General features: G+C 59.4%; 49 protein-coding genes (2 of these 49 only partly in view). 31 read left to right on the forward strand and 18 right to left on the reverse strand.

Annotated elements, in window-relative coordinates:
* On the reverse strand, positions 1 to 2 hold a 2-nt sliver of the coding sequence (locus AC13DD_RS05335; protein WP_482930955.1) for an alpha/beta fold hydrolase. The gene continues 919 nt to the left of window position 1, outside the view; a 2-nt sliver of its 921-nt coding sequence is all that appears in the window; only part of the start codon is in view: it crosses the left edge, with 2 bases visible at positions 1 to 2; its stop codon lies off the left edge, out of view.
* A gap of 196 nt (positions 3 to 198) precedes the next feature.
* On the opposite strand from AC13DD_RS05335, the gene folE reads away from it, so the two are divergent.
* From folE to AC13DD_RS05395, 12 genes are all read left to right on the forward strand, one after another.
* Positions 199 to 768, forward strand: coding sequence for a GTP cyclohydrolase I FolE (gene folE / locus AC13DD_RS05340; protein ID WP_008172758.1), 570 nt, complete (start codon positions 199 to 201; stop codon positions 766 to 768).
* Between the two features lie 24 nt (positions 769 to 792).
* Positions 793 to 1,167, forward strand: a complete 375-nt coding sequence (gene folX / locus AC13DD_RS05345) for a dihydroneopterin triphosphate 2'-epimerase (RefSeq protein WP_008172757.1) — start codon at positions 793 to 795, stop codon at positions 1,165 to 1,167.
* A gap of 23 nt (positions 1,168 to 1,190) precedes the next feature.
* On the forward strand, positions 1,191 to 1,628 hold the full coding sequence (locus AC13DD_RS05350) for a CoA-binding protein (protein ID WP_053113275.1): 438 nt from the start codon (positions 1,191 to 1,193) through the stop codon (positions 1,626 to 1,628).
* Between the two features lie 220 nt (positions 1,629 to 1,848).
* Positions 1,849 to 3,051, forward strand: coding sequence for a cyclic di-GMP phosphodiesterase (locus AC13DD_RS05355; protein WP_008172755.1), 1,203 nt, complete (start codon positions 1,849 to 1,851; stop codon positions 3,049 to 3,051).
* A 55-nt stretch (positions 3,052 to 3,106) separates the two neighbouring features.
* Positions 3,107 to 5,374, forward strand: a complete 2,268-nt coding sequence (locus tag AC13DD_RS05360) for a bifunctional diguanylate cyclase/phosphodiesterase (RefSeq protein ID WP_474545854.1) — start codon at positions 3,107 to 3,109, stop codon at positions 5,372 to 5,374.
* Between the two features lie 50 nt (positions 5,375 to 5,424).
* Positions 5,425 to 5,736: a hypothetical protein gene (locus tag AC13DD_RS05365; protein WP_008172753.1), complete on the forward strand. Its 312-nt coding sequence runs from the start codon at positions 5,425 to 5,427 to the stop codon at positions 5,734 to 5,736.
* 101 nt (positions 5,737 to 5,837) lie between these two features.
* On the forward strand, positions 5,838 to 6,242 hold the full coding sequence (locus AC13DD_RS05370; protein WP_175497349.1) for a MerR family transcriptional regulator: 405 nt from the start codon (positions 5,838 to 5,840) through the stop codon (positions 6,240 to 6,242).
* A 6-nt stretch (positions 6,243 to 6,248) separates the two neighbouring features.
* Positions 6,249 to 8,870 (forward strand): heavy metal translocating P-type ATPase, encoded by a 2,622-nt coding sequence (locus AC13DD_RS05375; RefSeq protein WP_482902118.1) that lies wholly within the window; start codon positions 6,249 to 6,251, stop codon positions 8,868 to 8,870.
* A 126-nt stretch (positions 8,871 to 8,996) separates the two neighbouring features.
* Positions 8,997 to 9,446, forward strand: coding sequence for a DUF411 domain-containing protein (locus AC13DD_RS05380; RefSeq protein WP_008172744.1), 450 nt, complete (start codon positions 8,997 to 8,999; stop codon positions 9,444 to 9,446).
* 156 nt (positions 9,447 to 9,602) lie between these two features.
* Entirely contained in the window at positions 9,603 to 11,321 is a 1,719-nt protein-coding gene (locus tag AC13DD_RS05385) for a diguanylate cyclase (protein ID WP_008172742.1), read from the forward strand.
* Between the two features lie 73 nt (positions 11,322 to 11,394).
* Positions 11,395 to 13,380, forward strand: coding sequence for a ribonuclease R family protein (locus tag AC13DD_RS05390; protein ID WP_053113280.1), 1,986 nt, complete (start codon positions 11,395 to 11,397; stop codon positions 13,378 to 13,380).
* Between the two features lie 61 nt (positions 13,381 to 13,441).
* Entirely contained in the window at positions 13,442 to 13,645 is a 204-nt protein-coding gene (locus AC13DD_RS05395; RefSeq protein WP_008172739.1) for a hypothetical protein, read from the forward strand.
* 10 nt (positions 13,646 to 13,655) lie between these two features.
* On the opposite strand, the gene AC13DD_RS05400 is transcribed toward AC13DD_RS05395, so the two are convergent.
* On the reverse strand, positions 13,656 to 14,549 hold the full coding sequence (locus AC13DD_RS05400; protein WP_039881963.1) for an acyltransferase: 894 nt from the start codon (positions 14,547 to 14,549) through the stop codon (positions 13,656 to 13,658).
* 224 nt (positions 14,550 to 14,773) lie between these two features.
* On the opposite strand from AC13DD_RS05400, the gene AC13DD_RS05405 reads away from it, so the two are divergent.
* Positions 14,774 to 15,925 (forward strand): alpha/beta fold hydrolase, encoded by a 1,152-nt coding sequence (locus tag AC13DD_RS05405; RefSeq protein WP_473805798.1) that lies wholly within the window; start codon positions 14,774 to 14,776, stop codon positions 15,923 to 15,925.
* Between the two features lie 148 nt (positions 15,926 to 16,073).
* On the opposite strand, the gene AC13DD_RS05410 is transcribed toward AC13DD_RS05405, so the two are convergent.
* A complete protein-coding gene (locus tag AC13DD_RS05410) occupies positions 16,074 to 16,745 on the reverse strand; it encodes a haloacid dehalogenase type II (protein WP_273095599.1) in 672 nt (223 codons plus the stop codon).
* 151 nt (positions 16,746 to 16,896) lie between these two features.
* Between AC13DD_RS05410 and AC13DD_RS05415 the strand changes: the two genes are divergently transcribed.
* The 5 genes from AC13DD_RS05415 (at position 16,897) to AC13DD_RS05435 (ending at position 22,814) form a co-directional block, all read left to right on the forward strand.
* Positions 16,897 to 18,102, forward strand: a complete 1,206-nt coding sequence (locus AC13DD_RS05415) for an alpha/beta hydrolase (RefSeq protein WP_473805793.1) — start codon at positions 16,897 to 16,899, stop codon at positions 18,100 to 18,102.
* 33 nt (positions 18,103 to 18,135) lie between these two features.
* Positions 18,136 to 19,047 (forward strand): LysR family transcriptional regulator, encoded by a 912-nt coding sequence (locus tag AC13DD_RS05420; RefSeq protein ID WP_202346167.1) that lies wholly within the window; start codon positions 18,136 to 18,138, stop codon positions 19,045 to 19,047.
* A gap of 243 nt (positions 19,048 to 19,290) precedes the next feature.
* Positions 19,291 to 20,511, forward strand: a complete 1,221-nt coding sequence (locus AC13DD_RS05425; RefSeq protein ID WP_476158342.1) for a Bcr/CflA family multidrug efflux MFS transporter — start codon at positions 19,291 to 19,293, stop codon at positions 20,509 to 20,511.
* 239 nt (positions 20,512 to 20,750) lie between these two features.
* Entirely contained in the window at positions 20,751 to 21,248 is a 498-nt protein-coding gene (tpx, locus tag AC13DD_RS05430; protein WP_014578719.1) for a thiol peroxidase, read from the forward strand.
* A 228-nt stretch (positions 21,249 to 21,476) separates the two neighbouring features.
* Complete coding sequence (locus tag AC13DD_RS05435) at positions 21,477 to 22,814, forward strand: MATE family efflux transporter (RefSeq protein ID WP_273096687.1); 1,338 nt, start codon at positions 21,477 to 21,479, stop codon at positions 22,812 to 22,814.
* On the opposite strand, the gene AC13DD_RS05440 is transcribed toward AC13DD_RS05435, so the two are convergent.
* Complete coding sequence (locus AC13DD_RS05440; protein ID WP_008172718.1) at positions 22,800 to 23,225, reverse strand: thioesterase family protein; 426 nt, start codon at positions 23,223 to 23,225, stop codon at positions 22,800 to 22,802. The genes AC13DD_RS05435 and AC13DD_RS05440 overlap by 15 nt on opposite strands.
* Before the next feature lie 292 nt (positions 23,226 to 23,517).
* Here AC13DD_RS05440 and AC13DD_RS05445 point away from each other — a divergent pair, with 292 nt between their 5' ends.
* From AC13DD_RS05445 to AC13DD_RS05460, 4 genes are all read left to right on the forward strand, one after another.
* Complete coding sequence (locus AC13DD_RS05445; protein ID WP_482930947.1) at positions 23,518 to 25,155, forward strand: MBL fold metallo-hydrolase; 1,638 nt, start codon at positions 23,518 to 23,520, stop codon at positions 25,153 to 25,155.
* A 191-nt stretch (positions 25,156 to 25,346) separates the two neighbouring features.
* Complete coding sequence (locus AC13DD_RS05450) at positions 25,347 to 26,738, forward strand: succinylglutamate desuccinylase/aspartoacylase family protein (protein WP_482930948.1); 1,392 nt, start codon at positions 25,347 to 25,349, stop codon at positions 26,736 to 26,738.
* A gap of 45 nt (positions 26,739 to 26,783) precedes the next feature.
* A complete protein-coding gene (locus tag AC13DD_RS05455; protein WP_273044133.1) occupies positions 26,784 to 27,752 on the forward strand; it encodes a DMT family transporter in 969 nt (322 codons plus the stop codon).
* Entirely contained in the window at positions 27,745 to 28,287 is a 543-nt protein-coding gene (locus AC13DD_RS05460; protein WP_008172708.1) for a carbohydrate-binding protein, read from the forward strand. Before AC13DD_RS05455 ends, AC13DD_RS05460 begins: the two co-directional genes overlap by 8 nt.
* A gap of 18 nt (positions 28,288 to 28,305) precedes the next feature.
* On the opposite strand, the gene AC13DD_RS05465 is transcribed toward AC13DD_RS05460, so the two are convergent.
* Positions 28,306 to 29,490 (reverse strand): MalY/PatB family protein, encoded by a 1,185-nt coding sequence (locus AC13DD_RS05465; protein WP_053113290.1) that lies wholly within the window; start codon positions 29,488 to 29,490, stop codon positions 28,306 to 28,308.
* A 211-nt stretch (positions 29,491 to 29,701) separates the two neighbouring features.
* Here AC13DD_RS05465 and AC13DD_RS05470 point away from each other — a divergent pair, with 211 nt between their 5' ends.
* Positions 29,702 to 30,589 carry an AEC family transporter gene (locus AC13DD_RS05470; protein WP_273096696.1) on the forward strand — a complete coding sequence of 296 codons (888 nt, stop codon included), beginning with the start codon at positions 29,702 to 29,704 and terminating at the stop codon, positions 30,587 to 30,589.
* 43 nt (positions 30,590 to 30,632) lie between these two features.
* Positions 30,633 to 31,523 carry a prenyltransferase gene (locus tag AC13DD_RS05475; RefSeq protein ID WP_053113291.1) on the forward strand — a complete coding sequence of 297 codons (891 nt, stop codon included), beginning with the start codon at positions 30,633 to 30,635 and terminating at the stop codon, positions 31,521 to 31,523.
* Here the strand turns inward: AC13DD_RS05475 and AC13DD_RS05480 are convergent.
* Entirely contained in the window at positions 31,513 to 33,156 is a 1,644-nt protein-coding gene (locus AC13DD_RS05480) for a methyl-accepting chemotaxis protein (protein WP_104270930.1), read from the reverse strand. The genes AC13DD_RS05475 and AC13DD_RS05480 overlap by 11 nt on opposite strands.
* Before the next feature lie 222 nt (positions 33,157 to 33,378).
* On the opposite strand from AC13DD_RS05480, the gene AC13DD_RS05485 reads away from it, so the two are divergent.
* Positions 33,379 to 35,886 carry an acyl-CoA dehydrogenase gene (locus AC13DD_RS05485; protein ID WP_482930949.1) on the forward strand — a complete coding sequence of 836 codons (2,508 nt, stop codon included), beginning with the start codon at positions 33,379 to 33,381 and terminating at the stop codon, positions 35,884 to 35,886.
* 64 nt (positions 35,887 to 35,950) lie between these two features.
* Positions 35,951 to 36,397, forward strand: coding sequence for a tRNA (N6-threonylcarbamoyladenosine(37)-N6)-methyltransferase TrmO (gene tsaA / locus AC13DD_RS05490; RefSeq protein ID WP_482930950.1), 447 nt, complete (start codon positions 35,951 to 35,953; stop codon positions 36,395 to 36,397).
* A gap of 4 nt (positions 36,398 to 36,401) precedes the next feature.
* Here tsaA and AC13DD_RS05495 read toward each other — a convergent pair whose 3' ends face one another.
* On the reverse strand, positions 36,402 to 36,707 hold the full coding sequence (locus tag AC13DD_RS05495; RefSeq protein ID WP_053113294.1) for a hypothetical protein: 306 nt from the start codon (positions 36,705 to 36,707) through the stop codon (positions 36,402 to 36,404).
* A gap of 134 nt (positions 36,708 to 36,841) precedes the next feature.
* Complete coding sequence (locus AC13DD_RS05500) at positions 36,842 to 37,801, reverse strand: LysR substrate-binding domain-containing protein (RefSeq protein WP_482930951.1); 960 nt, start codon at positions 37,799 to 37,801, stop codon at positions 36,842 to 36,844.
* A gap of 225 nt (positions 37,802 to 38,026) precedes the next feature.
* Between AC13DD_RS05500 and AC13DD_RS05505 the strand changes: the two genes are divergently transcribed.
* The gene (locus tag AC13DD_RS05505; RefSeq protein WP_476158335.1) at positions 38,027 to 38,977 is read left to right on the forward strand and encodes an EamA family transporter; all 951 of its coding nucleotides are present in this window, start codon (positions 38,027 to 38,029) and stop codon (positions 38,975 to 38,977) included.
* On the opposite strand, the gene AC13DD_RS05510 is transcribed toward AC13DD_RS05505, so the two are convergent.
* Both AC13DD_RS05510 and AC13DD_RS05515 read right to left on the reverse strand, forming a co-directional pair.
* Positions 38,934 to 39,395: a hypothetical protein gene (locus AC13DD_RS05510; protein ID WP_482930952.1), complete on the reverse strand. Its 462-nt coding sequence runs from the start codon at positions 39,393 to 39,395 to the stop codon at positions 38,934 to 38,936. The two genes, AC13DD_RS05505 and AC13DD_RS05510, sit on opposite strands and share 44 nt — an antisense overlap.
* A 151-nt stretch (positions 39,396 to 39,546) precedes the next feature.
* Positions 39,547 to 40,131 carry a gamma-glutamylcyclotransferase gene (locus AC13DD_RS05515; protein ID WP_424005204.1) on the reverse strand — a complete coding sequence of 195 codons (585 nt, stop codon included), beginning with the start codon at positions 40,129 to 40,131 and terminating at the stop codon, positions 39,547 to 39,549.
* 232 nt (positions 40,132 to 40,363) lie between these two features.
* Here AC13DD_RS05515 and AC13DD_RS05520 point away from each other — a divergent pair, with 232 nt between their 5' ends.
* Complete coding sequence (locus AC13DD_RS05520) at positions 40,364 to 41,161, forward strand: substrate-binding periplasmic protein (protein ID WP_482930953.1); 798 nt, start codon at positions 40,364 to 40,366, stop codon at positions 41,159 to 41,161.
* Positions 41,162 to 41,202: 41 nt separating this feature from the next.
* On the opposite strand, the gene AC13DD_RS05525 is transcribed toward AC13DD_RS05520, so the two are convergent.
* From AC13DD_RS05525 to AC13DD_RS05560, 8 genes are all read right to left on the reverse strand, one after another.
* A complete protein-coding gene (locus tag AC13DD_RS05525; protein WP_008172684.1) occupies positions 41,203 to 41,826 on the reverse strand; it encodes a MarC family protein in 624 nt (207 codons plus the stop codon).
* Positions 41,827 to 41,941: 115 nt separating this feature from the next.
* Positions 41,942 to 42,895, reverse strand: a complete 954-nt coding sequence (locus AC13DD_RS05530; RefSeq protein ID WP_008172681.1) for a transglutaminase family protein — start codon at positions 42,893 to 42,895, stop codon at positions 41,942 to 41,944.
* A gap of 10 nt (positions 42,896 to 42,905) precedes the next feature.
* Complete coding sequence (locus AC13DD_RS05535; RefSeq protein WP_008172679.1) at positions 42,906 to 45,410, reverse strand: circularly permuted type 2 ATP-grasp protein; 2,505 nt, start codon at positions 45,408 to 45,410, stop codon at positions 42,906 to 42,908.
* Positions 45,411 to 45,499: 89 nt separating this feature from the next.
* Positions 45,500 to 48,802, reverse strand: coding sequence for a transglutaminase family protein (locus AC13DD_RS05540; RefSeq protein WP_053113309.1), 3,303 nt, complete (start codon positions 48,800 to 48,802; stop codon positions 45,500 to 45,502).
* A 35-nt stretch (positions 48,803 to 48,837) separates the two neighbouring features.
* Entirely contained in the window at positions 48,838 to 49,776 is a 939-nt protein-coding gene (locus AC13DD_RS05545) for an alpha-E domain-containing protein (protein WP_008172676.1), read from the reverse strand.
* A gap of 1 nt (position 49,777) precedes the next feature.
* On the reverse strand, positions 49,778 to 51,238 hold the full coding sequence (locus AC13DD_RS05550; protein ID WP_053113310.1) for a circularly permuted type 2 ATP-grasp protein: 1,461 nt from the start codon (positions 51,236 to 51,238) through the stop codon (positions 49,778 to 49,780).
* 14 nt (positions 51,239 to 51,252) lie between these two features.
* Positions 51,253 to 52,314 (reverse strand): zinc-binding metallopeptidase family protein, encoded by a 1,062-nt coding sequence (locus tag AC13DD_RS05555; protein WP_053113311.1) that lies wholly within the window; start codon positions 52,312 to 52,314, stop codon positions 51,253 to 51,255.
* A 115-nt stretch (positions 52,315 to 52,429) separates the two neighbouring features.
* The gene (locus AC13DD_RS05560; RefSeq protein WP_053113312.1) at positions 52,430 to 54,013 is read right to left on the reverse strand and encodes a flavin-containing monooxygenase; all 1,584 of its coding nucleotides are present in this window, start codon (positions 54,011 to 54,013) and stop codon (positions 52,430 to 52,432) included.
* Between the two features lie 325 nt (positions 54,014 to 54,338).
* Here AC13DD_RS05560 and AC13DD_RS05565 point away from each other — a divergent pair, with 325 nt between their 5' ends.
* From AC13DD_RS05565 to pntB, 3 genes are all read left to right on the forward strand, one after another.
* Positions 54,339 to 54,971 (forward strand): TetR family transcriptional regulator, encoded by a 633-nt coding sequence (locus AC13DD_RS05565; protein ID WP_039881970.1) that lies wholly within the window; start codon positions 54,339 to 54,341, stop codon positions 54,969 to 54,971.
* A gap of 104 nt (positions 54,972 to 55,075) precedes the next feature.
* Positions 55,076 to 56,653 carry a Re/Si-specific NAD(P)(+) transhydrogenase subunit alpha gene (locus AC13DD_RS05570; protein WP_008172671.1) on the forward strand — a complete coding sequence of 526 codons (1,578 nt, stop codon included), beginning with the start codon at positions 55,076 to 55,078 and terminating at the stop codon, positions 56,651 to 56,653.
* 12 nt (positions 56,654 to 56,665) lie between these two features.
* Positions 56,666 to 57,671, forward strand: the 5' portion of a protein-coding gene (gene pntB, locus AC13DD_RS05575) for a Re/Si-specific NAD(P)(+) transhydrogenase subunit beta (RefSeq protein ID WP_053113313.1). It continues 386 nt past the right edge of the window; the window shows 1,006 of its 1,392 coding nt (coding positions 1-1,006); it begins with the start codon at positions 56,666 to 56,668; its stop codon lies beyond the right edge, outside the window.

The following is a 57,671-nucleotide window of genomic DNA, read 5'->3' on the forward strand; positions in this document are numbered from 1 at the left end:
ATGCATTGTCCCCGACGAACATTGATAGCCTGAAACTGTAGAACAAACCGGCCGCCACTGCCATAGCCCCACCGCCCATACCACTGGGCGTGGCGGCCAAAGTGGTCTTTTCCGACGATGCCTGCGTAAAGCGTAGAGATGGCGGGCAAATTGCCTTAAGCTTTGGCCCTCGTAAGACACTGCTAACCGGAAAAGACTATGAGTAAACTCCTTGACGACCTCTCAGGGCACTTCCGTGCCATCATCGATGGCCTGGGCGAAGACCCGGATCGCGAGGGTCTGCAAGACACTCCAATGCGCGCGGCCAAGGCCATGCAGTTCCTCACGTGCGGGTACCAGCAGGACCTTGGCGACCTGGTGAACAATGCGGTATTCGAATCGGCCATGGATGAAATGGTCGTGGTTCAGGATATCGAACTCTACAGCATGTGTGAGCATCATATGCTGCCGTTCATCGGCAAGTGCCACATTGCCTACCTGCCCGCCGGCAAGGTACTGGGCCTGTCCAAGTTTGCCCGCATCGTCGACATGTACGCCCGCCGTCTGCAGATTCAGGAAAACCTGACCCGACAGATTGCCGAAGCCGTTGAGAGCGTCACGGGCGCCAAAGGCGTGGCCGTTGTCATCGAAGCCCAGCACATGTGCATGATGATGCGGGGCGTGGAGAAACAGAATTCCCGCATGAAAACCTCGATGATGCTGGGGCAGTTCCGCAAATCCCAGGCAACCCGCACAGAGTTTCTGACGCTGATCAGTAACAATCGCTGAACTATCTGACCCGAGGGAGGGCGCATGACAGACGTCAACGGGAATCACCTGGCAAAAGTCCGCATCAAGGATCTTCTTCTCAGGGCCTACATCGGCATCAAGGAAGAGGAAATCAATAATCAGCAGGACGTGTTGATCAACGTTGCGCTGACTTATGATGCGACGGAAGCCGTAAACCAGAACGAAATCTCCGCCGCCCTCAACTATCGAACCATCACAAAGCAGATCATTCACCATGTGGATGGCAATCGCTTCGCCCTGCTTGAGCGTCTGACCCACGAGGTCCTGACCATCGTCATGGAGCATGAAGCGGTACAGTGGGCCGAGGTGGAAATCGACAAGCCTCACGCGCTACGCTACGCGGAGTCCGTGTCTGTCTGTCTGCAGGCACACCGTTAATCCAGCGAGGTTTCGCCAGCATCATGCCCAGTACCAGCCCGGAACAGTTGCGTGACATCCTGACCACTGTCAGGACCATCGCCCTTGTCGGCGCGAGTGAAAAGACCAGCCGGCCTTCCCACGAAGTCATGGAATACCTGCAGTCCCAGGGCTACCGAATCCTGCCGGTCAATCCCCGCCTGGCCGGTCAGACCGTGCTCGGTGAAACGGTATACGCCGACCTCCGAAGCCTTCCCGAACCGGTGGACATGGTTGACCTGTTCCTGGCGCCGGAGCGCACCGATGCAATTATCGACCAGGCCATCGATCTGAAAATCCCCGTGGTCTGGCTCCAGATTGGCGTCATCAACCATGAAGGGGCGGCGCGAGCGGAAGCCTCGGGGCTGACCGTGGTGATGGACCGTTGCCCCAAGCAGGAAATTCCCCGGCTGGGGATTGCCAGAGTTTCCGGAAACGCCTGATACCCGACCTGCATCAGGAACTGCGTCACACTTCCAGCACTCTTCTGTAACCGGTCTATCAGGTCTGACATAATCACCGGACATAAAACAGAAGACTGGTAGAGCCATGTGGTTCCGACGTAAATCCAGCAAACAGCACCGACATTCCGTCTCGGCGCAGACGGCGCTCCCAACTCATTCGGACTCCCCTGTTTCGACTCTCCAGCGGGTGCGCTTACCGGTGGACCTTCTCCAGCCCGGCATGCGCGTCGTGAGCCTGGACCGGCCCTGGACCCAGGTGCCGGTTCTGTTTCAGGGCTTCACCCTGACTGATGACAACCAGGCGCAGATTCTGCGGCAGTACTGTGAGTGGGTTCTGGTGGAGGATGAAGAATCACGCCTGAACCCGGTGCTCGATCAGATCTCGCTACTCAAGCGTCGCACCAGCGAACCGCTGCCGGAAACCTGCTCTCTCCAGCAGGAACTCCCAAGGGCACACGCAACCTGGAGCCGGACCCAGGCCTTTGTGGAAGAAGTCACCCGACAGATTGAAGCCGGCAATGACCTCAACCTCCAGAGCGCCCGCCCCATCATCCGGGAGTGCGTCGACAGCGTGAAAGCCAACGCAAGCGCCATGTTCTGGATGAGCAGGATAAAGTCCCGGGATGCCTACACCGCAGAGCATTGCCTCAGGGTGGCTATATTCTGTGTCGCCTTTGCCCGCTTCCTGGGCATGCCGGACGAAGACCTGGAGACCGTGGGCATGTGCGGTCTGCTGCACGACCTTGGCAAACTCAGGGTTCCCGACGAGATCCTCAATAAACCCGGCCCGTTGACGCCAGAAGAGCACAGCATCATGCGACAGCACACAACGCTGGGTTACGAATTGCTTTGTGCTGATGTCAATCTGGATCCGATTATCAGCGATGTCTCCCGTCACCACCATGAACGCATGGATGGTCGCGGCTATCCTGAACAGCTGGCGGAGTGGCAGATCAGCCGTTTCGCCCGTCTGGTTTCCATCGTCGACGCCTTCGATGCCATTACCAGCGACCGGTGTTACCGGGATGGGCTACCGGCCTCCGAAGCCATTCGCATCCTGTTCCGTAACCGCGGCCAACAGTTCGACGCTTCCATGGTGGAAGCCTTCATACGGATGATTGGCGTGTATCCGCCCGGCAGCCTGGTCGAGCTGTCGACGGGCGAAGTGGCCATCGTCCTGGCGACCCACCCCCGGCGCAAGCTGAAACCAAAGGTGGAGGTGCTGCTCAATGGCGACAAGCAGCCAGTCACCCCGCGTATCATCGACCTGGGAGGCACGGGTTCCGAACCTGACGAGGGTTCTCCGGAAATTGCACGGCCACTGTCCGACGGCGCCTTTGGAGTCTCGCTTCGGAACCGAATCAAGCAACTGATGGCGGTGGCCGGTAGAAATGCTTCATAATTGCGCTGGCGCTGCCGACTGCCCGGTACCACCGTTTAAAGTCACGGAGTAACCTGTGGAACAACCTGTATCACCTCCCAAACCTGTTGTCTCGGGCCTGCTGAGCCCGCTGTTTCCGGTGGTGATCTTTCTGGTTTTCCTGGGTCTGGCAGCCGGCCTGCGCTACGGGCTGGTACAGCAGGACAAACGTCAGATAGAAGCAAACCTGACCAACGAAGCCCGGGCCATGGCCAACCACCTGGAGCGGGAATTTCTGATCCACGCCGAAGCCATCCGGCGCATGGCCAAACGCCTGGAGGCAGACCCTGCCAAAACCAAACAGGAGTGGCGGCGGGATGCCCGCAACTACCTCGACGACTTCGGCGTTTACCAGGCCATTGAGTGGATTGACTACGATTTCATTATCCGCTGGCTGGAGCCGATTACCGACAACGAAGAGGTCATCGGCTACAACGTCGCCTTCAACGAGGAACGGCGCCAGGCACTGGAACGGGCGAAACAGTCCGGCAGCTGGGATCTTTCCGGTATCATTAATTTGCGCCAGGGCGGCAAGGGCATGGTGATCTATGCACCGGTGGGTGCCGGCCCCGAGAATAATGGCTTTATAGCGGGCGTGTTCAGAATGGAAGTGCTGGCGCGCCAGCTTCTCACCGAGCGGGTTCTGGAATCCTTCCGGGTCGAGATTCGCGAGGCCGGCGAGGTGAGCTATGAACTGAACGTGTCCCAGCCGGTTAGTCGCGACTTTGCCCAGACCCAGGACGTTAATTTGCCGACCCTGGACTGGACATTGACCCTGCGCCCTTCCACTGAATGGGTGGAAAGCCAGTACAGCTATTGGCCGGGGATGACCTTTGCAACCCTTTTGCTGATGGGTCTGCTGACCAGTCTGACCACGCTGCTGGTACAGCTCATTCTCAAGCGCAACCGCGCGCTGCTGAAGACCCGCCGGGAACTGGATCAGGAAATCGCGCAGCGCACCGCCATTCAGAAAGATCTGGCGCGACTGGAATCCACCGACACCCTCACCGGCCTGGCGAACCGTCGGTTCTTCATGGAAGACCTGTCCCACACCCTGAACATTGCCGATCGCCAGATGCGCCAGGTTGCCCTGGTGATGCTGGACCTGGACCGTTTCCAGACCCTCAACGACTCCCTCGGCCACCAGTTCGGGGATGAACTGCTGATCAAGGTGTCCGAGCGGCTGAACCGCCTCAGCAATGAACGCCTGCTGGTGGCCTACTCCGGGGGCGATGAGTTCATGTTCTGCCAGCAACAGGTGGACGACATTGACGACATCATTCACCTGCTGGGCCAGATCAAACAGTGCTTCGACCAGCCCTTCGATGTTCAGGGACAGTCCCACAGCATTACCGCCACAATGGGTGTAGCGGTGTACCCGCAAAGCGGTCTGGATGCGGATACGCTGTTGCGCAATGCCGACATTGCCCTCTACCGGGCCAAGGAACAGGGCCGGAATACCTATCAGTTCTATACCGAGGGCATGCAGCAACGGGAAGTCATGCGTCTTGAACTGGACAAGGATCTGAGCCAGGCCCTGGCCAACAACGAATTCGTGCTCTTCTATCAACCCCAGCTGAACCTGAACACCGGTGAAATCCAGAGCGTCGAGGCGCTGATCCGCTGGCGCCATCCCCGCCGCGGTCTTCTGCCGCCGGTGGAGTTTATCCCGCTGGCGGAAGAGAGCGGTCGGATCACTGATATCGGGCGCTGGGTGGTCATGGCGGCCTGTCGGCAGTTGGCCGCATGGAAAGGCACTCCCCATGAGGGCCTGCGCATTGCGGTCAATCTCTCGGGCCGGGAGCTGGACGACGAGGATCTGGTGGACCACATTCGGGAAGCCCTGGCGGCGGAGAATGTGCCGGCGAATCGCCTGGAGGTCGAGCTCACCGAGGAAATCTTCATCCAGAACATCGAGCACAACCTGAATCAGCTTTCGCGTCTGCACCAGTTGGGTGTTCACCTTGCCATTGATGACTTCGGGGTGGGTTATTCGTCGCTCGGTTACCTTCGGGATTTCCCCGTTGACCTGCTGAAAATCGACCGCTCGTTTATCACGGAAGTCACGGAACGCCATGACGACGCGGTGATTACCCGGGCGGTGATCAACCTGGCTCACAACCTGGGTATTGAGGTGGTGGCCGAGGGCGTGGAAACCGAGGAGCAGCTGAGTTTCCTGAAGAATCATCGATGTAACTTTGCCCAGGGTTATCTGATCAGCCGGCCGATTCCGGTTTCCGACCTTGAGAAGGCTCTGGCTTCCGGCGTTCTGGTGGCGGGCATTACGGCCGATTCCGGATTGTAATTGCCGCGGCCCGTCCCCAAGATACGGGTAAATCCTTCAGGTGAGATTCTATGGCCGCGCAATACCTGACTCCGGAGCAGGACGATAAAATTCGCCAGTGGGAACGCTGGAACCGGAACTATTTCATTTTCGCGTTTGTGGCGCTGACCGTCATTCTGGTGTTCAGCAGTCAGCTTGGGTTGTCCAGCGGTGAAAGCTGGGGCCCCCTGGGTGTTCTGATCGCTGCGCTGATCACGCCTATTATTGTTCTGCAGCTCAAGCTGGCGTGTCCGGCCTGTGGCCACAAGATTGGCTGGCAGGCGAAGCTGATGGCGCCAGATCAATGCAAAACTTGCGGTACGTTTCTGCGCTCGCGGGATTGATAGCCGTCCTTCGATTTTCCCTCCTCAAGAAAACCTTTGACCTGTGAGTTGCTCACAGGTTTTACTCTATTCTTAATTGGTTTGGAGTTTGCCGTGCTGAGGTGGGTACGGTCCGGTTTTACACCCGCGAGAACCTGCTCAAACCGACCCGTAACCCGGACAACAACTACCAGCAGTTCGATGCCGAGGATCTTCGACGGCTTCGGTTTGCCCGTAAGGCGCGGCAGCTGGGATTTTCGTTGCCTGAGATACGACAGATTCTGGATCAGGCGGACAATCATCATTCGCCGTGTCCGATGGTTCGGGATGTGTTTCAGCACCGGTTGGCGGAGGTTGAGCGGGAGATTCAGGAGCTGCAGCAGTTGCGCAAGCGGATGACCGCCGCGCTGGCCGCCTGGCAGGACATGCCGGATGGTACGCCCGATGGCCATACCATTTGCCGGTTGATCGAACACTGGGATGATCCGGCGCCCTGTTGCGGGGCAACTGAACAGAACGAGGAGTGATTCTGGATGACTGACACACCTGTTTTACAAACCACTCTCAGCATTTCCGGGGCTTCCTGCCAGGGCTGTGTGAAGAAGATTCGCAGCGCCCTGGAGCCGTTGACAGGCGATGCTGAGCTGGTTGAGGTCGATCTGGAAAAACAGACCGTGGACCTGCCGGAGGGCGTGGATGCTGATGAGGCGGCTCGGATTGTCACCGAGACCGGCTACCCGGCCGAGCCTTTCCAGGAAGACGCCGAGCCGGCCAGTTGCTGTTCTTCAGGGAATGAGGATGAGGCCGATACCGCCGACGACTCTGAAGATCAGGCAACCGAGGCAGATTCTGCTCCGACTGGTTCTGGGGCAGCAGCCGGTGCGGACGGGCAGATTCATCTGTCCGTGACCGGTGCTACCTGTTCTTCCTGTGTAAACACCATTGAGAAGGCCCTGATGTCGGTCTCCGGTATCAGCCATTCCCATATGAACCTGGCGGACAATACCGCCACGGCCACGGGTGATGCCGATCCCGAGGCGCTGGTGAAGGCAATAGAAAATGCCGGTTATGGCGCCAGCGTGATCGAGGACGAGGACGAAGCGGACGCACGCAAGCAGGAGGAAGACCGGAAGCAGTACAAGACACTGCTGATAAAGATGGCCGTGAGTCTGAGCCTGGGTCTTGGGCTGATGGTCTACGGCATGGGTTTCGACACCATGATGGTGACGGATGCCAATCAGCTCACCTGGCTGAACCTGGGCATTCTCACTCTTGGGGTAATGATCGCTACCGGACGACACTTCTACACTGGTGCTTGGAAGGCATTCCGGCACCATAACGCCAACATGGACACCCTGATTGCCCTGGGTACCGGCACCGCCTGGCTTTATTCCATTGTCGTCACCAGTATTCCCGGCGCGTTGCCGGAGATGGCTCGCCATGTCTACTTTGAGGCCTCGGCGATGATCATCGGCCTGATCAACCTGGGTCAGGCCCTGGAGCTTCGGGCCAAAGGCAAGACATCGGAGGCGGTGCGCCGGTTGCTGGACCTGCGGGCGAAAACCGCGCGGGTGATTCGGGATGGTGAAGAGCAGGACATTCCGGTAGAGGAGGTTCTCAAGGGCGACCACATCCGGGTAAGACCCGGTGAGAAACTGCCGGTCGATGGCGTGATTGCCGAAGGCTCTACTCGCATTGATGAGAGCATGCTCACCGGTGAGCCCATGCCGGTGAGCAAATCGGAAGGCGATGAGGTGTCTGCCGGCACCCTCAACACCCATGGTTCGATTGTCTACGAGGCCACCCGGGTTGGCAGTGACACCGCGCTGGCTCAAATCATCAAGCTGGTGAAAAAAGCCCAGGGCTCGAAGCCTGCCATTGGACGGCTTGCGGACAAGATTTCGTCGGTGTTCGTGCCCACCGTGATGCTGATTGCCGTCGTGGCGGCGCTGGTCTGGTACAACGTCGGGCCGGAACCGGCAGTGGTTCATATGATGGTGGCCGCCACCACGGTGCTGATCATCGCCTGCCCCTGCGCCCTGGGCCTGGCCACGCCCATGTCGGTGATGGTTGGCGTTGGCAAGGCGGCGGAATACGGCGCCCTGATCCGCCAGGGCGATGCGCTGCAGACCGCCGGTAAGCTGGACCTGGTGATACTCGATAAAACCGGCACCATCACCGAAGGTCATCCGGCAGTTACCCGGGTTCATGCCAGCGACGGTGAAGAGCAACGCCTGCTGGCGCTCGCGGCGGGGCTGGAACAACACTCCGAACACCCTTTGGCCGAGGCGATTCTGGCGAAGGCCAAAGAAAAAAGCGTTCAGCTGGAGAAGCTGACCGGTTTCGAGGCCCTGAATGGTAAAGGCGTGCAAGGTGAACTCGACGGCAAGCCCGTGCGTCTGGGCAACCGCCGCTGGCTGGAAGACCAGGGCGTTACGCTGGGCGATCTGGACGATGCCGCCCACTCGATTACCCAAGAAGCCGGCACGCCCCTGTTTCTGGCATTGGGCACCGAAGCTCTGGGGGTCATTGGCGTTGCCGATGCCATCAAACCGGACTCCAAGGCTGCCATCCAGCGCCTTCACAAGGCTGGCATCAAGGTGATGATGGTCACAGGCGATGTCGACGCCACCGCAAAGGCCATCGCGAAAAAAGCCGGCATCGATGACTATCGCGCGGAAGTGCTGCCTGAAGACAAGGCCGAGGTGGTCAGTGAAATGCGCGGCAAGGGCCACACAGTCGCCATGGTCGGCGACGGCATCAACGATGCTCCGGCCCTGGCGGCGGCGGACGTCGGTTTTGCCATCGGCACCGGCACGGATGTGGCCATTGAGAGCGCCGGCATCACGCTGATGCGAGGCTCGCTCCACGGCGTGCCCGATGCCATCGAGATCTCCCGGGCCACGGTGAAAAATATTCACCAGAACCTGTTTGGCGCGTTCGTATACAACACAATGGGTATTCCGGTGGCCGCCGGCCTGCTCTACCCTGTCTGGGGAATACTGATGAGTCCGATACTGGCCGGCGCTGCCATGTCCCTGTCTTCGGTGACGGTGGTTTCGAACGCCAACCGTCTGAGGTTGTTCCGAACCAGTCACCGTCCGGAACAGAACGACAGCAACAGTGATCCGAAACAGCAACAGGAGCGGAACTGATGGAAACAATGCTGGTCAACGTCGGAGGTCTTGCCCTGATGGCAGCCATCGTCTGGTGGTTCTGGCTTTCCGGTTCTGACGACACAGGCTCAAGTAAACATCAACATCACCACTGAGGTACTTGCCATGAAAAAACACACCCTGGCTTTTGGCCTGATGGCAGCCCTGGGATTCAGCACCACGGCGCTGGCAGCCGGCGCAGCCCAGAGCATCCACGTTTACAAATCCCCGACCTGCGGCTGCTGTGATGACTGGATAGATCACCTGAAAGAAAATGGCTTCGAGGTGGAGGCGACCAACACCAACGATATGGGCAGGATCAAGGCCGACGCAGGCCTGATTGCCGGTCTTGGCAGTTGCCATACCGCATTCGTGGGTGACTACGTCATCGAGGGCCATGTGCCAGCCGAGGACATCAAGCGCCTGATCAGCGAAGCACCCCAGGCCACCGGCCTCAGCGTGCCCGGGATGCCCATGGGGTCACCCGGCATGGAAATGGGCGACCGGAAAGATCATTACAAGGTCATCCTGTTTAACGAGGCGGGACAGACCCGGATCTTTTCCGAGCACAATTAACGCCAATAACCAGGCAAGGGCCGGTATTTATCGGCCCTTGCGGCCTCCTTTTCCTCCCGCTTCCTGCCAGTCCCTGTCTGTTTTTTCTACACTCTGGTTAACCAGTGTTCTATCATTGGCGCCCAGAAACCCAGAAAAATCCGAGAGGGATACTCGTTGAGCCTTAAAACCCGCATCCTTGGCCTGGCCGCCAGTCTCATCATCGTGGCTTCCGTGGCTTCGTGGCTGGCCTACCGGGAGCTGTCCGAGAGCATCATCGAACGCTGGGGCCAACAGGTCGCGGAAATACAGGTTCGCTACGACAGCGCCCGCCTGCTGCAGTCCCTGGAGCGGGAAATCGGGTTGGCCAAACAGATGGCCAGTTCCTCCGCCCTGATCAACTGGGCCGCTAATCCGGATGACACCGCACTCCAAGCTGAAGCCATCCGCCAGATGGAGAGTTTTCGTTCCAATTTCCGGGACAACAACTACTTCGTTGCCCTCGTCAACAATGCCCACTATTACTACAACAACGAGGAGAACGAATACGCCGGTAACCAGTTCCGATATGTGCTGGATAAAGACAAGCCGGATGACGCCTGGTTTTTCCAGCTCATAGAAGAAGGTCGCGACTTCCACCTCAACGTAAATCCGGATACCGAGCTGGGTGTTACCAAACTCTGGATTGATGTGCTGATGCGCGATGAGGCCGGCGAAATTGTCGGTATGGTCGGAACCGGTCTGAGTCTGGATGCTTTTCTGCAGGATATTGTCGACATCGGTCAGGAGGGCATCACCACCCTGTTCGTGGATTACAATGGCGCCATCCAGCTCTATCGCGACCGGAACTACATCGACTTCGCCAGCATCATCAAACCCGAAGGCCAGAAGAACACCATCGACCTGCTGTTCGATGATCCCCAGGACAAGCAGCAGATTCTCGGTATGTTGCAGCTTCTCAAGAAGCCGGGCGACCAGGCCGGCCAGGTGGAAAGCGGCTTCGTGACGGTGGATGGCCGCAAGCATCTGGCCGGGGTTGCCTTCCTGCCGGCGATTGGCTGGTTTGAGATCACCCTGCTTGACCTCAATACACTCTTGCCAACCAGCTATCTGTGGCCGCTGGTGGCGGTATTCCTGGGCACACTGCTGGTCACACTGGTGCTGTTCCACCTGATTATCCAGTCCCGGATTCTCAAGCCCATCATGAGCCTGGAACACGCCGTGGAAAAAGTCCGGGAGGGCAGCTTCGATCTGCCGCGGCTGGATAAACCGGATAATGAGATCGGCTGGCTGGCGGATCATTTCGAGAAAATGACCCAGAGCCTCGGCCACTCTACCCGGGAACTCGAAGAAAAAGTCGCTCAAAGAACGGATGAGTTGAACCGACTGGCCCGCGTCGATCCCCTGACCGGCCTGAAAAACCGTCGCGGCCTGGACGAGGTGCTGGATGAGGAAATCCAGCGGGCCCGCCGCCAGGAGACCGGCTTTGGCGTGATCTGGCTGGACATTGACCATTTCAAGAGCATCAATGACAACCTGGGCCATCAGGCCGGCGATCAGATCCTGTGCCGGGTTGCCCTGTGGCTGAAAGCCGGCGTGCGCCCCTACGACCATCCGGGACGCTGGGGTGGGGACGAGTTCGTGGTCCTGTTGTCGCCCTGCGATCCAGAGACACTACACCGTATCGCCCTCCGCATCCGGGAATCCGTGGAACAGGAAAGCCGTAAAACCGGGACCCAGGTCACCGTCAGTGTTGGTGGCTACTTTGCTCTGCCGGGTGACAGCACCGATACCATTCTTCGTCAAGCGGATCGGGCGCTTTATCAGGCCAAGGATGAGGGGCGCAACCGGGTCTGTATTACCACCTCGGAAGACCCGGAGATTAACCCCGCGTAACGGGTCTGACTCATACCGCCATAACCGTTATACTCCGCCCCATCATTCATTTTTTTACCAGCCAGGTTACTTCATGCTCAATGCCGACGCCCTCAGCCAGTTGCGCCAGCTGAAATCGGATATCAAGGACAACAAGGTGGTTTTTCCCGGAACAGTCAAAGCCACCAATGGCCGCTTCGGATTTGTTGCGCTCGACGAAGGCCGGGATGTCTTCCTGCCACCCGAGGAAATGCAGAAGGTGCTGCCCGGGGACCGGGTGAATGTCACCGAGCAGGAGGTTGAGAAAGGCAAAACCCAGGGTGTTGTGGACGAACTGCTGGAAACCCGCCTGAACACCTTTGTGGGCCGTTACCTGGTGAAAGGCAAAGGCCATTTCGTGGTGCCCGAAACCCCGGGCATCAACCGCTGGATCTTCATTCCCCCCAAAGAGCGAATGAACGCCCAGCAGGACGATTACCTCTACTGTCAGATTCACAAGCATCCGATCAAGGATGGCAAGGGCCAGGCCAAGGTACTGCGGGTAATCGGCAAGGCGGGAGAACCCGGTATTGAACGCTCCTTCACCCTGGCTACCTTTGATCTGGCGGACACGTGGCCGGACGCGGTGCGTACACAGGCCGACAGCCTCAGTGAGAGTGATATCGAATCCCGGGAAGCCGGGCGGGAAGACCGCACGGACCGCCCGTATGTGACCATCGACAGCCCGGGCACCCAGGACATGGACGATGCCCTGCTGGCCGAGCCCAACGCCACCGGCTGGACCCTGTCGATTGCCATTGCCGACCCGACCGCTGTGATCGAAACCGACAGCCCCGCGGAGCAGGAGGCGTTCAATCGCGCCACCGCCATTTACTTCCCGGGCGAACCCCTGCCCATGCTGCCTGACAGCATCAGCACCCGCCTGTGCTCTCTGATGCCAGACGTGAAGCGGCTGGCTCTGGTATGTGATCTTCAGGTTAACAACGATGGCAGCCTGGGCGACTACAGCTTTCACCAGGCGGTTATCCAGTCCAAGGGCAAGCTCAGCTACGAGCTCGTCTCAAACCTGATCGAAGGTCGGGAGGACGATGAGATCAAGGCACTTCCGGACGACGTTGCCAACAGCCTGGACCAGTTGCACCAGGCAGCGACAGCACTCAGGAAATGGCGCAGTGAACATGCGCTGCTGAGCGGCGACCGGCCGGAATTCCGCCTCCGGCTCGATGAAAACAAACGCATCCGGCTGATTGAACCGTCCGTCCAGAATGAAGCCCATCGGCTGGTGGAAGAGTGCATGGTCGCCGCCAACCGCTGCGCCGCAGACTTCCTCGCCAACCAGACTGCAGGGTTGTTTATCCAGCACCCCGGGCTACGGGATGATCGCGCCGACAACATCCGGGCACTGATCGACAGCCACGCACCACATCTCTCGGGGGTTGATGCCCATCAGGCCGAAGGCTTCCGGAAACTGATGAAAGAAACCGATGCCCTGGAAGCCGAGGTGCCGGTCAAAGCCATACTGTCCCGCCAGCTGGCCCGGGCCGAACTGAGCTTCAAGCCCGCGCCTCACCAGGGTATGGGCCTGGACGCCTACACCACCTTTACTTCGCCACTGCGCAAGTTCTCGGACTTCTATGTCCACCGGCTGATCAAGTCGGCGCTGTGGGACACCCCCATGAAGGCCTTGACCGAGGATCAACTCGAGGCCCTGCAGGCTGCACAGATCCGCGCCCGTCAGGCGGCAAACAGTCTGGAAGCCTGGCTCAAGAGTGACTTTGCCAAAACACTCGGCGAAGAACCCATGAGCGGTGTGATCAGCCGCACGGTGCCCGCCGGTTTCTTTGTACGGCTGGATGCCAACGGATTGGAAGGGTTCGTCAGCTGCAAGGATCTGGATGGCAAATACAGCTTTGACCCGGTCACTCTTCGCCTGATCCACAACAAGAACGGCCGAATCTTCCAGCTGGAGCAGCCGGTAACGGTAAGCTTTGCAGGCGTGGACGAAGAACGCAGGCAGATCAACTTCAAGCTGGTGGAAGCACAGGAGATCCCGACCGGGACCGGCTCCGACGACGGTTGAAAAACCACACGGGCAGGCGCATCGTACTTACAAGGACATATTCCTTTGATGGAGGTGCGCCATGCCCATCAGCCCTGACGAATTTCTGAAAAAGTACGGTTTTGACAAGGAAGAGGAAGAGCGGGACCACAGCCTGCGCCACAACGCCATGGAGCACGCCAAGCACCTGCGCCGGCCCCATGCGGGGACGCCCCACGACTGGGAAGAGTGGGAGCGCTACAAGCAGGAACACCCGGATGAAGTGGAAGACGACTCCGACAGCTGATGCCCGGTAATTACCGGGCCAGCATCCGCTCCAGCCGTTCATCCTTCGCCTGCCACTGATCCCCCAGCCAGTTTTTCACGTTCCGGCGGTGCTCTGCATCCGTTGAGTAGTCCCGGCCTTTCAGATGCTCCGGGATATCAACGGTGTGGATTTCCATTTTGACTTCCTTGACCCGGCCACAGATAAACTCCCAGAAGGTGGGTGCTCCGTCCGGATAGGCGATGGTCACGTCCACCAGGGTCTGGATCGAATCGCCCATGGCGTCGAGCACGAAGGCGGCACCGCCAGCCTTGGGCGTCAGCAGGTGCTTGTAGGCCGACTTCTGTTTGTCGTGTTTGGCCTGGGTAAACCGGGTGCCTTCGACAAAGTTCATCACACTCACCGGGGTGTACCGGAACTTCTCACAGGCCCTGCGGGTTGACCGAAGATCCTCGCCCCGCTTCTCCGGATGTTTGATCAGGTATTCCCGGGTGTAGCGCTTCATGAACGGGAAATCCAGACCCCACCACGCGAGGCCGATCACCGGCACCCAGATCAGCTGCTGCTTGAGGAAGAACTTGAGGAACGGCGCCCGATGGTTGAACACCCGCTGCATGGCGAAGATATCCACCCAGCTCTGGTGATTGGCCAGCACCAGGTACCAGCTTTCCCGCTGGAGGTTTTCGGCACCTTTCACATCCCATTTCGTGCCATGGGTCAGCTTCATCCAGCCGGTGTTGCAGGCAACCCAGGCTTCCGCGATCCAGATGATGACCCGAGTACACAGGACCCGGAAGCCCTGGATGGGGATGATGAGTTTGAGAATGGCCGGGATGTAGAGCAGGATGCACCAGAACAGGGTGTTGATTCCCAACAGGATAGAATTGAGTACACCGATGACGGGGGCAGGGAGAAAGCTGAGCATGGCGGTCCTGTTTCTGGTTATTGTTTCCAAATAGGGGCTAATGATAGCAACCACAGACTGCATTGGGCAGTGGCCTGAAGTGACCGGTTTGCCCACCGGTTTGGACGCTTCTGCCATGGTGATTTGCACCTCACCATGGATAATCTCGATGTCTGACCTGCAAGACGGGGCAGCAGAGTTCGGTAATCCGTATAGTGAGCGTCAAATTCTCCATGGACATTCCCATGCCCAATCTCTTCAAATCCGCCGCTGACCGGGCGGCTGGCGTTACCCGGCAAACGGCCCTTTATGCCGGCAACGCTTTCGACCGGGTGTTCCGGGCCGCCAGCCTGGTTCAGGCCGGGCAGACGCCGTTTGAAACCCTGCATACCGACGGGCTGGTAAGCCTGCGTTACTACCCGCCACTGGCCGAGGATTTCATCGAGCTGGAAGGCGAGACCATTGCGGTTGAGCGAACGGCCCATAAGACACCGATTGTGATCGTGCCGCCCCTGGCGGTGAATATGCTGATCTACGATCTGTTTCCCCAACGCAGTCTGGTTCGGTTTCTACGTGCCAAGGGGTTCGAGGTCTATCTGATTGACTGGGGCATGCCAACGCGGGAGCACAGTCACTACAACCTGCATACCTATGTCGCCGAGTTGCTACCGGCCTACCTGAACCGGGTCCGCGAGCACAGCGGTGAACAGGAGTTGTCGCTGCATGGCTGGAGTATGGGTGGCATGTTCACGCTGTTCTATTCCGCACTCAGCAACGATCAGCACGTGCGCAACGCCATTGTGCTGGGCTCGCCGATCGACAGTCATGCGTCGGGGATCCTGGGGCTTGTGAATCAGCGCATGGCGGATGTGGCCGGGTTTGTGCGGAAACGCACCGGGTTCCGCCTTCACGATGTGAAACCTCACTGGTTTCATACCCCCGGCTGGGCCAATACCATCGGGTTCAAGCTGACCAATCCGATTGCCAGCGTGATGAGTTACTGGGAATTGATCATCCGTCTGGGTGACCGGGAGTTTGTCACCAGTCACGCCACCACATCGGCGTTTCTGGACCGTATGGTGGCCTACCCCGGCGGGATCATTCAGGACACGGTGGTGCGGGTCTGGATCGACAACCAGTTGTCCAAAGGGGAAATACAGATCGGCGAGGATGTTGCCAGGCTGGACAATGTGAGTGCCAACTTACTGGCCATCGCAGGCGGCGACGATACGCTCGTGACGCCGGGTGCGGCCAAGCGGGTGATGGATCATGTGAGCTCTACGGACAAGACGTTCCGGGTTGTGCCGGGTGGCCATATGGGCATTCTTGCGGGGAGCAAGGCGCCTCGTCAGAGTTGGCTGGAGTTGGCGGAGTGGCTGGCTGTTCGGTCGGACTGATTGTCTTGCTTTGGAGTTTGCCGGCTGGTGTCGGGGAGGGCTTTCCAAAACACGCTCCTTGGGGCACGTCCATGTGACGCTTGACTGTCGCCATCCATGGCGACAGACAGTTTTGGAAAGCCCTCCCCGACACCAGCCTTCGCTGACATCAGAGGTTCTTCAGTGTTACCTCCAACTCTGAAAGACTGCTGATCACTGCTGAGGGCTGAATCCCCCAGTCCTCAAAAACCTTATCCGGATCTCTCTGTACCCAGATTGCGAGTAATCCCGCAGCTCGGGCACCAATGACATCCCAGGCATTGCTGGACACAAGGCAAAGCGGCTTTTCCCAGGCACCAGTGGCTCGCCGGACGTAGGTATAAACGGCAGGGTCAGGTTTGAAGGTTTTAATGTCATCCACCGAAACCAGGCCCTTGAACTGCTCCAGCAGATTGTTGTGTCCCAGGACCTTTTCCAGCGCCGGATAACTTCCATTGGAAAACGCAAACAGCGGATACTGCCCTTTCAGTGTTATCAGTGCCGGCAAGGCATCGTCGAACGCAGGCAGAGACAGGTAAGCCGCCATCAGGGCGTTTTCGCGTTCTTCGGACAGGGTCAGTTTGTGGGTTGCCATGGCGTAGCGCAGAGCTTGGCGGGTGCAGACACCGAAATCTTCGTAGACTTTCATCAGGCCCTTGCGGAACGAGAATTCCAGCTGTTTCTCCCGCCACAACGCGGCTACGCCCTCTGCCCTGTCACCAGCGTCTTCCGCCAGCAGGCGGGACATGCCCATGGGGTCAACCAGGGTTCCGTAGACGTCGAAAGCGAGGGTCATGGTCATCGGTGGGGCTCCTCATCCGGAAGGGGGTTCGGGGTCGTATACTGGAGTCACAGTATCGAGATTTGAACGATCACTCAACACAGTCAGCGATGACGACAGTAATGACCAAAGGAGCGAAACCCACTCGCCGGCTATGACTATCCTCAGGACTTTGCTCGTTTTACTCGCGCTGGCCACCACTGCCGCCTGCGCCACCAGCACTCAACTCTACAGTCCCGGGCCATCAACCCTGGGCGCCGAACCGGTGACCGACTTCGACCGCTACCTCGAATCTGTCAAAGCCTATGTCGATACCAATCTGGTGCCGGTGGACGGGTTTGAGCGGGAGCAGCAGGTACTGTGGAACCTGCCGTACCGGCTGGCACCGGCGGCGGGTTGCAGCTCCGGGGATCGTACCGGGATCCTATTGGTTCACGGCCTGAGCGATTCGCCCTTTGTGTTCCGGGATCTGGCCCGTTACCTTGCAGATCGCTGTGTTGAGGTCCGGACCCTGTTATTACAGGGGCACGGCACCCGGCCCGGGGATATGGTGACGGCCAGCGCCGACGTCTGGCGCGATCAGGTACGCCATCACTTTGTTGCCCTGTCACAGGACGTAGACCGGGCGTTTATTGGCGGATTCTCCCTGGGCGGGGCACTGGCCACAGATTATGCGCTTTCAGAGACCGGGCCGCGGCCAGCAGGGCTGATTGCGGTTGCACCGGCCTGGCAGCTTAACGGTTTGCGGGACTACCTCTGGCTGGCGCCCATCGCCGACGTGTTTGCTGATTTTGTAGAGAAGGAGCCCGAGCTTAATCCGGTGAAGTACGAGTCGTTCTCCTTTAACGCCGGCAGTCAGATCGGCGACGTCATATCGGCGGCCCAGGGCCGGATAATTCAGCAAGAAAGTATCGATATGCCTTTGTTCCTGGCCGCCACGGAGGCGGACTCGGTGATCAATCTCGAATATCTGGTCACGCAGTTCCGGGAACGGTTCAGCAACTCCGGGAACGCCATGGTGATCTTTCGGGATACCCGCACACCCTGGCCCGACGCGCAGGCCGATGGGCGCATCCGTTTCCTGAACAGCTATCTGCCGGATGCCAATATCCTGGAATTCTCTCACCAGTCCCTGCTGGTTGCGCCGGACAACGAACTCTATGGCCTGGGCGCGCCACTGCAGCGATGCCTGGAACCGAATAACATCTCCCTGGAAGGTTGCCGGCAGTTACCCGAGGACGATCTCTGGTTCAGTGCCTGGCACGACACGGAGCGTCCGGTGTATACCAGCCGGCTGACTTACAACCCCTGGTTCGACGATCTGGCAGAGGCTGTTGGAACATTCATTCAGGCAAACGAATCAGGCGAGGCGCCGTAGCGCCACCGCAGGCATCGGGTTACACTGCCATTCATGAACCCGATTGATACATTCAACCTGGATTTCCGGGCCCTCAGCACCTTTCTGGCGGTGCTTGATGAAGGCAGCGTGTCCCGCGCCGCCCTGCGGCTGGGTGTTACCCAGTCAGCAGTGAGTCACACGCTGGAACGCCTGCGCCAGGCCCTGGGAGACCCCCTGTTCGTGAAGTCCGGGCGCGGCATTGTGCCAACCCGCTACGCACTTCAGGCCGGGCCCCATATCCGCCAGATTTTGGATGACCTGCAGTCGCTGTCCTCGGGCCCGCCGTTCAGTCCCGCCACGGCAGAGTTCACCTTCACGATTGCTGCCAATGACTACCAGCGGGACCTGCTTTTGCCGGGCCTGGTGCGAACGTTGCGGCAGGAAGCTCCGGGCATCAGCCTTCAGGTGATTCCATCTGGCATTCCTCGGGCAGACCTTTTGCGGAAGGATGTCTGTGATCTGGTGATTTCTCCCCACGCGCCGGAGGCGACGGACATTATGCAGCGGGGCCTGATGGCCGATCGCATGGTGGTGTTCTATGATCCTGAACACCGGAAACCGCCAGCGGATCTGCCGGAATACCTTAAGGCAGACCACATTGCCCTGTTGTTCGCCACCGGCGAAAAACCGACTGTGGAAACCGCCATGGACACCCGTGGTCTGGTTCGTCGCAATGTGGTGACGGTCTCCAACTTCTCCGGCCTACCGGAGTTCCTCCGCGGAACAGATATGCTTGCTACGGCCCCGGAGGGCATGAGCAAACACTTACTCCGGGACTTCGCCTGGGTTCCGCTACCTTTTGATTTCAAACCCTTTACCCTGCTAATGCTGTGGCACCGCCGCAATCAGAACGATCCCGCCCACAAGTGGCTGCGCAACCAGGTGAATGCCGTTGCCGCTACCCTCAACGGTCTTAAAAGTTAATCAATTAGTTTTGCTCATAGGTTGTATGAGCTTTGCTGGCGTTATCTTCTTACCTCCTCTCACCTAGACTGCCATTACTCGGCGGTCGGCCAGGTTGGGAAAGGCTTTCCAAAACACGCTACGAGCACATCCATGTGCGCTTGTTTCGGGCCATCCTTGGCCCTCTACAGTTTTGGAAAGCCTTTCCCAACCTGACCTGTCGTTACTCTTTCGGTAACTCTCTGAAAACGCATTAGGAAACACATGCTGACTTTGACCAGTGTCTGGACAACGATACTTCTTGCCGCCGCTGTGGCCCTTGGGCCGCTGGCAACGGACATGTATCTGCCGGCACTGCCTCAGATTGGTTCAGACTTTGGCACCGGTACCGATCAGGTTCAGCTGACGCTGAGTCTGTATATGGTCGGCTTTGCCATTGCTCAGCTGATTTGCGGTCCGTTGGCAGATCGCTTTGGTCGCAAGCCGATCATGATTGGTGGTTTCGTGCTTTTCGCCATTGCCAGCATTGGCTGTGCCCTGGCGTCGAACATCGAAACGCTGATTCTGTGCCGTTTCCTGCAAGCGCTTGGTGGTTCTGCCGGCCCGGTCCTGGGTCGGGCGGCGATTCGGGATATTTACACGCCCCGCGAAGCTGCCAAGATCTTGGCGATCCTTGCCAGCATCATGGCACTGGCGCCTGCCGTTGCACCGACCATTGGCGGTCTGCTGACCGCCAGCCTCGGCTGGTCATCGGTGTTCCTTGCATTGGGTGGCTACGCCCTGGTGATGGCGGTGGTTGTGGCCTTCGGTATTCCCGAGCCGATGCGCCCGGAACATCGCCAATCCCTTAAAATCTGCAGCCTGCTGCGGAACTATCGGACCATCGCGAAGGACATCAGCTTCGTGGGCTACACCCTGACCAACGCGCTGATCTTTTCCGGACTGTTTGCGTTCCTGTCCGGTTCTTCGTTCGTCCTGATCGATTTCCTGGGCGTACCGACCGAGCAGTTCGGCCTGTACTTCGCCTGTATGGTGGCCGGTTATATTGTCGGCAACCTGACCGCCGTCCGTCTCGGCCGTCGCCTGGTGCCGGACCAGATCCTTGTACGCGGCCTGATCATTGCTGTGGCTGGCGGCAGCCTTATGGCCGTGCTGGCACTGAGTGAAGTGTTCAACGTCTGGGCAGTCATTTTGCCTCAGGCCCTGTTCATGATCGGCACCGGGATGGTCCTGCCCCAGACCATGGCCGGCGCCCTGGCGAACTTCCCCACCATGGCCGGCTCCGCCTCGGCCCTGTTCGGCTTCACCCAGATGGCCGTCGCCGCTATTGCCGGCATGCTGGTCGGCCACCTGCACGATGGCACCTCACTGGTCATGGCCTTGATCATTGCCGCCTGCGCAGCACTCGCGATGGCCTGTTATCTGGTGCTGGTTCAACGTTATCCTGCGAAAGGTTTCGAACCACAATCAATAACCAGTAATTGAAGTCTAATGGCCTCAGGGGAAAAGACTCTGATGCTAGGAGGCTGATGCGGGAGGGCTTTCCAAAACTGTCTGTCGCCATGGATGGCGACAGCCAAGCGTCACAGGGACGTGCCGCAAGGAGCGTGTTTTGAAAAGCCCTCCCGCATCAGCCCAACCGCCAAAGCGAACAGGCAAAATCATCCAAAGTGGTCTACACAGAGTACGTAAGACTCTAAACCAGACACCGAGGAGCAAATACCATGAGCAGCGTTAATCTGGACGGCAATCCCATTGAACTGAGCGGCAAATTTCCCGAGACAGGCGACAACGCGCCTCCCTTTACCCTGACCAACAGCGGGCTGGAAGAAGTCAAACTCGACAACTGGTCCGGCAAGCGCAAGATCCTGAACATCATCCCGAGCATCGACACCGGCGTCTGCGCCGCGTCTACCCGGAAGTTCAACGAAAAGGCCGGCAGCCTGGACAACACCGTGGTCCTCGTAGTCTCTGCCGACCTGCCCTTCGCAGCCGCTCGCTTCTGCGGCGCCGAAGGTCTGAAAAACGTCGAAACCCTCTCGACCTTCCGGAACTACAGCTTCCAGCAGGACTACGGCGTTGCCATTCAGGATGGCCCCCTCGCCGGTCTCTGCGCCAGGGCGGTGGTCGTACTGGATGAGAACGACAAGGTCATCCACAGCCAGCTGGTTGATGAGATCAAGGATGAGCCGGATTACGATGCGGCGCTGAAGGTGCTGTAACGCTTCTTATCGCCCTGAGCGCCGGACATATCACCGGTTTTCGGGGCAGTTGGATGGGGGCGGGCTTCTGAAACCGTGCGGAGCCATGGATGGCGGAGCCGAGCGTACAGGGATGTATTCACAGCGTGTTTCAGAAGCCCGCCCCCAGCCGACTGCATGCTCCAAAACCAGAACCTGTTAGAATCCCCGCCCAAAGCCCGAATCCTAACCGAAGGCCCACAACACCCCGTGCAGACCACCACCCAAAACCCATCCCTGGCCCGCCAGCTCTACAGCATGACCTGGCCCATGCTCTTCGGGGTGCTGTCCCTGATGACCTTCCAGCTGGCCGACAGTGCCTTCGTGGGTCAGCTGGGTCGTGATCCGCTGGCAGCCCTGGGTTTCACCTTGCCGATGCAGCAACTGATCATCGGCCTTCAGGTGGGTCTGGGGATCGCCACCACAGCGATCGTATCCCGCACGCTGGGGGCCGGCGATGAATTGCGCGCCTTCCGGCTGGGCGGCCTGATCATTACCGTTGGCGGCAGCCTCGTTTTTGTCATCTGCGTGGCGCTTTGGTTTCTGCAGGGGCCCATCATGACCGCCCTTGGCGCGGAAGACTCACTTCTGCCGCTGATCCGGCAGTACTGGGTTCCCTGGCTGATGGCCGCCTGGACCGGAGCCTTCCTGTACTTCGGCTACAGCGTGTGCCGCTCCCACGGCGATACCAAATTGCCCGGGTACATGATGGTGGCCACGAGTCTGACCAACATCGCCCTGGACCCGCTCTACATCTTTGTTTTCGGCTGGGGACTACCCGGCGCCGCCTGGGCGACCATTACCTCGTTCGGAATCGGCTGTCTGGTGATCTATCCGAAACTTCTCAAACGCCGCTGGATCCGGTTCGACCTGCGCGAGCTTGCCCTGTGGAACGCCCTGAAACAGCTCAACGGCATTATGGCCCCCGCCATGGTGAGCCAGCTGATGCCGGCTGTCTCGGCCATGCTGGCGACGGCCCTCGTGGCCGGCTTTGGCTCCGCTGCCGTCGCCGCCTGGGGTCTGGGTACCCGCCTGGAATTTTTCTCCATTGTGGTGGTGTTGGCCCTGACCATGTCGATGCCGCCGATGATTGGCCGCATGCTGGGTGCCGGCGATATCGAGCAGATTCGTAAACTGGTACGTCTTGCGGTCCGGTTTGTGGTGGTCTGGCAACTGGCCATTGGCCTGACCTGGGTGGTCGCTTCCGGGTTGGTGTCTGAGCTGTTCTCCAGCGACAGTGATGTGCAGGAGGTTCTGGCCGGCTATCTGGTGCGGGTACCGCTCAGCTACAGCGGTCTGGGCGTATGCATGCTGATGGTGTCGGTGTGCAATGCCCTCGGCCTAGCGATGCGGGCCCTGCTGGTCTCCACCCTGCGCCTGTTCCTGTGTTTCCTGCCCCTGCTCTGGATCGGTAGCCAGATCAACGGCGTCTACGGGCTTATGAGCGGCGCCCTGGTGGGCAATCTGTTCGCCGGCGCCATGGCTTACAGCTTCTACCGGGCCGGCATGACGCGCCTTAAGGCCGAGATATCCTCAGGCAAAGCGTGAGCGGAAGCTCTCGGGCACCGGCACCACTTCCTTGCGGTGATAGTTGAAGAAGACGAATCCGTATTTGGCCAGTGCCACCGGCTGGCCGCTCTCGGCCTTGGTGACCCGGAACACGAAATCCCCGCCATACTTGTTGAAGTCCATCAGACCCACTTCAAAACGCAGCATTTCCGGGAAGAAGGATTCCGACTGGTACATGGTGGCCAGGTCGGTAACGATAATGCCGGTGCCGTCTTTGCTCGCTTCCTGGATACCGTAACTGACCAGGAACTGGGCCCGGGCTTCGGAGAGCATCGAGATCAGGGCGTCGTTGCCGAGGTGGTTGGCGCCGTTGATGTCGGTGATTCTGACGGGCATTCTGGTTTCGAAGCAGAAGACGTCGTCCGGGAAGGAGAGTTTGATTCGGGCCACGGGGGTTCCTGTTTTCACTGGGTATCTTGGGGCAAATCATACGCTGTTCGACTTTAGTGTTCATCTCAAGACGCCCAGTCCCAAATCGGTTATCTTGCTATGAGACCTCCGCGCCGATGGTTTTGGTGGAGCGACGGCAGGGAAGGGCTTTCCAAAACAAGCTCCTTGCGGCACGTCCATGTGACGCTTGACTGTCGCCATCCCTGGCGACAGACAGTTTTGGAAAGCCCTTCCCTGCCATCGTTCGTATCACTCCCGCGCACTGACAATAAATATTTGAAGATGGAGTTTTATGGATATTCGCCCTGCTGCCACCTTGGTTCTGGTTCGAGATACAGCCGAAGGCCTTGAAGTCCTGCTGCTGCAACGCACCGGGGACGCCGTGTTTATGCCCGGCTATTTTGTATTCCCTGGCGGGCGAGTCGAGGAAAACGAGACTCACGGGCAGGACCATATTATCGGGCCCGGAGACGCCGAGATCAGTCAGACCATGAGTGTCGATGAAGGCGGCGCGGACTATATGTTGGCGGCGGTTCGGGAGTGTTTTGAGGAGTCCGGGGTTCTGGTTGCGGTGGATAAACAGGGCAACCCGATATCCGGGGATCATCCGGCCCATGCGGATCGGAGGTCGGTGTTCGACGGCGATCTGTCTCTGGCCAGTCTGTGCAAAAAGCACGGCTTGGCGCTTCCGCTGGACAGGCTTGCCTATCTCGGCCACTGGATTACGCCGCCGGGGCCGCCGAGGCGTTTCGATACACGGTTTTTCGTGACGCCCGCTCCGGAAGGTCAATTGGCCGGGCACGACGGTATCGAAACCATCGATCATGTCTGGATCCGCCCGGAACAGGCCCTTGAGGATCATCGGAACGGCCAGCGGTTGCTGGGGTTGCCAACGATTCGGACGTTGCGGGTGCTGAACGGGTTCGAGACCACCGATGCGCTGATGCGCTATGCCCACGCCAACCCGCCCGAGCCCTACCCCAACCAGCCCTGGCCGGCGGTCAAAAAGGGTAAGCCGGTGACGCTGGAGCCGGGAGCGCCGGCCTATGATGAGGCCGCGAAGCTGGATCCGGAAGGTGAAGGCTCGACCCGGGCGGAGATTAATCCCGGAGAGGCGGTTGAGGTCGCGGCCCGTGTCACCCGGCTGACGGCGCCCAACCCGGGGATGATGACCGGGCCAGGGACCAACACTTACATTCTGGGCCATGAACGCTTCACGGTGATCGACCCCGGCCCCGCCAACGAGTCCCATATCGAGCGAATTCTGGAGGTGACCGGTGGCGTCATTGACCAGGTTCTGGTAACCCACACGCACCAGGACCATTCGCCGGCCGTTGCCGCCCTGAAAGAGCGCACCGGTTGCCGGGTGTTCGGTTGGCCGGCGCCCCCGGGTGCCGGCCAGGACCAGACCTTCCGGGCCGATGATGAACCGGAGCACGGTGATCTGATTGTGACCGAAGCCGGGCTCCTGAAGGTGCTTCATACCCCGGGTCATGCCTCGAACCATCTGTGTTTTCTGCTGGTCGACCAGAAGCTGCTGTTTTCCGGTGACCACATCATGCAGGGCTCAACGGTGGTCATTAATCCGCCGGACGGCGACATGAAGGCCTACATCGAGTCGCTCTACGAGTTGCTGGCCGAATCCATTCGCTACATTGCGCCAGCACACGGCTTTCTGATGGGGCATCCCGAAGCGGTGATCGATTTCCTGATCACCCACCGTCTGTCCCGTGAGCACAAGGTGGCCCGCGCGCTGGAAGCCCTGGCTCCTGTAGACCTGAAAGCTCTTACCGCAAAAGCCTATGACGATGTTCCGGCCGCCATCCACGGCCTTGCGGCACGGTCAGCCCTGGCGCATTTACTGAAGCTGGAGGCGGAGCACAGGGCGTTCCGGGAGGACGATCTGTGGCATGTCGTACACGACAGCTAACGCGGGAGTAACGAAAGCACACGGGATTTCGCAAAACACCCATATTTTTAATCACTTTTCCGGCGTATAACTGTTTTCGTTATAACTTGCCCGGATTTCATGAAAGTGGCATTAAACCTTTGTCACAGCAGTATTCATGACCGCCAGAGGCACTCTATCCTTGAGCGCACACTGACGAACCGTGAGGAAATATGCTGTTTGAGCGGCTTCAAAAACCGTCCCCCCGGATCCTGCTGATTGGCCTGGTCATACCCTGGCTGTCGGCACCTGTTCTGGCCGAAACCGATTCGGCAAAGGCCAGCAAAAAATCCGAAGTGCTGATCGCGGAACTGGCCGAGGACGAGAGCGTCGAGGACGTTGAGCATTCGGCCCCTCTGCAGACCAAAGGGAAGAACAATACAGCCCGTCAGCCGGCAGTCCCACAGGGCGGAGCCGGTATCGATACGCCCTCGGCCGGTTCCCGCAAGGTAGCCCCGAACATCGATCTCAAGCAGGTTGCGCCGCCACCGGAGGCACAGGTTTCAGCGCCCGGAGATACCGATGCAGATGCCGCAGAATCCGAGGTCATGGCAACCGAAGCGGTGGCCGAACCCGAGCCGGAGCCGGAGCCCGAGATTCGCGAAGGCGAGGTCTTCACGCTGCTGGACAATGATGTCCTGCCCGGCACGTCTACCCGCCTGGCCTGGACCCCCGGCATTCAGATTGCCGGGCTGTCCCAGACAACCCCGGTTCTGGTGGTCAACGGCATCAACGCCGGCCCGACGCTGTGCCTCACCGGGGCAGTTCACGGGGATGAGTTGAATGGCATCGAGATCATCCGCCAGACCATGTATGACCTGAACCCGGAGAAGCTGTCGGGCACGGTCGTGGGTGTGCCGATTGTGAACCTGCCGGGATTCCAGCAGGGCAGTCGTTACCTGCCCGATCGCCGGGACCTCAACCGGCATTTCCCGGGCAGCCCCGATGGCAGCCTGGCCGACCGGATTGCCCATTCACTGTTCGAGAACGTGATTCGCAAGTGCGACATGCTGGTGGACATCCACACCGGCTCACTGAAGCGCACCAACCTGCCGCAGCTTCGCGCCGACATGAACAACCCGGACGTGGCGGAATTCACCCGGGGCTTTGACCGCATGGCGGTGGTTCACAGCTCCGGTTCTGCGGGCATGTTGCGCACCGCTGCTGTCGAAGCCGGTATTCGCACCGTCACCCTGGAAGCCGGCGAATCCCACCGTATACAGCAGCACCAGATCGGTGCCGGCGTGAACAGCCTAACCAGCCTGATGGAGCGTCAGGGCATGATCTCCCGGATGTTCGTGTGGGGCGATCCGGAGCCTGTCTACTACGATTCCGACTGGATCCGCGCGGACCACGGCGGGATTCTGTTCAGCGAAATTGAGTTGGGGGCCAGCGTATCGGAAGGGGAGATTCTCGGTTACGTGTCCGATCCGATCACCAATGCCCAGCACCCCATCCGGTCCACCACCGATGGCCGGGTTATCGGTATGGCCGTGGACCAGGTAGTGATGGCCGGTTTTGCCGCCTACCACATTGGTACGGAGGCAGAAGTTCCCGGAGAGTAGTATGCTAGGCTTTTTTCGGGCCTCACCAACCCCACAGGAGCCTTTGTGTCTTCCGAGAACGCCGGAGTCTTGTCACGAATTCCCGGCCTGGCCTACATCGGGCTGGTTCTTACACCTCTGTTCTGGGCCGGCAACGCCGTTGTCGCCCGGGGCACGGTAGAGAACATTCCGCCGCTCTCCATGTCGTTCTGGCGCTGGGTAATCGCCCTGGCCATCCTGCTGCCTTTCGGCCTGCCGGGTATCTGGCGCCACCGCGACGTTATCCGCCAGCGGTTCGGTTCCATGCTGGCCCTGGCGACCTTCAGCGTGGGGGCGTTCAATACCCTGCTGTACCTGGCGGCGACCACAACCACCGCGACCAACATTGCCCTGATCAACGCCACCATCCCCATTTTTGTGGCACTGCTGGCCTGGATTCTCCTAGGCGACCGCACCCGTCCGGTCCAGGCCTTCGGGATCGCACTGGCCATCACCGGCATCGTTACCGTGATTGCCCGCGGTGATCTCTCGGTGCTCACCAGCCTTCAGGCCCAGCCGGGGGATCTGATCATGGTGGCGGCGGTGTTCAGCTGGGGCCTGTTCTCGGTGCTACTGAGACGGCAGGCCGTACCACTGCCTGCACTAACGTTTCTGACCACCCAGATTCTCCTCGGCACACTGGTCGTCCTGCCCTTCTATCTGACGGATCTGCTGTTCTTCTCTGGTGGCTTTGAGCTGTCGCAAAGCACCGCCATGCCGTTGCTGTACTTCGCCATCTTCCCGGGGATCCTGGCCTATGGATTCTGGAACCACGGTGTGCATAAAATTGGTCCGGCCAGGGCGGCCATCTTTATGTACCTGACCCCTGTGTTTGCCTCGGTTCTGGCCGGCATTTTCCTGGCCGAATCCCTCGGGCTGTTTCATGTTATCGGCGGGGCACTGATCCTGGCCGGGCTGGTGCTGGCCACGCAGACCCGGAAACACACCCACTACCCAACCCCGGAACGCTCAGCAAAAGGAGACCCCCATGATTAAACCTGTGCCAGGAAACTCTCACCGCTTCTTTTGCCTGGTTCTGGTCCTGTTGGCCGCTGGCCTGTCGGCGCCGGCTGCAGCGGAACCCTGTGATCCCGAAGAGTCAAAGTGGGTGCCTACCCGCTATTATCCAGCCGGTGCAGCGGTCTTTCACAAAGGCAGTTGGTATGAGTCCCGCGAACTGCACGAGGGCCTGGAGCCCGGCATTACGTTCGACTGGAAAGAACTGGATTCTGTGCCGGACTGCGAGGGCCGTAAGCAACCGGTTGACCAAACCCGGACCGGAGACGGCCAGAAAGGCACCGAGGCCGGCCAATCCGTCGGCAAGAGCAAACGGGGCGAGACGTCTTCCGGCATGTGCGTAAGACCGGACCCGTGGCTATTTTCCAGAAGCTACACGGTTGGCAGCCTGGTCACCCACGGCGGTCAGATCTGGGAGGCTATCCGGGCAACCAATGGTGACATGCCCGGCATGAACAAGCCTCCTCGCTGGCAACTGGTGGAGGATCATTGTTCCCTGGAAGGCCAACAGTAACGAGGAACGGGCAACTGACTAGAGAGCCGCTTCAATGCGGCCGATGACCTCTTCCAGAACCGATCTGGCGCAGCCGATGTTCAGGCGCATAAAGCCACTGCCCGGGTCGCCAAAGGAGAGTCCGGGGTTCATGCCCACACGGGCTTCCCGGACAAAAAAGCGTTTCAGGCCGGCATCGTCAAGCCCCAGTTCGCGGCAATCCAGCCACATGAGATAGGTGCCCTCCGGAGCGGACACGCGAATGGCGGGCAGGCGCTGGCCAACAGCCTCCACCACATAGTCCCGGCTGGCCTGCAGATAGGCCATCAGATCGTCCAGCCAGGGGGCACCATGGCGGTAGCCGGCCTCAAACCCGGCAATACTGAACGGATTGCACTGGGGCAGATGCATGGATTCAAACACGTCCTTCATTGCCTTGCGCCGGTCCGCATCGGGAATAACCAGAGCCGACAGGCCGAGGCCGGGCATGTTGAAACTCTTGCTCGGTGCGACCGCCGTTACCAGTGCATCTTCAGGACCGGCCAGCTTCGCCAGCATGGTGTGGCGGGGTTTATCCGTGAAGGTCAGGTCACAATGAATCTCGTCGGAGACCACCACCAGCCGGTGCCGGCGAGCAATATCCAGCACCGCCGTCAGTTCTTCCTCCGACCAAACCCGGCCAACCGGGTTATGGGGCGAGCACAGCAGCAGGATCCGGGCATCGGGGCGGGCTGCGCACTGCTCCAAGTGATCAAGATCCATGCGGTAGTGGCCCGGGTCTCCGGTGTCCGGATCCTCCGGCACCAAGGGGTTTTCGATCACCACCCGGCCACTGTGCCGCACCGAACTGAAAAACGGCGGATAAACCGGCGGCTGGATGATGACGCCCTCACCGGGTCCCGCGTAGGCCATGCACGCGGCGTTGATCGATGGCACCACGCCGGGCGCCATCAGTATCCACTCGCGCCGGATCTCCCAGTCATGGCGACTGGCAAACCAGTCGATCATCGACTGGTAAAGACTGTCCGGAAACAGGGTGTAGCCATAAACCGGATGTTCCGCCCGCTCCCTCAACGCACGGGTGACAGCCTCCGGTGCCGCGAAATCCATATCGGCCACCCAGACCGGGATAACATCCTCGGTGCCAAAAACCGCCTTGCGGGCATCAAACTTGACGGAACAGGTGTGTTCCCGGGAAACCGGCTGATCAAACGGGCTGGACACAGGGACTCTCCAGGGCAGATAACAACATTGGAAAACGGTATTGTGGTGGGCCCGAACGGCCATCGCAACCGTCGGCTGCCGATGTCGCCACCGTGTCCATATCCGGCTTTGGTCGAACATCGTCGATAAACACTTGCCCAAGCAGGGCGATACTTGCGAACCTAACGGTTTATCCAATAAAAACTTCCAAACATTCCCCGGAGCCTGTTCAATGATTGGCCAGATTCTGTCCACCATGTTGCCGGTGTTTCTGATCGCCGGTTGCGGCGCACTCTATGGCCGCTACCGGACGCCCGACATCCAGGGACTGAACGTTCTCAACATGGAACTGTTTGTGCCCATGCTGGTCTTCGCTGTTCTTGCTGACCAGCAGGCTCCGCTGCAGAACTACGCCCAGCTTGCACTGGCCGCCACGGTGGTTGTGCTCGGATCAGGAATTGTTCTGTATCCGCTGGCCAGGGTTCTGAAGCTGAACCTGAAGACCTTTCTGCCACCGATGATGTTTAACAATTCCGGCAATATGGGTCTTCCGCTGCTGGTACTGGCCTTCGGCGATGAGGCCCTGCCGGCGGCCATTGTGCTATTCATCGTGGAAATGCTGCTGCACTTTTCGGTGGGGCTGTACATACTCGCCCCCCATACCTCCATCGTAAAACGCCTGAAGCTGCCCATCGTATTTGCCAGTATTGCCGGGCTCTCGGTCAATCTCGGGGGCGTGACCCTGCCGGAATGGCTGCTGGAAACCCTGAACATGCTCGGTGGTGTGAGCATACCGCTGATGCTCTTTGCCCTTGGCGTGCGCATGCTTGATATCGATTTCAGTGACTGGAAACTGGGTATGCTGGGCGCCATCGCCTGTCCCGCCAGCGGTCTGATCCTTGCATGGCCGATGATTGCGGTTCTGGATCTTCCCGGGATGCAGGTGGCGGCGCTGTGGGTATTTGCAGCCTTGCCTCCGGCCGTACTCAATTACATGGTGGCGGAACAGTATCGGCAGGAGCCACACAAGGTCGCCTCGCTGGTATTATTGAGCAATCTGGGCAGTCTTGTGGTTATGCCGGTTGTGCTCGGTCTGGTGTTTGCCGCCGGCTACGTCTGAGCATCTGCCCCACTAACCGCTCTGTTAGCCGAGGAAGGACCCGATGTCTGAAACCGTTGCGGTGGTGCGCGCCTCCCGACCCAATTTCCTGGTACTCGCACCGCTGTGTGCCGGCCTTGGCGTGGCGGTAGCCTGGCACCAGGGCGAGCCTCCGGCCCTGCTCAATACCCTGCTCGTCCTGATTGGCGCCCTGCTGGCCCATGCCGCCGTCAATCTGCTCAATGAGTACGAAGACTTTGCCTCCGGGCTGGATCTGATTACCCGTCGCACGCCATTCTCCGGCGGCAGTGGTGCCTTGCCGGAGGTTCCCACCGCCGCCCGGCAAGTCCTGCTGGCCGCCTTTGGCACACTGGGACTGGTTGTCGCAATCGGGTTGTATTTTCTCTGGCTCCGGGGCCTGCCAATGCTGGTGCTCGGCGCGGCCGGCGTGGTGCTGGTGCTCACGTATACCCGCTGGATTACCCGTTCGCCGCTGATTTGCCTGCTGGCTCCGGGGCTGGGGTTCGGACCGGTGATGATTCTGGGCAGTCTGATTGCCCTTGGGGCCCGGCTGGACGCAACGGCCCTTACCGTTTCCACCATCGGCCTGCTGCTCGTCAGTGAGTTGCTGCTGATCAATCAGATACCGGATGCCGACGCGGACCGGAAAGTCGGGCGCCGACATCTGGTGATTACTCTTGGAAAGAAAGCCGCCACCCGCCTGGTTGCGCTTTTGCTGCTGGGCAGCTTTGGGATTCTGGGCTCGGCGATCTGGATTGGCTGGTTACCGCTGTGGACCGCTCTCGCGTTTGCGCCTCTGCCGGCAGCGATCTGGATAAGCGTCAAGCTGCCCGGCGCGCTCAACCGCCCCGAACAGCTCAACTCTCTCCTCGGCACCAACGTCGCGGTGCTGCTGGCGACCCTGGCACTGCTGATCTCCGGCCTCAGCCTTTGAACCGGAACACACTGACCCGCGAACGCAGCTGACCGGCAAGCACGGCCAGATCCCGGCTTGCCCCGGCCACCTGCTCGGAACCGGCTGAGGTCTCCACCGTGGCATCATGGATGCGGCTGATATTGCGGTTAACTTCTTCTGCAACGGAACTCTGCTCTTCCGAGGCACTGGCGATCTGGGCATTCATGTCGTTGATGGCACCCACCTCATGACGAATCCGGGCCAGAGCAGCTTCCGCCTCGCTGGTCTTGTCCACCGTGGTGCGGGCAAGCTCCCGACTGCTTTCCATAACCTCGGTCGCCTGGCCGGCGCCCGCCTGCAGGTTTCCAATCATCTCCTGAATTTCCCGGGTGGAATCCTGGGTCCGCGATGCCAGCGACCGTACTTCGTCGGCCACGACAGCGAATCCTCGTCCATGGGTGCCGGCGCGTGCCGCCTCGATCGCAGCATTCAGCGCCAGCAGGTTGGTCTGTTCGGCGATGGCGTTGATCACCTCGATGATCTTTTCGATATTGGCGCTGTCCTGGGACACGCGCTGCACAGTCTGTGTTGCCTGCTCCAGGGTTTCCGCCAGCTCTCCGATGGAGGCCGCGGTTTCCTGCACCACGCGATTACCGCTCTCCACTTCGATGTCGGCTTTCTGGGTGGCGGTTGCCGCGCTGGCGGCAAAACCCGCCACTTCGTTCACCGTGGCGGCCATCTGGTTCACCGCCGTGGCCATCTGTTCCGCCTCGGTCGCCTGGAGACGTATCTGTCGGCTGTTGTTATCCGAAGTGCTTTCAAGTTCAGAGGAGGAAGTGGAGAGCTCTTCAGCGGCAGACCCTACTTCCCGGATAATGCCGCCCAATCGCTCCACAGTGTCCTGCAGCGCGCCCATCACGCTATCCGGGTACCGTGTCCGGAGCTCCTGGTCCAACTCACCATCGGCCAGCTGACGAATGGCCCGGGCAACGTCTTCGGGCTCACCGCCAAGAATCTTCTTCAATCGGCGAATGATCACCAGTGCCACCAGGGCACCCAGAACCACCGCGAGACCGGTGACGGCCAGGTTCAACGCATTGAATGTACTCGCTGCCTCGCGAACCTCATCCACGCCACCTGTAACCACCTCTTCCTGGTAATCAATAAAGGCATTTACCCGTTTCAACCACTCCGAGTAAGCGCCAGAGACATCGCTGAGCAGAAATGCCCGGGCCTGGTCGATCTCTCCCGCCAGGCGAAGCTCGAGGAGGTCGTCGGTCAGCGTCAGGGCCCTGCGCTCGATCTCTTTGATCGCTGCCAGGAGCTCCCTTTCCCGGCTGTTAGCGCCTTCTTCCCGGAACATCCTATCCATCGGGCCGGCGGAATCCCGATAGAACCCCTTAAGACGCTCAATGTCCGCGAGGTGCCGTTGTAGCTCCCGGTCGTTCTCAACCAGTACTGCATCGCGAATGGCTATTGCCCGGTCATGGACACTGCCCCGAAAGTTAATGGCGTAGCGCTGCTTCACGGCGGCGCCATCACCCACGTCGGTCAGGGTCCTGTCGATAAAACCGACCCGATGATTACCAACCAGACTTATGGCAATCATCAGCGACAGAATCAGACCAAAGCCAAGGGCAAGGCGTTTCGCAACGGTGAGCTGGCTAAACATCATTAGGCTCCGGGTACTTTTTATTGAATGAGGCTATGTGTTCTCCGAAAGTTGCAGTCTGGATCAATCAATGGAGAGAAACTTGCGGGTTTTTGACAATGCTTTTCATTACTGCAATCAATCTTTACATCCCGCCCCCACGCCTCTTGCAACTGGTCAGGCTTTGACCGATGGTAAAGGTCAGTTTCTCGCTGATTGCATTCACGATACGGAGGTCTTCACATGAGTGTTCTACTTCTGCTGATCAGTGCCCTGGTGCTGATCTACCTGGGTATAGGCGGCACCACAGCCGCTGCCGTCATGTCCATTGCGACCGTTGTGGGTCTGTTCCAGGATGAATGGCACCTGATCAGCATTCTTTGTGGCGGTGTACTGCTGGCGCTGGCGTTAATCCTTGTTATTCCCGGCGACTTGCGCCTGGACAAGCTCAGCCGCCCCCTGCTTGGCTGGGTGCGCAGCCGATTGCCCAAACTCTCGGATACCGAAGCCGAAGCCCTGAAATCCGGCTCGGTGGACTGGGACGGCGAACTTTTCTCCGGCAAGCCCAAATGGAACAAGTTGCTGGACGCCAAGCCGGCGCACCTCACCAGCGAGGAACAGGCCTTCCTGGACGGCCCGGTGGAAAAGCTGTGCGCCATGCTCGACGACTGGAAAATCACCCACGAGCAATACGACCTGCCGGACAAGGTCTGGAAGTTCATCCGTGAGAACGGCTTTTTCGGCCTGGTGATTCCCAAAGAAGACGGCGGCCTGGGGTTCTCCAACACCGCCCACTCGGAAATCGTGATGAAGATTTCCACCCGGAGCGTATCGGCTGCCGTTACCGTGATGGTGCCCAACTCCCTCGGCCCGGGCGAGTTGCTGATGCACTACGGCACCGATGAGCAGAAACAGCATTATCTGCCCAGACTCGCCGGCGGCGACGAGATTCCCTGTTTCGCCCTCACCTCCCCGGTGGCCGGCTCCGACGCCGGCGCCATTCCGGACAAAGGCATCGTCTGCAAGGGCAAATGGAACGGCAAGGAAGTGCTGGGCCTGAAAGTCACCTGGAACAAGCGCTACATCACCCTGGCCCCGGTGGCGACACTGATCGGCCTGGCCATCAAGGTCTATGATCCGGACAAGCTGCTGGGCGATTCCGATGAAATCGGTGTGACCTGTGTACTGGTGCCCAAAGACACGGACGGCGTCAACGCCGGTGCCCGCCACCTGCCCATGAACACCGTATTCATGAATGGTCCCACCTGGGGCAACGACGTGTTCATTCCCATGGAACAGGTCATCGGCGGCCAGGATATGCTCGGCAAGGGCTGGACCATGCTTCTGGAGTGTCTGTCTATCGGCCGCTCCATCTCCCTGCCCGCCCTCGGCACCGGTGCCGGCAAGGTGGCCAGCCTGGCCACCGGCTCCTACGCCTACACCCGGGAACAGTTCGGCCGGACCATCAGCCAGTTTGAAGGCGTGCAGGAAGCCCTGGAGCCCATCTCAGGCTACACCTACATGATGGACGCTGCCCGGCTGCTGACCTCCGGCATGCTGGACCGTGGCGTGCGGCCCTCGGTGCCGTCCGCCGTGCTGAAATACCGCAATACCGACCTGATGCGGGAAGTCATCAACCATGCCATGGACGTGGTGGCAGGCCGCGGCGTCATCACCGGCCCCCGCAACTTCCTGGCCCGGGCCTACCAGGCGGTCCCCATCGGGATCACCGTGGAAGGCGCCAATATCCTTACCCGGAGCCTGATGATCTTCGGCCAGGGTTCCATCCGCTGCCATCCGTTCATTGTTGAGGAAATCGAAGCCGCGGGCATGGAAGACGAGGACAAGGCAGCGAAGAAATTCGACGGTATCTTCTACCGGCATCTGGCTCACACCACCCGCAATGCCCTTCGGGCCCTGCTGCTGGGACTGACCAGGGGATGGGCAGAATCGGTGCCACGGCAAGGCAACATCAAGTCCAGCTACCGACAGCTGGCGCGGTTCTCAGCAGCCTTCGCCCTGATGACCGACGTCACTCTGCTGACCGTTGGTGGTGGCCTCAAGGCCCGGCAACGCCTCTCAGGGCGCATGGCCGACTGCCTGGTGCAACTCTATTACGCGACCGCCGTCATCAAGCAGTGGCATGAGGAGGGTTACCCGGATGACCAGCGGCCGCTGGTAGAGTGGTGCCTACAGACCTGCCTCAGGGATCTACAGGGCTCCATGCGCGAAGCCATCATCAACTTCCCGGTGCCGGCTCTGCGCTGGCCCCTGCGTCTGCTGGTGTTCCCGCTGGGCGCCACTGGCCTGAACGGCCCGGACGACAAGCTGGGCGCACAGGTCGCGGAATCCATCGTCAAGGACACCCCGGTACGCCAGCGCATCAGTCGCGGTACCTACACCACCATGGACCCGGAAGATCCGCTCGGGCGGGTGCTCAATGCCTACAAGCTGGCCAACGAGACCGCGGACATGCGCAGCCGGCTGCATGACGCCATGCGCAACCGCGATGAAGACGAACTGGGCGGCATTGACCTGTTGATGGGGCATCAGCGCAAGGAACTGGTTGACTGGGCCTGTGCCCAGGGCGTGGTCAAGGCAGACGAGTGCGACAAACTGCTGGAAGCACTGGAAGCGCTCTATGATGTGATCCGCGTCGATGCTTTCGATGCCGACGGCCTGAAAGCGCTTTCGCGCTGTGCCAAGGGCAAACGCAAGGTGGTCGAGCGCCCACCCAGAGAAGAGAAATGACGAGCAATAAAGCGTGGGCCAGCCGATGAACGATCCTGGTGATTTGCGTCCGAATGAGGAGGCCGTGGCACTTGAACCGGCCTCCGATGCAACGCTGCGATTCATCGGCACCATTCATACCCCCTGGCGCGACCGCAAGGATTGCCCGCGCCAGGGCAATACAGAAGGCCCGGAGTGCCAGTTGGTTCTGGATCCTGTCTGGCACGAAGGACTGAAAGGACTCGAAGACTACGACACCATTGAGGTGCTCTACTGGCTGGACCAGAGCCGACGCGATCTGGTCCGACAAAGCCCCAGAAGCGACGGCCAGACCTTCGGAACCTTCGCCCTTCGGTCGCCGGTTCGGCCCAATCCGATTGGCACGTCCATGGTCAAACTAATTCGTATAGAAAAAGGAACGCTGATCGTACGCGGCCTGGACTGTCTGGACGGCACTCCGCTACTGGACATCAAGCCAGACCGCTGCGCCTTCAGTCCGAAAGCGCCGGATAAAACGGGCGGTGGGGAGTGACCCGTTACTGATCGAGAATGTTGATGATTTCCCGAGTGTCCTTGATCACCGTATAAATTCGGTCTTCCACTCTCACTTCTTCCCGACCATCGCCGATGTCGCGCACATCACCATAATCGTAAAGCTCACGATGCAAACGGTCGCCCCGGCCAATATCCACTTTTTTCTGCCAGCCAGGGGGCAGCGGCTTGCCCTGTTCCAACTTCTTCTGCAGCCCGGGCGGCAATGCATCGGTGTGATTGCCAGCGTTGACGGGCGTGGTCGCACCAAACAGCAATACAATAACGGCAGCAAACAGAGTTTTGTACATAGTCTTGTGGCTCCTCTCAGACAAAGGTCAGGAACGGGCTCGATGGATCGCCAAGCCCCGATAACTTTGTGTACACACGCTCAGTGTCCACGTTACGTTCCGTCGCAGGATTAACATCCTGCTCGCCTGCCCGGCTAATCGGATACCTCTTCCGGACGTAATCCTGAATTGATCGCTTCTGAAACCAGCCAACGCCGCAGAAGCTGAATCCCTCGTTCACGACGACGGCTGGTTTTCCATGCAAAGTAAAAAATGTCGCCCGTCATAACGGAGTGGCAGGGCAAGCGCACAAAGTCACCGGAATCCTTGCGGGTGCTGAGCATATAGTCGTTGGTCAGCGCAATTCCCTGGTGGAAGCGCGCAGCTTCCAGCGAAAGCAGCATATGGCTTGAATGCAACAAACGGCTCGATCGGGGCAGGTCCAGGCCCGCTTCACGATACCAGGCTTCCCAGTCCCCACCCTGACGGTCATAGATACTGTATGTCGACAGCAACGGATACTCCGCCACCATTGCCGGTGTTAATGACATCGACGCCGGGTCGCCGGAAACCTCCTCCAGCGACAGCTCCCGGCGTATCTTCTGCCAGTAATCCTGGCTGCATACGGGGAACAGACGCTCCTCGTAAAGCAGCTCATAGCTGAATGCGGGCGAGGTGGGCTTAACGGTAATAAAACAATCCGCCACCCGATCCGACAACACCGGATTACCACTACTCATCTCCAGCGCCAGATCCAGCTGAGGATGCAACCGCTTCAGATCCGGCAACCTTGGCACCAGCCAGCGCACGGCAAACGAACTGAACACCGAGAGCCTCAGCAAGGACTCCTCATGCCCCAGAATCTGCTCACTGGCCCGCTCAATCTGCAACAACGCTGAACTGACCGCATCCAGGTACTGCCGGCCCTCATCGGTCAGCGACAGCGTCCGTCCACTGCGCCAGAACAACTGCTCGCCCAGGTAGGTTTCCAGCTGCTTGATCTGATGGCTTACGGCGCTCTGGCTCACCGCCAACTCATCGGCAGCGAGTGAAAAGCTGTTGAGACGGGCAACGGCTTCGAAAACAGGCAGGGCTTTCAGGGGTGGCAGCTTCATTATCTAATTTTCTAATAGCACGTGAATATTGATCATTTTATCGGATATTAGCACCCACTTAGACTGCCCTCCATGTTACGGGAGCAGATCGTGTGGCTCCCTCCGAAAATGCTCGGAGCCATGGATGGCGGAGAGCAAGCGTACAGGGACGTATTCACAGCGGTTTTCGGAGGGAGCCACTCGATTTGCTCTTGCACCCGAACTTGAAGAGCAAAGGAGAAAAACATGTCTGGAAAAACCGTAAACAGCGCCATCCTGCTGCTGGTGATCGGCAACGCCATGGCATTGATCTCTGACGTGTTCATCAAACTCCTCGAACCCGGCGCCCCGGTGTTCCAGTTTGCCTTCCTGCGCTGCCTGATCACCCTGGCACTCCTGCTGCCAATGGCCGGGCAACTGGACCGGAAAAACCTGTTCGCCGGCCTGAAAATCCACACCTTCCGGGCCCACATCCACCTGGCCGGCCTGCTGTGCATGGTAGTCGCCCTGGCCAACCTGCCGCTGGCGACCGCCAACGCCGTGTTCTACGCCGCGCCCATCCTGGTGATGGTGCTCTCGGTATTCCTGTTCCGGGAAAAACTCACGCCGCTGAGTGTCAGCGCGGTGTTCAGCGGCTTTGCCGGTATTGTGCTCATCCTGCGGCCGGTGGAATTCAACTGGGCGGCCGTGGCGGCGCTTGGCTCTGCCTTTGCCCTGGCCATCAACGCCGTGCTGGTCCGAAAACTGCCGAAACAGCAGAGCACCGTTCACAAACTGTTCCTGAATTACCTGCTGATTCTGCCCGCAGCGGGTGCACTGGCCTGGTGGGAAGGCGCCCAATGGGATTCTGGCATCCTGATCGGTGCCATGGGCTCGGCGCTGTTTATTCTCGTTTACAACATCACCGTACTGCTGGCCTATCGGCAGGTGGATGCCAACCAGGTCACCAGCGCCGAATACACCGGGCTTATCTGGGCCGTGGGGATTGGCTGGATCTGGTTCGGTGAAGTGCCCGACCTGTGGTTCCTGGCTGGCAGCCTGATGATTGTGGTGCCCCTGCTGCTCATTGGCCTGCAGCACCGGCGCAAGGAGCCTGCAAGAGGATTTAATCCAGCCCCGGAGCAACAGCAGCTCCGGAGCCAGGAAGCTTCATTCAGTGCCGGGACGATTCAATTAGCGCGTGAGTGTCGTGAATGATCCGACCAATCCGGGCCTCCGGCGGCAATCCGTCACCGTAGCCCGGTTTGAGGCGGTAATGGCCTGAATGGTTGCGATGCCAGTCACGCCGGCGGTCATGCCTGTCGCGATAGACATCGCGCTTGTGCTTCTTGCCCCAATGGCGCTTGTCACCATGATAGCCGTGGCGATCGTAACGATTGTGGTGCTTGCGGTCCCACTTATGCTGTTTGTAGTGCCGGGGCTTGTGATGGTGCCGATCGTAATGGCTGTCGCGGTAATGGGCCTGCAGGAACTTTTTCTCATGACCCGGAGGTGAGGCTTTGCCGCGTTCATGGTGCTTCTGCCAACCCTGACCCCGGCGGTCATCATCCGCCATCACCGGAGCAGACACCATCAGGAATGCCGTTACCAGGCTTCCGATCAACAATCGCTTCATGATGATTCTCCCGTTCTGTTCAGAGACAGATCTCGCATCCGGACCCAGTGCCGGATGCCTCTGAACCCAGATTATCGAACCGGGAGAGAATGTCAGCGCCCCGAAGCGGGCTTTGCAGGATCTTTACGAAACGCCCGGTCTGCTTGACGTTCTAGTGGGCAAGCGTGTCGTTTTTGGAAGCAGACTTCAGGTGAGATTCAATGGCAAAGGTGTGAGGGCAATCGGCACCAAGCGCACGGAGGGATTCCGCCAGCCTCAGAAGATACTCGGCATTGGGACCACTGGGGCCCGAGGCGGAGGCAATCTGGCGGGCAATATCGGCATGCGGCGCATGGCCCAGGAAGGCCTCGTTGTCTTCGGTGGCAATATAAACCAGACCCTCGGCATGGCTGCCATCGTCGAAGGTAAGCGTGGTGCTCAGGCGCAGATAACCGTTCTTTTCCCGCACATCCAGATGTTCGAACACATTAGGCGACACCCGGAATGCCATGCCCTTGCAAACAGCATGAGGTTTCTCGATCAGGGTCACCACCCGGCCCGGCGACTCCGGTGTTCCCCGGTGATCGTGTGAACCCTGCCAAAATCGTCGCTCCCAGCCCCGAATCGACGCCGGACGCTGCTCCAGGAAGGGAAAATCCACCTTGTAGATGAGGGAACCGTAGCCGAACAGCCAGACCGACTCAACGCCGGAGAAATCGTGCCTTTTGCGATTGTGTTCAACGGTATTAGCAGACATCAGACACCCTGAATAAAAGAATCTATTCCCGCGAGACACTCGTGTCTCTCATAGAATATGGGGCTTATTATCGAATTTATAGGATCGACGGGCAATTTGCCCAACCCGTGATTCGTCGCTCTTTAGCAGACAGTCCTATCTCAGGCTCGCTGCCAGAGCGAATTGCGCTTGCGATCTGACAACGCTACCTTGAGCGTATGAATTTGGAGCGCTTCGCATTTAGACTCGGCTTATGAAGATTAAAAAATTCATCACGGTGTTGGGAACTGTAGGGTTGCTCTGGGCGTGTGGCGCTCATGCGCAGCCCGGGCAGCACCTGGACATTAGCGTGGGCGACTGGCCGCCATTCTTTATTGAAGGGGAACCGGGGCAAGGCTCCGTCGCCCGGATGGTCAGAGACATATTTGCCGAAGAAGGCTACACCGTTACCTTCCATTTTCGGCCTTGGCAACGCGCGTATCGCGAAGCTGCCTCCGGAAGCCATCACGCAACCGCTATATGGATGTATGCCCCTGAACGAGAGCAAGATTTCACCTACAGCGACCCGGTAATGAAAGAGCGTTTCGTGCTGTTTTATCGCAAGGATCGACCGCTGGAGTGGGACAACCTGTCAGACTTGTCGGACCTGAAGATTGGCACCAGTATCGGTTACAGCTATGGGCCGGACTTCGATACGGCCGTGGACAACAAACTGCTCTCCGTGGATGAGGCTGCCTCAACAGTTCTGAATTTTAAAAAACTGCTCTATGGCCGAATTGACGCTTTTCCGGAAGAAATCAACGTGGGGTATTTCATCCTGAACCGGGAACTAAGCCATTGGGAAGTACAACAGGTCACCCACCACCCGAAGCCAATCCTCGAGAACGAGAGTTTCCTGTTATTCCCCAAGAATGGACCGGAGACTCAGCATCTGGTCGAAGTCTTTAATCGTCGACTCGCCGAATTCAGAAACAGCGGGCGCTACGAGAACTACTTTGACGTCCGCCCACAAGCCTCGCTGAATTTCCACGAAGACGCACCAACCCCCTGATCTACTAACCAGGTTTCATAATAAGGCGAACCGTTATCAGGCTAGGTGGAGGCAATGAAACCCGCAATGCCCGTCAACACGATTTCAGCCGCCATAGCAGAGAGGATCAGACCGCTGATCTTGGACATGATGTTCAGGCCGGTCTTGCCCAGCACCTTCTCCAGGTAGCCGGACAGGTGCAGCAGCACCGCGAGGATCAGCAGGCTGGATACCAATCCCAGGAGTCCGCCTGCCACTTCGGATACCCGGTTAAGCTCGGCGCCATACACCATGATTGCACCAATGGTGGCCGGGCCAATCATCACCGGAATAGCCAGTGGCACAACGGCAATGTCATCACGGTCCTCATCAGGCAGCCCGGTGGCGTGATTCCGGGTACCACTGGTCACCAGGCTGATGGCGGTCAGAAACAGCAGGCAACCGGCACCGATCCGGAACGAATTCAGGGTAATGCCGATGGCGCTGAACAACAGCGGGCCGGCAAAGAACAGAATCACGCCCATCAGAAAGGCCGAAACGCAGGCACGGCGGATGATCGATGTTTTCTCGGTTGCTGGCAGGCCCCTGGTCAGCGCCAGGAACATGGTCACTACGAAAAAAGGCGCCAGCAGGAACAGGAAGCGAATGGTGCTGCTGATGTAAGTCGAGAAAAACGTTTCAATCATTCCGTGTCGTCCGGGTGCCATCGAAAGCCCGCAAGCATAGCTTGCTATGCGGCACTCCGCCGTAAGGAAGTGAACGTATGGATAAGCTCAACCACAACCGGACGGGTGGATTCGGTTAAGTCGATAGTTCTTCCAGATAGGTTTCGCCGTCGCCGTACAGGGAGGCGAACTCCTCCTCGGGCACCACGGTCACGGCAATCTCCGGTTCATGTCCACCACCCCCCAGCAGGACGCCCCGCATCGGGGTGATATCGGAAAAGTCCCTGCCCCAGCCGAGGGTAATGTGTTCCAGGTCCGGCCTCAGGGCATTGGTAGGATCCAGCTCCAGCCAGCCGAAATCCGGCACGAACACAGCCACCCACGCATGGGTAGCATCGGCTCCAACAAGGCGCTCCTTGCCCTCGGGCGGATGGGTCAGGATATACCCGCTCATGTAACGGGCCGCCAGCCCAACCGAACGCAGGCAGGCAATCATGATGTGGGAGAAATCCTGGCAGACCCCGCGACGGGCCTTGAACGCCTGCTCAACCGGGGTGAAGGTTTCCGTTGCAGTCGCATCGAAGCGAAAGTCGCGATGAATCATCCGCATCAGGGCATCAGCCGCCTCTACCAGCGCGCGCCCCGGAAGGAACGCCTCCCGGGCATAGGCGGCGTACTGGGAATCAATGGGCACATTGGTGGAGACAAACCGGAACGCCGTGGCCTGAAGATGGTCCGCCGGGAACTTCCTGTCGGCACGGTACCGCAGGCTATCGCGGACGGTTTCCCAGGGAACTTTTGCCGCGGCTGCCGAGGGTTTCGGACGCTCACGAAGCTCCACCCAGAATTCGCTGATGATCCGTAAGTACTCATGTTCCGCGGTAAAATCAATCTTGGTAATCCGATTGCCGAAACTGTCCAGGAACGAGCTTCGCACCGGGGGTTCCGGTGCAATCGCCAGATGATGTTCCAGATTCCGCTGCCAGGGCAGGGCCCGCGGTGTCAGTCTCAGCAAATGGTGGGACTCCCCCACCACCTGATCGTACTGGTAGAGGGTCTCATGACGCACATGGTAACGGACAAATGTCATGACAGGTGCCTCAATCCGGGTTCACAGACCGGTCGGAATACCGGGTGTGAATAAAACACTGCCGCTGAATTTCATCAGACACACGATAGGCCTCCGACCGGATGTCACACAATAGCTCCGCCAGGGCTTCACAGGCTTTGTCCGGGCGCTTGCGCTCAAACGGATGCAAATCAAGCGCTCGCAGCCGCTGCAGCGATTCGTTCAGATCCGGCGGAAACAGCTGGCCGGTTTTACGCCCCATTTCCGGCAGGTCCTTCTGCAGCTGGCGCAGCTGGAACATCACCGAATGAGGGTTGCTTGCGTCTATCACCAGGGTATGGAGTACCCCCAGAAGCTCTGGTGTCCGACGGTACCGGGTGCGGTAGGTGACTTCCGAGTTGGCCACTTCCAGCAGCCACTCGAGCATGGCATGGCGGCTGAACCGGTCGCTGAACAGGGGCACGCAAATCAGCGTACAGAGATTGGCCAGTCGCTCCAGGCGCCGGCCGATCACCAGGAAAACCCAGCTGGCATCCCGCGTAATGTCATCCATCGCAAAGCCCGCCAGGGAGATGCAATCAAGCAACACCAGGTTCAGTGCCCGAATCGACCGGTCTGGCGTGGTTGGCGCCGGGCTCAGGGGCTTGCCCACCCGATTGAGCGTGTGCCAGTTGTCGGAAGACAGACGGTCCCGGACCTGGCTGGCGTTGAACAGCAGGGCATCAAGAATCGACGCGATTGAACCCGGAAATTGCAGGTCACTCACCGCTCTCAACAAGGCGTCGGGAAGCGGCTCGGGGACCGCATCTTCTTCAGGCTCCGGAAGGGTCCCGAATTGTTCGGCTGCCTGTTGCAGCCCGAGCAGGGCTTCTTCGCTGGCCTGGTCGTGGCCCGACAGACGGTTGAACGCCGCCCGCAATAAACGGGCAGTTCCCTCCGCCCGCTCCGAGTGCCGGCCCATCCAGAACAGGTTTTCCCCCACCCGGGAGGGCGTGTCCCGCTCGCCGTCGAGCAGGTCAGACACCTGCAGCCGTCTCTTGATCAGTGACTTGGAGGGAGCCGTGTAGCGAGCCTGTACCCAGGTGTCCTTCGACAGCCCTCCCCGTTGCATGGAGATGACTTCCACACCCGCATCCATGGCGACCCGGGTCAGCCCACCGGGCATGACCCGCCAGCCGGAAGGCGTGGCCGCCGCAAACAGCCGCAGGCCGATGGACCGGGTGGCCAGCGGCTGCTCCGGATCCCCCTTCCAGACCGGCGCCTGGGAAAGATGGACGAGCTCCTGGCCGACAAAGGCATGGGGATGGGCATGCATCTTCTTGATCAGGGCGTCCCGCTCTGCACCTTTCACCTGGTAACCGAACACCGGCTCCATTCGCATGCTCGCGAAGGCCGGTTTAATGACCAGCTCGTCCAGGTGCTCAATGACATAATCCAGAGCCGGTTTCTCACCACACCACCAGGACGCCACCGACGGCATAGCCAGAGGCGAGCCCAGTAATTTCTTCGAAATCTCCGGCAAAAACCCGAATAACGCCGCACTCTCAAGCACCCCGGAACCCAGGGCATTTGCCATCAGCACCTTGCCTGCCCGCACCGCTCCCAGAAGCCCGGGAATCCCCAGCACGGAATCGGCGCGAAGCTCCAGCGGATCACAGAAGCCATCGTCCAGCCGGCGATAAATGGCGTGTACCCGCCGCAGGCCCTGAAGCGTTTTCAGGTACACCGTGTCATCTCGCACGGTCAGATCCTGGCCCTCGACCAGCGGCAAACCCAGGTAACGGGCCAGGAACACATGTTCGAAATAGGTTTCGTTGAAACGGCCCGGGGTCAGCAGAACGCAAAGCGGTGACTCGGTTCCGGCTGGCGACATGCCCGCCAGGCTGTTCTGGAAACCCTGGAAGAATTCCGAAAGGTTGGTTACCGGCAGGTTGTGGAATGGCGCCGGGAACGCCCGGGAAATCACCAGCCGGTTCTGAAGGGCGTAACCGGCGCCGGAGGGCGCCTGGGTACGGTCTGCCATTACCCACCAACCGCCGTCTGGTGCGCGCGCCAGATCCACGGCATACAGGTGCAGGAACCGGCCCCCGGCAGGCTGAATCCCCTGGCAGGGCCACTGGAAACCCGCCTGCCCGTAGACCAGGGCCGGAGGCATAAGACCTTCTTTTAACAGCGACTGCTCGCCGTATAGATCGGCCAGAACGCTGTCCAGGAGCTCTGCACGCTGGGCGACGGCTTTCGAGAGCCATTGCCATTCATCGGCGCCCAACACCAGCGGCAGCAGATCCACCTCCCAGGGTCGGGTATCGCCGCGGGGGTCTTCATAGACGTTGTAGGTTACGCCATCTTCGGCGATGGCATTGGAAACCGCCTGAGCCCTGAGGTTGAGACCAGCGACAGACTCAAGGTTCAGCTGCTGCAACAACGGACGCCAGTGCGACTTGGGCCCGGAACCCCCGGTGCCAAGCTCATCAAACCGGTCCGGCACCGGATGGTACTGGCGGAGGATGTCAGTAACTGCTTGCTGCTTCGCCACCTTGAATTCAGGCTCCGTTAGTCAGTGAGCTGGAAGCATAGCCGCTTTCTACTCTCCGGAGCCAGCATCAAACCACATGTCCAGGCATCTTATTTGTGATATCGCAGATCCAGGGTAAACGGAAACTCCCGATGCTCCGGAACCGGCCGCAGGGGCTGTTGCCCCGAGCTGTGTCCCATCCGGAAGAAGCGCGCCATGCGGCGGCCTTCCGCTTCGAACGAGTTCACCGGCAAAGTCTCGAAATTCCGGCCACCGGGATGGGTCACGTGATATTCACAGCCGCCCAGGCTGCGTTCATTCCAGGTGTCCACGATATCAAACACCAAAGGCCCATCCACACCAATGGTCGGGTGCATGCACTGGGATGGCTGCCAGGCCCGGTACCGGACGCCGGCGACCGATTCACCCACCATCCCTGTTGGCTGAAGCGGCAACGGCACCTGATTGCAGGTGATCTGGTAACGATCCGGGGCAGCGCCGCGTACCTTCACCTGCAAACGCTCCAGGGAAGAATCCACGTAGCGGGCGGTGCCGCCGATAGCGCCGTGTTCCCCGGTCACATGCCAGGGCTCCAGAGCCGAACGCAGCTCAAGGGTTATGCCCTTGACCTTGTAATCGCCGATCCGGGGGAACCGGAACTCGAAATGGGGCGCGAACCACTCGCTCTCGAGCGGGTAACCCTGGGCCTTCATATCGTCGATGACGTCCTCGAAGTCCTGCCAGACATAGTGAGGTAGTAGGAACCGGTCGTGCAGCTCGGTTCCCCAGCGAACCAGCCCGCTGGGTTTGTAGGGCTGCTCCCAGAATCGGGCCACCAGCGCCCGCAGCAGCAATTGCTGGGTCAGGCTCATGCGGGCATGGGGTGGCATCTCGAAGGCCCGCAACTCGAGCAGACCATGACGCCCACCCGGGCCGTCCGGGGAATAGAGCTTGTCGATACAGAACTCGGCCCTGTGGGTATTGCCGGTGACGTCCGTAAGCAGGTCCCGGAGCAAGCGGTCCACCACCCAGGGCGCGACTTTTTTGCCCACAGGGCATAACCGCTCCATCTCCCGGAACGCCAGTTCCATTTCGAACACATGGTCGTTGCGCGCCTCATCAATCCGCGGCGCCTGGGAACTGGGACCAATAAACAGGCCGGAAAACAGATAGGACAGGCTGGGATGGTTATGCCAGTAGCTGATCAGGCTGCGCAGCAGATCCGGGCGCCGCAGGAACGGGGAATCCTCTGCCTTTTGCGAACCCAATACAAAATGGTTGCCACCACCGGTGCCGGTATGACGTCCGTCCATCATGAACTTCTCGGAGGTCAGCCGGCACTCATAGGCGTCCGCGTACAGAGTCTCAGTCTGTTCAACCAGCTCATCCCAAGTCCGGACCGGCTGCACATTCACTTCGATCACCCCGGGGTCTGGCGTGATGCGGAAATGACTCAACCGGTGATCCGAGGGTGGCTCATACCCCTCGAGCAGAACCGACTGCTGCAGCTCTTTGGCGGTTTTCTCGATGGCGGAAACCAGGGCAAGGTATGGCTCCAGCTTCTCCAGCGGCGGCATAAAAATACGAAGAATGCCCTCCCGGGGCTCCACGCACAGGGCGGTGCGGACAATCTCGGGTGCCGACTTTCCTTTTTTAGGCGGCGCCCGTTCCGGCGACACCTGCCCGGACTGGCCCCGGCTGTTCCATTGGCGGATTTCCTCGCTGGCCGGCAGCTGGCCACGGGGCGCAAACGGGTCCTGCTCATGGATCCAGGGGTAATCGGCTTCCTCCACCCAGGGCTGGCTGTCCAGAGGCAGCCGGTGCCCCATGGGGGAGCCGCCCGGAATCAGGTAACAGCGTTCACTGCGAAGGAACCACGGGCCGGTTTCCCAGGCCTGTTCCTTTTCCGACACACGCAGTGGCAGCACGTAGCCGACGGGCTCATCCAGTCCCCGGCTGAAAATCTGCTGAAGCTGCTTGCGCTCCAAGGCATTCTCGAGTTTCGCATCGAAAGGATCGACGTTGACCGGTAGACGTCGTTCCCGCCACAAGTAATAAAAGGCATCCTCGAACCCCGGGAACAGCTGTTTTTCATCAACACCAAGCTCTTTCGCCAGGGCCGACAAAAACCTGTGGGCATCTTCCGGGCTTGCGTTGCCTTCGATGCGCTCATCCGCCAGCCAGCGCTCGTCCCGCCAGATCGGCTCGCCATCCTTGCGCCAGTAACAGTTCAGGGACCATCGGGGCAGCGGCTCCCCCGGATACCACTTTCCCTGGCCGAAATGAACCAACCCGCCAGCGCCATAGCGATCCCGCATCCGGTGATAGAGCTCGATGGCCTTCTTGCGCTTGGTGGGGCCCATGGCCTCGGTGTTCCACTCCGGCTCGTCCCGGTCGTGATTCGCCACGAAGGTGGGTTCACCGCCCTGGGTCAGACGCACATCCAGTTCTGTCAGACGCTGGTCCACGTCATGGCCCAGCCCAACGATGCGTTGCCACTGGGCCTCGGTATAGGGTTTGGTCACCCGAGGTGCTTCCCAGATGCGCTGAACGCTCATCTGGTGCTCGAACTCGACCCCGCACTCCTCAACCATGCCGGTAATTGGCGCCGCCGAGGACGGATCCGGGCTGCAGGCCAGCGGGATATGCCCTTCTCCGGCAAACAGGCCGGACGTCGGATCCAGCCCCACCCAACCGGCGCCCGGCAGGAAGACTTCGCACCAGGCGTGCAAATCGGTGAAGTCTTCCTCAGCGCCCGAAGGGCCATCCAGTGCTTTCTGGTCTGCCTTGAGCTGAATCAGGTAGCCGGACACAAAGCGCGCCGCCAGCCCCAGATGCCGGAGCGTCTGCACCAGCAACCAGGTCGAATCCCGACAGGAGCCGGAGCCCTTTTTCAGGGTTTCCTCCGGGGTCTGGACGCCCGGCTCCATCCGGATCAGGTAATCAATACGGTCAGCAAGGCTCTGGTTCACACCCACCAGGAAATCCACGCTGGGAGTTTCCTTGCGGTCTATGGTGGCCATCCACTTACGGAATTCCGGTGTTTCCGGTAGTTTCTGTAAATAAGGCGCCAGCTCTGCCGTCTGCCACTCCTCGTATTCAAACGGAATGGTCTCTGCCCGGGGTTCCAGAAAGAAATCGAACGGGTTGATCACGGCCATCTCGGCAACCAGATCCACAGTGATCTTCAGTTCTTCGGTTTTCTCCGGAAACACCAGGCGGGCCAGATAATTGGCCTGGGGGTCCTGTTGCCAGTTCAGGAAATAACCCTCTGGTTCCACCTTCAGCGAGTAGCTGAGGATGCGCGTCCGCCCGTGCGGACACGGACGCAATCGAACTATTTGCGGGCCCAGGCTGATCGGGCGCTCATAGCGATAGTGGGTGGTATGGCTCAGGGCAACGTGAATCGACATGGAACCTATCTCACAGGCGAATAAAATTGGGAGTTTCAGGCTGTCTCGTAGACAGGAAACCACGTCTCTGCAATATCGTCGTGAAGCTCACCGATTTCTAACTGCAGTTTTTCCAGGAACAGGATCACGTCCTCCTTGCGGATCAGTGCATCCACGTCCCCATCCCGGGTGTGACGTACCGCCTGCAACGCGGTGCGGAGCGGAATCTCGTTCCTTGGCAGACGGTCGAGAGCGCCCGCGACTTCGCTGAGGCTGTGCAGCACCGATCGCGGGAACGGCTCATTCTGCAACAGGAAACGAATGACCAGAGGCCCGCTGACCTTCCGCCGCACATTGTGACGGTACATCTGGAAGGCACTCTGATAACGCAGGACACTGGTCCACAGCAGCCCGCCATAGGTTTCGGTGCCATCCCAGCCGTCGAGGAACTGCAGGGCGCCCACTTCAATCTGCCGGGTGGCCATGTCCGCCCGCTCCAGGTTGCGGCCTACTCGGATGAAGTCATACCCCTCATCGTGACTCATGCAACCGGCCAGCAAACCATTGAGCATCTGGCAGCGACCCACGATTTCGTTGAGGAATTCGTACCTCGCCCGCTTACCAACCCCCTGATCTATGTTCTCCAGGATGTACCGGTACAGCTCGTTGATCACCTCCCAGGCGTCGGTTGGAATCTGGTCCCGGGTGGTGCGCACGTTCTCCCGGGCGGCCTTGATGCAGGAGGCAATGGAGCTCGGGTTGTAGCCATCCGCCATCAGAAACTTCACACAGTTGCGCTCATCGGCCTTCTGATGATGCTGGTCAAACAGCGCCCCCATGCCCGTCACGGCCACCAGTCCCTTCCAGGAAAGCTGGGTTTCCCGGGGCATGTCCAACGCCAGGGAATTAAAGGCCATGATCATCCGGGCGTTGTTCTCGGCCCGCTCAAGGTATCTGGCCATCCAGTACAGTCGTTCCGCTACACGTGACAGCACATCAATTCTCCTCGTCCACGATCCAGGTATCCTTGCTTCCACCGCCCTGGGACGAATTCACCACCAGGGAGCCTTTTCGCATCGCCACCCGCGTAAGCCCGCCAGCCGTAACGTAGGTTCTCACGCCCTGCAGCACAAAAGGCCGAAGATCCAGGTGTCGGGGCGCCAGGCCCTCGTCGCACAAAGTTGGGGCCACAGAGAGACTCAATGTGGGTTGGGCGATGTAGTTGCGCGGGTTCTTCTTGATCAGGCGCGCGAACTCGGTGCGCTGCTTCTTGGTGGAATGGGGCCCCACCAGCATGCCATAGCCCCCGGACTCGTTCGCGGGCTTGACCACCAACTCGTCGAGATGCTCAAGGACATACTCCTGATCCTGCTTGTTCACACACATGTAGGTGGGCACGTTCGGGATGATCGGCTCCTCATCCAGGTAGTAACGGATCATGTCCGGCACGAAGGCGTAGATCACCTTGTCGTCGGCCACGCCGGCACCCGGTGCATTGGCGAGGCCAACCTTGCCATTGCGCCAGGCTCGCATCAGACCGGGCACGCCCAGAGTGGAATCGGAACGGAATACCTCCGGGTCCAGGAAATCGTCGTCAATGCGGCGATAAATCACATCCACGCGCTCCAGGCCCTCGACAGTACGCATGTAGACACAATCATCTTCGCCAACCACCAGGTCGGCCCCTTCTACCAGCTCGGCGCCCATGCGCTGAGCCAGGAAGGAATGTTCAAAATAGGCGGAGTTGAAAATACCTGGCGTGAGCACCGCAATTTTCGGGTGGTCCTGAGGCCGGGGCGAAATCGACGCCAGCATGTCGAACAGCTGGTTGGTGTAGTCATCGACCGGCAGAATGCTGGTTTTGTCGAACAGCTCCGGGAACACCCGTTTGGTCAACTGACGGTTCTCCAGCATGTAGGAAACACCCGAGGGGACCCGCAGGTTGTCCTCAAGAACATACACCTTGCCATCTTTATCCCGCACCAGGTCGGATCCACAGATGTGCGCCCAGACCCCCAGTGGCGGCGTGAACCCCCGACATTGCTCGCGAAAGTTCTTCGAGTTGGCGAACACATATTTGGGGATGACCTTGTCCTTGACGATGTTCTGGTCGTTGTAGATGTCGTTGATGAACATGTTTAGGGCCGTCAGGCGCTGGGCCAGACCCTGCTCGATGGTTTCCCACTCCCGACGCGAAATAACCCGGGGAATGATGTCGAAGGGCCAGGCCCGGTCAATATTTTCGCCCTCGCTATAGATAGTGAAGCTGACCCCCATCTCAAGTATCGCCAGTTCGGCCGCCTGCTGGCGCGCCTGGATTTCCTCGGAACCAAGATTGCCCAGGTAGTCGGTAATCGCCGTGGCCGCAGGCCGGGGCTTGCCCTTGGCAGCAATCAGTTCATCGTAGAACTCGTTGGGATCGTAGTTTTTCCAGTCTATCGATTTGTTCTTTTTCATTTGGGGTCCTTTCGTTAACCACCGTGAGCTATTCGGTGTACCAGACGGAGTTTCTCCACCACCGGAGCCGCAAGCACGAAGGGGTAGGCATCGTCATGCCCCATGCTTCGATTCAGGCTGTTGAGCGCAAGCGTCAGGGGTAACCAGTGCTTGATCAGTGCATCGAAATCGTCGGCCTGGTAGGGGTCAAACGCAGGGTCTGGTTCGCTGTTCATTACCGGGCGCTGGCGGGCATTCACCCGCATCCCGAACTGCCAGGCAGTCTCTAATGTATCCACCATATGCAGGTAGTGTGCCCAGGTCTCGGCCCAGTCTTCCCAGGCATGGCTGCTGGCGTAGGAGCTGATGTACCAGCTCTGCCAGTCACCCGGCGGGCCGTACTGGTAATACTGGTCCAGCGCCTGTTTGTAGTCTCTGGCGTCATCACCGAACATCTCCCGAACCGGCCCAAGCCACGGCCCGGACCGGACCAGGATGTCCCAGTAGTAATGACCGGATTCGTGACGGAAATGCCCCAAAACAGTGCGATAAGGCTCAGCCATCTGGCTGCGCATCCGCTCCCGTTCCACAGGATCTGCCTCGGCAATATTCATGGTGATCACGCCATTTGCGTGGCCGGTTTTTACTTTCGCGCGTTCGTCGAACATCGCCGGCTGGTCAGCCAGAAAATCAAACGCCAGCCCGTACTGGTCCTCATTACGGGGTTCGCAGGGCAGCTCAAGGCGCAACACCGAATACACCAGACGCCGCTTTTCCTTCTCCAGACGCCGCCAGAGATCGTTGTTCTTCAGAATGCTGAGATCGGGGATGGTGCGGTTCAGTCGGCAGGCGACACAGAAGGTGTGGGCGTCCGGAGAAGGGATCAGCCAGTTGCAGGCACCCTGGTTCTGATAGTTGCCACAAAGCCTGTAGAGGTCGCCCCGGGCGACGGCCGCCCAGGTGCCATCATCGTTTGGCTCGATAGCCAGCAAGTCCATGACATCCGGGGCAAAGCCCAGTCCAGACCCACAACTGGTACAACGACTGTTTTCAAAATACAGCAGGTTGGCGCATCGGCCACAGTGAAACAGCTTCATCAGGGGACATCCTTGGCCGAGAGCGGCAAGACCATCCTTTCAGTATTGGCCAAAAGGGCCAAAACGCAACCTGGACACGCCCGAAAGCTGCCCGAAAGTCCCCCGCTGCCAACCGTTAAACGGCCAGAGCCGATTCGCGCTCGCTAACCCCGGATTCTGGTGCACGAACCAGATATTGAGCCGCATCAAAGCGTCGTGTCTGCTGACGGAACTGCCAGGTGAAGCCTGGCCATAATGTGGTGTTCTTGCCGTTTTCGTTCACGTACCAGCTCTTGCAGCCGGTCTGCCAGACTGAATCACCAAGCTTTGCGTGAATGGAAGCGTTGTAACGGCTCTGGGCGTCCGGCTTCACTTCCATGCTGCTCCATTGCTGCCGGCGCATCTTTTGGAGGGCATCCAGCACGTACTGGATCTGACTTTCGATCATATACACCATGGAGCTGTGGCCGAGGCCGGTATTCGGCCCCATCAGCATGAAGAAATTCGGGAAACCGCTGATGGTGGTGCCTTTGTATGCTTCGGCGCCATCCTTCCAGGCATCCAGCAGATCCTGACCATTACGGCCAAAGATCATGCCCGCGGGAATCGGGTCCTGGGCTCGGAAACCGGTGCCGTAGATGATGCAATCCACTTGCCGCTTGTTGCCCTGACCATCGATCACGGTGTTGCCCTGCACCTCACGGATACCCTCGGTCACCACATCCACATGGTCCTGGGCCAGCGCCGGATAGTAGTTATTGGAAATCAGCACCCGTTTGCAGCCGAAATGAAAATCCGGGGTAACCTTTCTGCGCAAGGCCTTGTCCGGAATCTGGTTGCGGATATGCCGGCGGGCCTGCAGTTCACCCAACTTCAGAATACGCGGATTGCCCACAAAGCCCAGTACCCGCGCCTCAAGCGACCAGTAGATACTCTGCCTGAACGCATTAAGTGTTTGTGGGAACATCCGGAAAAGCCGCTTCTCCACTGGCCGGATGGCACGGTCCGGCTTGGGCATGATCCACGGTGGTGTGCGCTGGTACAGGTCTACCTTTGCCGCCTGCTTCGCCACCTCCGGAACAAACTGGATGGCCGAGGCACCGGTCCCGATCACCGCCACCCGCTTGCCGCGCAAATCGTAGTCGTGATCCCAGTCCTGGGAGTGGAAACGCTTGCCCGTGAAGGATTCGATCCCCTTGATCTCCGGATACGCCGGCGTGCTCAATCCCCCCATTCCGGAAACGAGGATATCGGCCCTCAAGGTAGTGAATTCCGGCAGCCCCTTATCGGTTCGATCCAACCGGTCTCCCGGCTTCACGCCTCTTTCCTGCATGTACGCCCAAAGCGTCGGACTATCACAGGTTTCAACAACCCACCGTTGGTGGGTCTCATCAAATCGCGCTCCCGCCACGTGGGTGTTCAGCCGGATGTGCTTCATCAGCCCGTATTTCTCGGCGCAATGTTTCAGATACGCCTTGATCTCGTGCTGCTGGGCATACATCCGGCTCCAGTTCGGGTTCTGCTCGAAGGAGAAGGAGTAGAGTGCAGACTGCACGTCACAGGCACACCCCGGGTAATGATTCTGGTGCCAGGTGCCACCGATGTCGTCACTCTGCTCCAGGATCACGAAGTCGTTGTAGCCGGCTTCCCTGAGTTTGATGGCCATGCCCAGGCCGGAGAATCCGGTGCCGATGATGGCGATCTGTGTGTTCTGTGTCATTGCTGCACTCCTGCGTTGGCCCCAGTGCCCCAGCTAAACGGGACACTAGACCTTGTCTGTTGTTATCCGGCGGGTCATCATGGCCGGTAGACACATGTATACACAGCTTGGTATACAACCGTATACTCCTGGTTCGGTGATTGGCCTCAGGTGACTGATCATTGGCCTCTGCGGCGGGCTCTGGCTGGGGGGGCTGGTCATTTGTGGGCAGGTATTCCGAAAATGCTCGGAGCCAGGGATGGCGGAGAGCAAGCGTACATGGACGTACTTGCAGCGGTTTTCGGAATACCTGCCAACGCGGCCAACCTCCAAAGCAGAGGAAAAGATGAACGGATTAACCGGCGGAAAGCTGAAACTCATCCAGGCTGCGCTTCGGCTGATTACCGAAACCCGGAGCCTGACGTCGCTGGGACTGCGGGAGCTTGCCCGGGAGGCGGGGCTGAATCCGAATACCTTTTACCGACACTTCAAGAGCCTGGATGAATTCGGCCTGCAGGTACTGGGTTACATTGCCGAGGAGATGAAAGCCGGGGTCCGGGATCTGCGGCAGATGGCGGATTCTTCCGAACAGGCGTCGCGGGATACGGTGGCGTTTGTGTACCACTACTTCCTGGCCAATCCGGCGGCAACTACGGTGGCCGTGCGGGAACTCCACGGCCCCTCCCCGATACTGCGACGGGCCCTTGAATCACAGCTTGAAGCCAGCGCCCGGGAAATGGCCGAAGACATTATCGAGCGGCAACTGGTGAGCGCCGTGCCGTCCGAGACCATTCATGAAGTCTCCCGCATGACCATCCGCTACATCCTGTTCCGGGCCATGGATTACATCGAGAAACCCGCCCAGCGCGAAACCATCCAGACCGAAACCGAACATTTCATCAACCGGCAGTTCCGGGGTGCGATGCTTGATCACCTGTCGCAAACGGAAGTCGAACGCCTCGCCCTGAGGCAGGGCTGATATACCTCCGATAAATCCGCTTTCCGGGCAGATCTGGCAACCTGCACTAGTATGTAGATAACCAGAACAAGTGATCAATCGGGAAATCCGGAGGCAAACCAATAATGAAAATCGGTATCCCCAAGGAAATCTTTGAGGACGAGCGGCGAGTGGCCGCCACGCCACCTTCTGTTCACAAGTTAATCGGACTTGGTTATGACGTGATCGTGGAAGGCGGCGCCGGCGAGGCGGCGAACTACTCCGATGCCGCCTATGAAAAAGTGGGCGCAGCCATCGCAGCCGATACCAGCTCACTGTGGAAAGAAGCCGACTTTATCCTCAAGGTCCGCGCGCCCATGGAAAATCCGGCACTGGGCAAACACGAAGCGGATCTGATGAAGGAGGGCGCGTTTCTGGTCAGCTACATCTGGCCAGCCCAGAACCCGGAATTGCTGGAAAAGCTGGCCGCCAGAAAGATCACGTCTTTCGCCATCGACAGCCTGCCCCGCATCAGCCGCGCCCAGAAGATGGACGCACTCAGCGCCATGGCCAACATCGCCGGCTATCGGGCGGTGATCGAGGCGGCGAACCACTTCGGGCGTTTCTTTACCGGGCAGGTTACCGCTGCTGGCAAGGTGCCACCCGCGAAAATCATGGTCATCGGTGCCGGGGTGGCTGGCCTGGCAGCCATTGGCGCGGCCAACAGCATGGGCGCTATCGTGCGGGCCTTTGATACCCGGCTGGAAGTAAAGGAACAGGTCGAGAGCATGGGCGCCGAGTTCCTGGAACTGGATTTCGGTGACGAGGAAGGCAGCGGCAGCGGTGGTTACGCCAAGCAGATGAGTGACGAGTTCATCAAGGCGGAGATGGCGCTGTTTGCAGAGCAGGCGGAAGAGGTGGATATCATCATCACCACCGCCCTGATTCCCGGCAAACCGGCACCGAAACTGATCACCGCCGACATGGTAAAATCCATGAAGCCCGGCAGCGTGATCGTGGATCTGGCCTCAGAGCGAGGGGGTAACTGCGAACTGACCGAACCGGGCAAAGTCGCCCATCAACACGGCGTTACCCTGATCGGCTACACCGACCTGCCCAGCCGGATGGCCAAGGTGGCCAGTGATCTGTACGCCACCAACCTGGTGCATCTGCTCACCGAGCTGACACCCGAGAAAGACGGCACGCCGCTGGTGAACATGGAAGACGAAGTCATCCGCGGCCTGACGGTGGTTCACGAGGACGAAATAACCTGGCCGCCGCCACAACCGGAATCGCCGGTCAGCCCCAAGCCCGCACCGGGCACCGAGGAGCCTTCAGCCGAAGCAAAAGCGGCCGCCAAGAAGGACGCGGACCGTCGCAGCCTGATCGGCAAAGGCGTTCTTCTGGTGGTGACGGCCCTGGCGCTCTACGGAGTGGGCGCCCACGCGCCGGAAAGCTTCCTGCAACACTTCACTGTGTTCGTACTGGCCTGCTTTATTGGCTGGCAGGTGATCTGGAACGTAACCCCTTCCCTGCATACCCCCCTGATGAGCGTTACCAACGCCATCAGCGGCATCATCGTTATCGGCGCCATTCTGCATCTGGCCCAGGCGGAGAATATTGCCGTTGGCATCATGGCGTTTGTGGCGGTGCTGATTGCCAGCATCAACGTGGGCGGTGGCTTCCGGGTCACCCATCGCATGCTCAAAATGTTCCGCAAGTAGGAGGCGCCCGATATGAGCACAGGACTGGTGAGCGTGGCCTACGTGGTCGCAAGTATCTTGTTTATTCTCAGCCTGGGTGGCCTCAGCCACCAGGAATCGGCACGGCGCGGTAATCTCTACGGCGTCGCCGGCATTATCATCGCGGTGGGGGCCACTCTGGCCAGCGTAGACGGAGGCATTACCGCCATCATCATTGCCGTGTTGCTCGGTGCCGGCATTGGCATTCCCATCGCCAACAAGGTGGAAATGACCCAGATGCCTCAGCTGGTCGCCCTGCTCCACAGTTTCGTGGGTCTGGCGGCGGTATTGGTAGGTTTTTCCGGTTATATCGAGCCGTTGATTGCCACCTCCGGTACCGAGCACACCATCAAACTGGTGGAGGTGTTTGTCGGCATTTTTATAGGTGCCATTACCTTCACTGGTTCACTGGTGGCCTGCGGCAAACTGGACGGCCGAATCGACAGCAAGGCGCTGACCCTGCCCGGACGGCATCTGATGAACCTGACAGCGATCATTGTCTGCGTCTTGCTCGGGGCCTGGTTCCTGGGCACCGAGAGCATGGCCCTGGGAATCGTTGCCCTGATCCTGATGACCGCCATTGCCTCGGTCCTCGGCATTCACCTGATCATGGCTATTGGCGGCGCCGACATGCCGGTGGTGGTATCCATGCTAAACAGTTACTCCGGGTGGGCCGCCGCTTCCATCGGTTTCATGTTGGGCAATGATCTGCTGATTGTCGTTGGTGCCCTGGTGGGCAGCAGCGGTGCCATCCTCAGCTACATCATGTGCAAGGCCATGAACCGCTCGTTCATCAGCGTGATTCTCGGTGGCTTCGGCCAGACCAGCAGCAGTTCGGCGGCCGCGGACGCCGATCAAACGGTGCACGAATCCAGTGCCGATGATGTCTGCGAGGAGTTGCGCAACGCCCAGTCGGTGATCATTGTGCCCGGTTACGGTATGGCGGTGGCCCAGGCCCAGAACGGCGTCAGCGAGATGACCAAGATCCTTCGGGAACGGG

The sequence above is a fragment of the Marinobacter sp. L-13 genome (assembly GCF_056857715.1).

Excerpts from the sequence above, each read along its gene's own strand:
- folE (WP_008172758.1), top strand. The coding sequence starts at position 199 with ATGAGTAAACTCCTTGACGACCTCTCAGGGCACTTCCGTGCCATCATC.
- folX (WP_008172757.1), top strand. The coding sequence starts at position 793 with ATGACAGACGTCAACGGGAATCACCTGGCAAAAGTCCGCATCAAGGAT.
- AC13DD_RS05350 (WP_053113275.1), top strand. The coding sequence starts at position 1,191 with ATGCCCAGTACCAGCCCGGAACAGTTGCGTGACATCCTGACCACTGTC.
- AC13DD_RS05365 (WP_008172753.1), top strand. The coding sequence starts at position 5,425 with ATGGCCGCGCAATACCTGACTCCGGAGCAGGACGATAAAATTCGCCAG.
- AC13DD_RS05375 (WP_482902118.1), top strand. The coding sequence starts at position 6,249 with ATGACTGACACACCTGTTTTACAAACCACTCTCAGCATTTCCGGGGCT.
- AC13DD_RS05380 (WP_008172744.1), top strand. The coding sequence starts at position 8,997 with ATGAAAAAACACACCCTGGCTTTTGGCCTGATGGCAGCCCTGGGATTC.
- AC13DD_RS05390 (WP_053113280.1), top strand. The coding sequence starts at position 11,395 with ATGCTCAATGCCGACGCCCTCAGCCAGTTGCGCCAGCTGAAATCGGAT.
- AC13DD_RS05395 (WP_008172739.1), top strand. The coding sequence starts at position 13,442 with ATGCCCATCAGCCCTGACGAATTTCTGAAAAAGTACGGTTTTGACAAG.
- AC13DD_RS05400 (WP_039881963.1), bottom strand. The coding sequence starts at position 14,549 with ATGCTCAGCTTTCTCCCTGCCCCCGTCATCGGTGTACTCAATTCTATC.
- AC13DD_RS05405 (WP_473805798.1), top strand. The coding sequence starts at position 14,774 with ATGCCCAATCTCTTCAAATCCGCCGCTGACCGGGCGGCTGGCGTTACC.
- AC13DD_RS05410 (WP_273095599.1), bottom strand. The coding sequence starts at position 16,745 with ATGACCATGACCCTCGCTTTCGACGTCTACGGAACCCTGGTTGACCCC.
- AC13DD_RS05420 (WP_202346167.1), top strand. The coding sequence starts at position 18,136 with ATGAACCCGATTGATACATTCAACCTGGATTTCCGGGCCCTCAGCACC.
- AC13DD_RS05425 (WP_476158342.1), top strand. The coding sequence starts at position 19,291 with ATGCTGACTTTGACCAGTGTCTGGACAACGATACTTCTTGCCGCCGCT.
- tpx (WP_014578719.1), top strand. The coding sequence starts at position 20,751 with ATGAGCAGCGTTAATCTGGACGGCAATCCCATTGAACTGAGCGGCAAA.
- AC13DD_RS05445 (WP_482930947.1), top strand. The coding sequence starts at position 23,518 with ATGGATATTCGCCCTGCTGCCACCTTGGTTCTGGTTCGAGATACAGCC.
- AC13DD_RS05450 (WP_482930948.1), top strand. The coding sequence starts at position 25,347 with ATGCTGTTTGAGCGGCTTCAAAAACCGTCCCCCCGGATCCTGCTGATT.
- AC13DD_RS05460 (WP_008172708.1), top strand. The coding sequence starts at position 27,745 with ATGATTAAACCTGTGCCAGGAAACTCTCACCGCTTCTTTTGCCTGGTT.
- AC13DD_RS05470 (WP_273096696.1), top strand. The coding sequence starts at position 29,702 with ATGATTGGCCAGATTCTGTCCACCATGTTGCCGGTGTTTCTGATCGCC.
- AC13DD_RS05475 (WP_053113291.1), top strand. The coding sequence starts at position 30,633 with ATGTCTGAAACCGTTGCGGTGGTGCGCGCCTCCCGACCCAATTTCCTG.
- AC13DD_RS05480 (WP_104270930.1), bottom strand. The coding sequence starts at position 33,156 with ATGTTTAGCCAGCTCACCGTTGCGAAACGCCTTGCCCTTGGCTTTGGT.
- AC13DD_RS05485 (WP_482930949.1), top strand. The coding sequence starts at position 33,379 with ATGAGTGTTCTACTTCTGCTGATCAGTGCCCTGGTGCTGATCTACCTG.
- AC13DD_RS05495 (WP_053113294.1), bottom strand. The coding sequence starts at position 36,707 with ATGTACAAAACTCTGTTTGCTGCCGTTATTGTATTGCTGTTTGGTGCG.
- AC13DD_RS05500 (WP_482930951.1), bottom strand. The coding sequence starts at position 37,801 with ATGAAGCTGCCACCCCTGAAAGCCCTGCCTGTTTTCGAAGCCGTTGCC.
- AC13DD_RS05505 (WP_476158335.1), top strand. The coding sequence starts at position 38,027 with ATGTCTGGAAAAACCGTAAACAGCGCCATCCTGCTGCTGGTGATCGGC.
- AC13DD_RS05510 (WP_482930952.1), bottom strand. The coding sequence starts at position 39,395 with ATGAAGCGATTGTTGATCGGAAGCCTGGTAACGGCATTCCTGATGGTG.
- AC13DD_RS05515 (WP_424005204.1), bottom strand. The coding sequence starts at position 40,131 with ATGTCTGCTAATACCGTTGAACACAATCGCAAAAGGCACGATTTCTCC.
- AC13DD_RS05520 (WP_482930953.1), top strand. The coding sequence starts at position 40,364 with ATGAAGATTAAAAAATTCATCACGGTGTTGGGAACTGTAGGGTTGCTC.
- AC13DD_RS05525 (WP_008172684.1), bottom strand. The coding sequence starts at position 41,826 with ATGATTGAAACGTTTTTCTCGACTTACATCAGCAGCACCATTCGCTTC.
- AC13DD_RS05530 (WP_008172681.1), bottom strand. The coding sequence starts at position 42,895 with ATGACATTTGTCCGTTACCATGTGCGTCATGAGACCCTCTACCAGTAC.
- AC13DD_RS05540 (WP_053113309.1), bottom strand. The coding sequence starts at position 48,802 with ATGTCGATTCACGTTGCCCTGAGCCATACCACCCACTATCGCTATGAG.
- AC13DD_RS05550 (WP_053113310.1), bottom strand. The coding sequence starts at position 51,238 with ATGAAAAAGAACAAATCGATAGACTGGAAAAACTACGATCCCAACGAG.
- AC13DD_RS05555 (WP_053113311.1), bottom strand. The coding sequence starts at position 52,314 with ATGAAGCTGTTTCACTGTGGCCGATGCGCCAACCTGCTGTATTTTGAA.
- AC13DD_RS05560 (WP_053113312.1), bottom strand. The coding sequence starts at position 54,013 with ATGACACAGAACACACAGATCGCCATCATCGGCACCGGATTCTCCGGC.
- AC13DD_RS05565 (WP_039881970.1), top strand. The coding sequence starts at position 54,339 with ATGAACGGATTAACCGGCGGAAAGCTGAAACTCATCCAGGCTGCGCTT.
- AC13DD_RS05570 (WP_008172671.1), top strand. The coding sequence starts at position 55,076 with ATGAAAATCGGTATCCCCAAGGAAATCTTTGAGGACGAGCGGCGAGTG.